The organism is Aeromonas sp. 600527, from assembly GCF_049175415.1.
GTDB lineage: Bacteria > Pseudomonadota > Gammaproteobacteria > Enterobacterales > Aeromonadaceae > Aeromonas > Aeromonas veronii_A.
The window spans coordinates 115,344-155,868 of sequence record NZ_JAAKVA010000010.1 but is presented as its reverse complement, the minus strand read 5'-3'; the positions used below and the strand labels follow the sequence as shown (position 1 = coordinate 155,868).

General features: G+C 58.4%; 50 protein-coding genes (1 of these 50 running past the window's edge). 23 read left to right on the top strand and 27 right to left on the bottom strand.

The window, feature by feature from the left end; genetic code table 11:
* Window positions 1-463: 463 nt before the first annotated feature.
* Window positions 464-829, bottom strand: coding sequence for a YijD family membrane protein (locus G5154_RS13950; protein WP_005341821.1), 366 nt, complete (start codon window positions 827-829; stop codon window positions 464-466).
* A 19-nt stretch (window positions 830-848) separates the two neighbouring features.
* Window positions 849-1,469: an HTH-type transcriptional repressor FabR gene (fabR, locus tag G5154_RS13945; RefSeq protein ID WP_005341820.1), complete on the bottom strand. Its 621-nt coding sequence runs from the start codon at window positions 1,467-1,469 to the stop codon at window positions 849-851.
* Window positions 1,470-1,616: 147 nt separating this feature from the next.
* On the opposite strand from fabR, the gene G5154_RS13940 reads away from it, so the two are divergent.
* Complete coding sequence (locus tag G5154_RS13940) at window positions 1,617-2,747, top strand: fatty acid desaturase (protein ID WP_421212479.1); 1,131 nt, start codon at window positions 1,617-1,619, stop codon at window positions 2,745-2,747.
* 66 nt (window positions 2,748-2,813) lie between these two features.
* On the opposite strand, the gene G5154_RS13935 is transcribed toward G5154_RS13940, so the two are convergent.
* Complete coding sequence (locus G5154_RS13935) at window positions 2,814-2,954, bottom strand: hypothetical protein (RefSeq protein WP_216980339.1); 141 nt, start codon at window positions 2,952-2,954, stop codon at window positions 2,814-2,816.
* Between the two features lie 187 nt (window positions 2,955-3,141).
* On the opposite strand from G5154_RS13935, the gene G5154_RS13930 reads away from it, so the two are divergent.
* Window positions 3,142-3,768, top strand: coding sequence for a lysoplasmalogenase (locus G5154_RS13930; RefSeq protein WP_421251090.1), 627 nt, complete (start codon window positions 3,142-3,144; stop codon window positions 3,766-3,768).
* Window positions 3,769-3,858: 90 nt separating this feature from the next.
* Here G5154_RS13930 and G5154_RS13925 read toward each other — a convergent pair whose 3' ends face one another.
* Window positions 3,859-5,412 (bottom strand): DHA2 family efflux MFS transporter permease subunit, encoded by a 1,554-nt coding sequence (locus tag G5154_RS13925; protein ID WP_421251089.1) that lies wholly within the window; start codon window positions 5,410-5,412, stop codon window positions 3,859-3,861.
* The gene (locus tag G5154_RS13920; protein WP_421251088.1) at window positions 5,412-6,464 is read right to left on the bottom strand and encodes an HlyD family secretion protein; all 1,053 of its coding nucleotides are present in this window, start codon (window positions 6,462-6,464) and stop codon (window positions 5,412-5,414) included. Before G5154_RS13920 ends, G5154_RS13925 begins: the two co-directional genes overlap by 1 nt.
* Window positions 6,465-6,560: 96 nt before the next feature.
* Here G5154_RS13920 and G5154_RS13915 point away from each other — a divergent pair, with 96 nt between their 5' ends.
* A complete protein-coding gene (locus G5154_RS13915; RefSeq protein ID WP_216979952.1) occupies window positions 6,561-7,463 on the top strand; it encodes a LysR family transcriptional regulator in 903 nt (300 codons plus the stop codon).
* 9 nt (window positions 7,464-7,472) lie between these two features.
* On the top strand, window positions 7,473-7,787 hold the full coding sequence (locus G5154_RS13910; protein WP_005341811.1) for a DUF2007 domain-containing protein: 315 nt from the start codon (window positions 7,473-7,475) through the stop codon (window positions 7,785-7,787).
* 7 nt (window positions 7,788-7,794) lie between these two features.
* Here the strand turns inward: G5154_RS13910 and G5154_RS13905 are convergent, their stop codons facing one another.
* Window positions 7,795-9,078, bottom strand: coding sequence for a dicarboxylate/amino acid:cation symporter (locus G5154_RS13905; protein ID WP_005341810.1), 1,284 nt, complete (start codon window positions 9,076-9,078; stop codon window positions 7,795-7,797).
* 210 nt (window positions 9,079-9,288) lie between these two features.
* Between G5154_RS13905 and G5154_RS13900 the strand changes: the two genes are divergently transcribed.
* Both G5154_RS13900 and G5154_RS13895 read left to right on the top strand, forming a co-directional pair.
* The gene (locus G5154_RS13900) at window positions 9,289-9,534 is read left to right on the top strand and encodes a YecH family metal-binding protein (RefSeq protein WP_337073414.1); all 246 of its coding nucleotides are present in this window, start codon (window positions 9,289-9,291) and stop codon (window positions 9,532-9,534) included.
* 99 nt (window positions 9,535-9,633) lie between these two features.
* Window positions 9,634-10,233 carry a YhgN family NAAT transporter gene (locus G5154_RS13895; RefSeq protein ID WP_005341806.1) on the top strand — a complete coding sequence of 200 codons (600 nt, stop codon included), beginning with the start codon at window positions 9,634-9,636 and terminating at the stop codon, window positions 10,231-10,233.
* 68 nt (window positions 10,234-10,301) lie between these two features.
* Here the strand turns inward: G5154_RS13895 and G5154_RS13890 are convergent, their stop codons facing one another.
* Window positions 10,302-11,270: a LysR substrate-binding domain-containing protein gene (locus G5154_RS13890; RefSeq protein ID WP_421251087.1), complete on the bottom strand. Its 969-nt coding sequence runs from the start codon at window positions 11,268-11,270 to the stop codon at window positions 10,302-10,304.
* A gap of 276 nt (window positions 11,271-11,546) precedes the next feature.
* Here G5154_RS13890 and tatA point away from each other — a divergent pair, with 276 nt between their 5' ends.
* The 3 genes from tatA to G5154_RS13875 all read left to right on the top strand — a co-directional run bounded on the left by tatA (window position 11,547) and on the right by G5154_RS13875 (window position 13,678).
* The gene (gene tatA / locus G5154_RS13885) at window positions 11,547-11,708 is read left to right on the top strand and encodes a twin-arginine translocase TatA/TatE family subunit (RefSeq protein WP_005339944.1); all 162 of its coding nucleotides are present in this window, start codon (window positions 11,547-11,549) and stop codon (window positions 11,706-11,708) included.
* A 16-nt stretch (window positions 11,709-11,724) separates the two neighbouring features.
* Window positions 11,725-12,027 (top strand): YfcZ/YiiS family protein, encoded by a 303-nt coding sequence (locus tag G5154_RS13880; protein WP_005339945.1) that lies wholly within the window; start codon window positions 11,725-11,727, stop codon window positions 12,025-12,027.
* A gap of 229 nt (window positions 12,028-12,256) precedes the next feature.
* Window positions 12,257-13,678: a lytic transglycosylase F gene (locus G5154_RS13875; RefSeq protein WP_337073413.1), complete on the top strand. Its 1,422-nt coding sequence runs from the start codon at window positions 12,257-12,259 to the stop codon at window positions 13,676-13,678.
* On the opposite strand, the gene G5154_RS13870 is transcribed toward G5154_RS13875, so the two are convergent.
* Window positions 13,656-13,832 carry a hypothetical protein gene (locus G5154_RS13870; protein WP_337073412.1) on the bottom strand — a complete coding sequence of 59 codons (177 nt, stop codon included), beginning with the start codon at window positions 13,830-13,832 and terminating at the stop codon, window positions 13,656-13,658. The two genes, G5154_RS13875 and G5154_RS13870, sit on opposite strands and share 23 nt — an antisense overlap.
* 72 nt (window positions 13,833-13,904) lie before the next feature.
* Here G5154_RS13870 and G5154_RS13865 point away from each other — a divergent pair, with 72 nt between their 5' ends.
* Window positions 13,905-15,158, top strand: coding sequence for a phospholipase D family protein (locus G5154_RS13865; protein ID WP_421251086.1), 1,254 nt, complete (start codon window positions 13,905-13,907; stop codon window positions 15,156-15,158).
* Between the two features lie 579 nt (window positions 15,159-15,737).
* Here the strand turns inward: G5154_RS13865 and murA are convergent.
* Genes murA through mlaF form a run of 7 tightly spaced genes read right to left on the bottom strand, consistent with a single transcriptional unit; the run spans window position 15,738 to window position 20,258 of the window.
* A complete protein-coding gene (murA, locus tag G5154_RS13860; RefSeq protein ID WP_005341797.1) occupies window positions 15,738-16,994 on the bottom strand; it encodes a UDP-N-acetylglucosamine 1-carboxyvinyltransferase in 1,257 nt (418 codons plus the stop codon).
* 18 nt (window positions 16,995-17,012) lie between these two features.
* The gene (ibaG, locus tag G5154_RS13855) at window positions 17,013-17,270 is read right to left on the bottom strand and encodes a BolA family iron metabolism protein IbaG (RefSeq protein ID WP_005306001.1); all 258 of its coding nucleotides are present in this window, start codon (window positions 17,268-17,270) and stop codon (window positions 17,013-17,015) included.
* Entirely contained in the window at window positions 17,270-17,542 is a 273-nt protein-coding gene (locus G5154_RS13850; protein WP_005336352.1) for an STAS domain-containing protein, read from the bottom strand. Before G5154_RS13850 ends, ibaG begins: the two co-directional genes overlap by 1 nt.
* Window positions 17,539-18,171: an MlaC/ttg2D family ABC transporter substrate-binding protein gene (locus G5154_RS13845; RefSeq protein WP_005336350.1), complete on the bottom strand. Its 633-nt coding sequence runs from the start codon at window positions 18,169-18,171 to the stop codon at window positions 17,539-17,541. The genes G5154_RS13850 and G5154_RS13845 overlap by 4 nt, the downstream gene beginning before the upstream one ends.
* Window positions 18,172-18,173: 2 nt before the next feature.
* The gene (gene mlaD / locus G5154_RS13840) at window positions 18,174-18,671 is read right to left on the bottom strand and encodes an outer membrane lipid asymmetry maintenance protein MlaD (RefSeq protein WP_005336348.1); all 498 of its coding nucleotides are present in this window, start codon (window positions 18,669-18,671) and stop codon (window positions 18,174-18,176) included.
* A gap of 7 nt (window positions 18,672-18,678) precedes the next feature.
* Window positions 18,679-19,458 carry a lipid asymmetry maintenance ABC transporter permease subunit MlaE gene (gene mlaE, locus G5154_RS13835; protein ID WP_005336345.1) on the bottom strand — a complete coding sequence of 260 codons (780 nt, stop codon included), beginning with the start codon at window positions 19,456-19,458 and terminating at the stop codon, window positions 18,679-18,681.
* Complete coding sequence (gene mlaF / locus G5154_RS13830; protein WP_421251085.1) at window positions 19,458-20,258, bottom strand: phospholipid ABC transporter ATP-binding protein MlaF; 801 nt, start codon at window positions 20,256-20,258, stop codon at window positions 19,458-19,460. The genes mlaE and mlaF overlap by 1 nt, the downstream gene beginning before the upstream one ends.
* A gap of 207 nt (window positions 20,259-20,465) precedes the next feature.
* Between mlaF and G5154_RS13825 the strand changes: the two genes are divergently transcribed.
* From G5154_RS13825 to npr, 10 genes are all read left to right on the top strand, one after another.
* Window positions 20,466-21,461 carry a KpsF/GutQ family sugar-phosphate isomerase gene (locus tag G5154_RS13825; protein ID WP_005336342.1) on the top strand — a complete coding sequence of 332 codons (996 nt, stop codon included), beginning with the start codon at window positions 20,466-20,468 and terminating at the stop codon, window positions 21,459-21,461.
* Window positions 21,461-22,015, top strand: coding sequence for a 3-deoxy-manno-octulosonate-8-phosphatase KdsC (kdsC, locus tag G5154_RS13820; RefSeq protein WP_088868289.1), 555 nt, complete (start codon window positions 21,461-21,463; stop codon window positions 22,013-22,015). Before G5154_RS13825 ends, kdsC begins: the two co-directional genes overlap by 1 nt.
* Entirely contained in the window at window positions 22,012-22,572 is a 561-nt protein-coding gene (gene lptC, locus G5154_RS13815) for an LPS export ABC transporter periplasmic protein LptC (RefSeq protein ID WP_421263942.1), read from the top strand. The genes kdsC and lptC overlap by 4 nt, the downstream gene beginning before the upstream one ends.
* Window positions 22,559-23,086, top strand: coding sequence for a lipopolysaccharide transport periplasmic protein LptA (gene lptA, locus G5154_RS13810; RefSeq protein WP_040068817.1), 528 nt, complete (start codon window positions 22,559-22,561; stop codon window positions 23,084-23,086). The genes lptC and lptA overlap by 14 nt, the downstream gene beginning before the upstream one ends.
* A gap of 3 nt (window positions 23,087-23,089) precedes the next feature.
* Window positions 23,090-23,815, top strand: a complete 726-nt coding sequence (lptB, locus tag G5154_RS13805; RefSeq protein WP_005336333.1) for an LPS export ABC transporter ATP-binding protein — start codon at window positions 23,090-23,092, stop codon at window positions 23,813-23,815.
* A gap of 65 nt (window positions 23,816-23,880) precedes the next feature.
* Window positions 23,881-25,320: an RNA polymerase factor sigma-54 gene (locus tag G5154_RS13800; protein ID WP_204482290.1), complete on the top strand. Its 1,440-nt coding sequence runs from the start codon at window positions 23,881-23,883 to the stop codon at window positions 25,318-25,320.
* Between the two features lie 20 nt (window positions 25,321-25,340).
* Window positions 25,341-25,628 carry a ribosome hibernation promoting factor gene (hpf, locus tag G5154_RS13795; RefSeq protein WP_005336323.1) on the top strand — a complete coding sequence of 96 codons (288 nt, stop codon included), beginning with the start codon at window positions 25,341-25,343 and terminating at the stop codon, window positions 25,626-25,628.
* Window positions 25,629-25,630: 2 nt separating this feature from the next.
* Window positions 25,631-26,077, top strand: coding sequence for a PTS IIA-like nitrogen regulatory protein PtsN (ptsN, locus tag G5154_RS13790; protein ID WP_005336322.1), 447 nt, complete (start codon window positions 25,631-25,633; stop codon window positions 26,075-26,077).
* A 45-nt stretch (window positions 26,078-26,122) separates the two neighbouring features.
* Window positions 26,123-26,989 (top strand): RNase adapter RapZ, encoded by an 867-nt coding sequence (rapZ, locus tag G5154_RS13785; RefSeq protein WP_040068818.1) that lies wholly within the window; start codon window positions 26,123-26,125, stop codon window positions 26,987-26,989.
* 20 nt (window positions 26,990-27,009) lie between these two features.
* The gene (npr, locus tag G5154_RS13780) at window positions 27,010-27,282 is read left to right on the top strand and encodes a PTS phosphocarrier protein NPr (RefSeq protein WP_042024530.1); all 273 of its coding nucleotides are present in this window, start codon (window positions 27,010-27,012) and stop codon (window positions 27,280-27,282) included.
* A gap of 17 nt (window positions 27,283-27,299) precedes the next feature.
* Here npr and G5154_RS13775 read toward each other — a convergent pair whose 3' ends face one another.
* From G5154_RS13775 to G5154_RS13720, 12 genes are all read right to left on the bottom strand, one after another.
* Window positions 27,300-29,204, bottom strand: a complete 1,905-nt coding sequence (locus G5154_RS13775) for a BglG family transcription antiterminator (protein WP_216979963.1) — start codon at window positions 29,202-29,204, stop codon at window positions 27,300-27,302.
* A gap of 105 nt (window positions 29,205-29,309) precedes the next feature.
* Window positions 29,310-30,068, bottom strand: coding sequence for a 2-dehydro-3-deoxy-phosphogluconate aldolase (gene dagF, locus G5154_RS13770; protein ID WP_337073407.1), 759 nt, complete (start codon window positions 30,066-30,068; stop codon window positions 29,310-29,312).
* Window positions 30,068-31,183: a DgaE family pyridoxal phosphate-dependent ammonia lyase gene (locus G5154_RS13765; protein WP_421251084.1), complete on the bottom strand. Its 1,116-nt coding sequence runs from the start codon at window positions 31,181-31,183 to the stop codon at window positions 30,068-30,070. The genes dagF and G5154_RS13765 overlap by 1 nt, the downstream gene beginning before the upstream one ends.
* Window positions 31,167-32,306: an amidohydrolase/deacetylase family metallohydrolase gene (locus tag G5154_RS13760; RefSeq protein WP_421251083.1), complete on the bottom strand. Its 1,140-nt coding sequence runs from the start codon at window positions 32,304-32,306 to the stop codon at window positions 31,167-31,169. The genes G5154_RS13765 and G5154_RS13760 overlap by 17 nt, the downstream gene beginning before the upstream one ends.
* 42 nt (window positions 32,307-32,348) lie before the next feature.
* A complete protein-coding gene (locus G5154_RS13755) occupies window positions 32,349-32,999 on the bottom strand; it encodes a DUF4310 family protein (RefSeq protein ID WP_005355144.1) in 651 nt (216 codons plus the stop codon).
* An 11-nt stretch (window positions 33,000-33,010) separates the two neighbouring features.
* On the bottom strand, window positions 33,011-33,787 hold the full coding sequence (locus G5154_RS13750; RefSeq protein ID WP_421237344.1) for a DUF4311 domain-containing protein: 777 nt from the start codon (window positions 33,785-33,787) through the stop codon (window positions 33,011-33,013).
* A gap of 39 nt (window positions 33,788-33,826) precedes the next feature.
* Entirely contained in the window at window positions 33,827-34,123 is a 297-nt protein-coding gene (locus G5154_RS13745; protein WP_033115448.1) for a DUF4312 family protein, read from the bottom strand.
* On the bottom strand, window positions 34,123-34,488 hold the full coding sequence (locus G5154_RS13740; protein ID WP_033115447.1) for an SFCGS family glycine-rich protein: 366 nt from the start codon (window positions 34,486-34,488) through the stop codon (window positions 34,123-34,125). Before G5154_RS13740 ends, G5154_RS13745 begins: the two co-directional genes overlap by 1 nt.
* Window positions 34,489-34,851, bottom strand: a complete 363-nt coding sequence (locus G5154_RS13735; protein WP_216979968.1) for a PRD domain-containing protein — start codon at window positions 34,849-34,851, stop codon at window positions 34,489-34,491.
* A 320-nt stretch (window positions 34,852-35,171) separates the two neighbouring features.
* Complete coding sequence (gene degS, locus G5154_RS13730; RefSeq protein WP_005341742.1) at window positions 35,172-36,293, bottom strand: outer membrane-stress sensor serine endopeptidase DegS; 1,122 nt, start codon at window positions 36,291-36,293, stop codon at window positions 35,172-35,174.
* 107 nt (window positions 36,294-36,400) lie between these two features.
* Window positions 36,401-37,762 carry a Do family serine endopeptidase gene (locus tag G5154_RS13725; RefSeq protein ID WP_005341740.1) on the bottom strand — a complete coding sequence of 454 codons (1,362 nt, stop codon included), beginning with the start codon at window positions 37,760-37,762 and terminating at the stop codon, window positions 36,401-36,403.
* A gap of 81 nt (window positions 37,763-37,843) precedes the next feature.
* Window positions 37,844-38,224, bottom strand: a complete 381-nt coding sequence (locus G5154_RS13720) for a YhcB family protein (RefSeq protein ID WP_216979970.1) — start codon at window positions 38,222-38,224, stop codon at window positions 37,844-37,846.
* Between the two features lie 140 nt (window positions 38,225-38,364).
* Here G5154_RS13720 and zapE point away from each other — a divergent pair, with 140 nt between their 5' ends.
* The 3 genes from zapE to rpsI all read left to right on the top strand — a co-directional run.
* A complete protein-coding gene (gene zapE / locus G5154_RS13715) occupies window positions 38,365-39,459 on the top strand; it encodes a cell division protein ZapE (protein WP_216980255.1) in 1,095 nt (364 codons plus the stop codon).
* Between the two features lie 266 nt (window positions 39,460-39,725).
* A complete protein-coding gene (gene rplM, locus G5154_RS13710) occupies window positions 39,726-40,154 on the top strand; it encodes a 50S ribosomal protein L13 (protein WP_005341737.1) in 429 nt (142 codons plus the stop codon).
* Window positions 40,155-40,169: 15 nt separating this feature from the next.
* Window positions 40,170-40,525, top strand: partial view of a 30S ribosomal protein S9 gene (rpsI, locus tag G5154_RS13705; protein WP_005336286.1) — the 5' portion only. The gene runs 37 nt beyond the window's last position; 356 of the gene's 393 nt are visible here — the first part of the coding sequence; its start codon is at window positions 40,170-40,172; its stop codon lies beyond the right edge, outside the window.

Below are 40,525 nucleotides of genomic sequence, written 5' to 3'. Positions count from 1 at the left end.
CACTAATTTGAAGGCCTTCCCGATTGGGAAGGCCTTTTTGCTATGGGCGGTTTGCTCATAAGAGCCACAGATTTGCATACCAGAGCCAGCACAAGCCCAGTCTGACGACCGGGCTTTGGTGTTTTTAGCGTGTTAGACAGCCAGTGTTAGTGTTTATCTGCAGGAAGAGAACCAGACAGCCTGTTCTTATCACTATTTTCTAGTTATATCAGAGCGTTATCAGCTCAATTTACAGCCATTCGAGTGGTGCTATGGCCAACCAACTCAGGCTTTATCTGCATGCTGGCTACAAGACAGCTCCATATTGCTCCCTCTCCTCTATCTTGGAGGCCAAGCTGCTTGGTGAGGTTGGGAATACCGAGATTGCCGGATTAATCAGGTACCGTTCAAGCAAAGAGGCCTTCCCGTCGGGAAGACCTCTTTGCTTTATCTATCAGCTGATTACCATCACTCGGTCGATTTATCAGGGCTTCTCTTTGTTGCCAATGCTCAGGCCGAGCTTGATGGAGAGGGCTGCCAGTAGCAGCAGCATCATGATCAGGGAGAAGAAGTTGCTGCCAAGCTCCGGGTATTGCACCTTGAGCAGCGCGGAGTGGCCGAAGACACCGATAAAGAAGCAGAGCAGGGTGCAGATGGGGGTGTTGCCCACCATGGGTTCATGGCGATAGTGCTGAAAAAGCTGGTAGGCCGCCAGCCAGAGGGCAATCAGCGGGAAGAAGGAGAAAGGCACGACCGAGTTGGTCAGCACGGTCAGAGATGCATCGCCACAGATGCCTATCAGCATGGCCATGGCGAGCGGTTTTTTGGGGATCATAAGCTGTTCAGACATGTCATTCTCCATCCTGTGGTCATGGGTGGGGTTCACGGCGCTTCTGGTTTTGTACCTCTGCGCCCATGGCTATCATCCGCAGTTGGCGAATAGTTCGGTCGGAGAGCGCCCGGCACTCTTCGCTGGTCATGTCGAGCGCATCGGCACCGGCACTGAAGACGATGGTAACCATGGCTTCTGCCTGGATGTAGGCATCTTCCCGTGGCGCTCTGGTCGTTGCTTCAAGGTAGTCGGTCAACTCGGCGATAAAGTGCTGGATCTCGCGTGCTACCGCCTGGCGAAACGCGGCCGAGGTGCCTGAACGTTCCCGCAACAGCAGGCGGAAGATATTGGGATTGTTCTCGACGAACTCCATAAAGGTCTGCACCGAGGTGCTGATGACACTGCCACCACCGGCAATGCGCTGTCGTGCCTGGCGCATCAGTTGACGCAGGGTCAGTCCCCCCTCATCAACCAAGGTGAGTCCCAGCTCCTCCATGTCGCGGAAGTGGCGATAGAAGGAGGTGGGAGCGATACCCGCTTCACGGGCAACTTCCCGCAGACTGAGGTTGGAGAAACTTCGGTTGGCGCATAGTTGGCTGAATGCAGCATCAATCAATGTACGCCGTGTTTTTTCTTTTTGTTGAGCGCGAATACCCACGAAATCAGTCACCTTCAGCTTAACGAGGCCAAATGATAACCCGAAGGCGCCTTCGGATCAGGTTTGTATCCTACTTTTTTACCATTGACCATGGCGAAGTTGCCATGGAAAATGGCTAACAGCTGTTCGCTGAAAGGATGCAAGAAGATGGCTAAACCCCCGATTATTATCACCAATACCCTGTTGTTTTCCCTCTCCGGACTGGTTGCACTGGTTGCCGTGCCCTGGTATGGCATGAGCCACGGTTACGACATCTGGCAGTGGGTCACGCTCCTGCTGCTGTTCTGTTTGAGTGGCCTATCCATCACCGCTGGCTATCACCGTCTCTGGTCGCACAAGACTTATAAGGCGCATCCTGCGTTGCAGTGGTTGTTTGCGATTGGCGGTGCGCTGGCATTGCAGAACTCGGCGTTACACTGGGCTGCCGACCACCGTCGCCATCACCGCCATGTGGATGACAACGATAAGGATCCCTACAGCGCCGGGCGCGGTTTTTGGTACTCCCATATTGGTTGGATGCTACGAGAGTATCAGGGAGATGTGTATGGCGATTACAGCAATGTACGGGACCTGCAGAATAACTCCGTAGTCGCGTTTCAGCATCGCCACTATCTGGTGCTGGTACTGGCGACCAATCTGGGCCTGCCGCTGTTGCTTGGCCTGTGGCACGGGGATCTGCTCGGCATGCTGCTGCTGGCGGGCGTGCTGCGGATGGTGATGACCCACCACACCACCTTCTTTATCAATTCACTGGCACATATTTGGGGCAGTCAGCCTTATACCGACCGTAACACGGCCCGCGACAACGGTATTTTGGCCTTTTTTACCTTTGGTGAGGGGTATCATAATTTTCACCATCTGTTCGAGCATGATTACCGCAATGGCATTCACTGGTGGCAGTTCGATCCGACCAAGTGGTTGATTCGATTTGCCTCCTGGTGTGGCTTGGCGGCAAACCTTCGTTCTGTGCCGGAAGAGCGGATTGAACAGGCAAGGCTGGAGATGCAGTTGAAACGGGCCCAGGCGCAACTCTGCAAGCAGGATGACCGTGAATTGTGGCAGGCACTGTTACAGGAAGAGTATTCAAAGCTGAGCCAGCAGCTGCAGCACTACTACGCCAGTCGCAAACGACTGCTGGAACAGCGCAAGCGCAAGGCTCTGGCGCGCTATGACCGTCTCAAGCTGCAATTGGAGTACAGAGCCCTGCGGGACAGCTTTATCGCAGGTAAGCGCAGCTGGAGCCGCCTGCTGGCAGGTATCACTACACGGGCTGCCTAGCTGGATGAAAAAGAAGACCGCCGTCAGGTGGTCTTCTTTTGTGTAGCGGAGGCAGCAGGTTGTTTGCTACTCGGGTCGATCCTGTTCTTGTAGCAGGCTCAGGGTTTGCTGCTCCAGTGGGCTCAGTCCCAGCTGTTCACAGGCCTGCTCAAAGCTGATCCCCAGATGGCACATCATGATGTCGATGGCGGGTAGATAGTTTTTCATAGCTTCATCCATGGTGATCCTCCAGACCCGTCACTTATCCCCTGAATCGCTCGGGGCGGCAATTAGACTTTAGGCTTAGTCTGGCTATTTGCTAGGCATCCCTGCCACTGGGAGAGGGAATTTGTTACCCTGCACCATGATAAAAATAGTTGTCGTATGACTGCGAGCAACAGGTGAGGAGCAGGGCATGTTATTGAGTTTCTTGATCATCGCTTCAGGTTGGTGGCACATCCGTGCTGCCTACGGTTCAGACAGCCGCCAGTTCTATATCAGCAAGCCGCTGACCATGCTGTTTATCATCGCCTTGGCATTCGGCTACCAAAGTTATGACCACGACGGTTCTCACGCCTGGATCCTGCTCGGCCTCTGCCTCTCGCTGGCGGGGGATGTGTTGCTGATGCTGCCAAGCGATCGCTTCATTCAGGGATTGGCGGCATTTCTTGTCGCGCATCTCTGCTATATCGTCGGGTTTGCCCAGGGGCCGCTGTTGCTCAATCTGGTGGACGGTTTGCTGCTGTTGCTGATTGCCGGCATGGTATTTGGCCTGCTGTGGGGCAAGCTGGGGGAGATGAAGGTGCCCGTGTTCTGCTACATGCTGGTGATCATCGGCATGGCCTGGGTCGCCGCCGGCGCCTGGCACGCCTCCCTCACCGCCGGCAGTGCCGCCGCCCTGGTGGGGGCGCTGATGTTCCTGTTCTCCGACAGCATGCTGGCGCTGGACCGTTTCCGCCGCCCCTTCCCCCATGCCACCGCCTGGGTGATGACCAGCTACTTCGCCGCCCAGTTTCTGATTGCCGCCTCGCTGGCGGGGTGACTGTGGCTGAGTTGTCCCCTCGCCAAGGGGAGTGTGCAGACAAAAAAACGGGCCCTCAGGCCCGTTTTGCTATTCCATTCTCACCGTTTCTCACGCCTCTAGCGGTTCGGCATTCGCTGCCCGTGGGGCGGGGGATTTGAGTAACAACATCAGGCCGCTGGCGATCAGCAGGAAGATCCCCATGATGTAGAACACCTGGTTGTAGGCCATGATGGCCGCCTCCCGGTTGATGGTATTGGCCAGCATGGCGTGGGCTTGCTGCTGGGCAATCTCGGGGCCTGACACCTGCGCCATCATGCTCTGGGCCAGCTGCAGCAGATAGGTTTGTCCCTCGATGCTGCTGGCGGCCAGAGTGCTGCCAATTTGCAGCACATGGGTGCGGGTATCGTTGTCGAGCAGGGTCGCGATGATGGCGATACCGAACGCGCCACCGAGGTTGCGCAGTACGTTGAGCAGGGTCGAGGAGGAGGGGATCTCGTCGTGGCTCAGGCTGGCGGTGGCGACCAGGGAGAGCGGCACCATGATGAAGGGTTGCCCCAGCGCCCGCACGATGAGCGACTGGATCAGCTGTGGCCCGGCGTAGTCGGCACTCATGTTGACGTTCATAAAGCAGCTGACGGCGAAGATCAGGAAGCCGAAGCTCACCAGATAGCGCGGGTCTATCTTGTGGGTCAGTTTGGGCACCAGCGGCAGCACCAGCAGTTGCGGCAGTCCCATCCACATCAGTACCTCGCCGATTTCCAGCGCGTTGTAGTTGTGGATCTGGGTCATGTAGAGCGGCAACACATAGATAGAGCCCATCAACGCCATCCCGAGGATCAGATAGGCGAAGCAGGCCAGCGCGAAGCGCGGGTTGTGCAGCAGCCGCAGATTGACCAGCGGGTGACGGCGGATCAGCTGGCTGATGACGAAGAACACCAGCGCCACCGCCGAGATGACTGCCAGTCGCACGATGAAGCTTGAGCCGAACCAGTCCTCTCGGTTGCCCTCCTCCAGTACCACCTCCAGTAAGCCGAGCCCGAGCGCCATGGTGACGATGCCGATAAGGTCCACCCGCTTAATCACGGCCCAGTCCACCGGTTTTTTATCCAGCCCGTGGGCCAGCATGGCCATCACCAGCAGTCCTGGCGGTACGTTGAGATAGAAGATGTAGTGCCACGACATCTGCTCGGTGAGCCAGCCGCCGAGGGTCGGGCCGATGGCGGGGGCGAAGGTGGCGCAGAGGCCAAACAGGGCCATGCCGGTGGCCCGCTTCTGCAGCGGCAGCAGGGTGACGATAAGGGAAAAGGCCATCGGGATAAGTGCCCCGCCGGTGAAGCCCTGCAGCGCCCGGAAGACGATCATGCTGGTGAGGTTCCAGCTGAACGAGCAGAGCACGGAGGCAGCGATAAAGGCGCCGGTGGTCCAGAGCAGGTAGCGGCGCACGCTCAGCCCTCGGCTCAGCCAGCCGCTCAGGGGGATGGCGATCATCTCCGCCACCAGATAGGAGGTGGAGATCCAGGAGCTTTCGCTCAGGGTTGCCGACAGCGCCCCCTGAATATCCTTCAGGGAGGCATTAGTGATCTGGATATCGAGGATGGCCATGAAGGCGCCGATAAGCCCCCCCATGACCGCGATCCAGTTGCGACGTGGAATGGGTTCCATCAGTTGGCGGCAACCACGGGATCAGGCGTGCGGGTATCCACGATCACTTCGGTAGAGAGACCCGGCAGCAGCTTGCCTGCCAGCAGGCCCGGCTGGGGGATGCGGATCTTGACCGGTACCCGCTGCACGATTTTGGTGAAGTTGCCGGTGGCATTCTCCGGCGGCAGCAGGGCGAACTTGGCACCGGTGGCCGGGGCTAGGCTGTCGATGATCCCCTCGACCGGTTGATCCGGGTAGGCATCCAGCACCACTTTTACTTTTTGGCCTCGCTGCATATGGGCGAGCTGGGTCTCCTTGAAGTTGGCCTCGACCCACACCTGCTGCAGCGGCACCAGACTGGCGACCTGCATGCCGGACTGGACGTAGAGCCCTTCCCGCAGACTGCGCTTGCCGATGATGCCATCGGCCGGTGCTCGCAGCTCGGTATAACCTAACTCCAGCTTGGCCTGCTCCAGTTGTGCTTCGCTCAATGCCAGCTTGGCCAGGTTCTGTTTGCGCTCGGCATCCAGTACCAGCAGTCGCTCACGGGCCGCCTGCAGGGCGGCTTTGGCCTCTTCGGCCTGCGCCCTCGCCACCTGAAGGGAGGCGTTCACCTCATCAAGGCTATCTTGCGAGCTGTAGTGGCGCTGGTTGAGCTGACTGATCCTGTTGACCTGCTGGCTGGCGCGCAGCTGTTCGGCATTGGCCGAGGCGACCTTGGCCTCGGCCTGCTGGATCAGGCTCCGTTGTTGGGTGCGGGTGGCGGCCAGATTTTCGGCCGTCGCCTGATTGAGGCGCAGGTCGGCTTCTGCTTCCGCAACCCTGGTGTTGTATTCGCGATCATCGAGACGGGCGATCAACTGACCCGCTTTGACCGGCTGGTTGTCGGTGATCAGCACTTCGCGGATATAGCCGGGCAACTTGGAGCTGATCCCGGTCACTTCACTCTGCAGGTAGGCGTTGTCGGTACTTTCAAAATAGCGGCCGTGAAGATACCAGTAACCGGCGAACAGCAGACCGAGCAGCGCCAATATCATGGCTGCCAGCAGGGGAATTTTTTTGTGTTGACTCATTTTTGTGATTCCTGAACTTAAGGGGCGCAGGCTAACACTGGTCAACTGTTTCGATTAGTATGAGATATCGAGATATATAGTTTCACTGGTGCAACAATGGACCTCAATGCCGCGTTAATTCTGGTTCGTATCGTCGATAAGGGCTCATTTACGGGAGCCGCCCGAGAGCTGGGAATGACCAAGGCGATGGTCAGCCGCCGTATCGCCGAGTTGGAACAGCGGCTCGGGGTTCGCCTGCTCTACCGTTCCACACGTCAGCTCACCTTGACCGAGGAGGGGGAGAAGTACTACCTGCACTGCAGCAAGGCCGTCGATGCCCTGACCGAAGCCGAGCTGATGCTGAGCGCCAGCCAGCAGGAGGTGACTGGCACCTTGAAGCTGGCGGTACCCATCGAGACGGGTCAGCTGGTGATCGGGCGGATCGTCGCCAAGTTTTTGCAACGCTATCCCACCCTGCAGGTGGAACTGGAACTGACCAACCGGGTAGTGGATCCCATCAGCGAAGGTCTGGATGCCGTGGTGCGGATAGGTGACATGAGTGACTCCAATCTGGCGGCTCGCCGACTCTGGAGCACTGGGCGGTTACTCTGTGCCAGCTCGGACTATCTGGCGCGCAGCTCGGCCATCACGCGACCGGAAGATCTGGCAAACCATGAGCGGGTGACGGTGAGCAGCGGATTTCTCGCCTCTCACTGGTGCTTCGAGCGAGATGGCAGAGAGGTACTGGTTGACCCCCCATCCCGTTTTCGGGTCAATAATATTACCTGTGCCCGAGAGGCGGCGAAGGCGGGGCTGGGGTTGGCCTCGCTACCCGCTATGCTCTGTCAGGAGGAGTTGGCCAGCGGTGAACTGGTGACCCTGCTGTCCGAGTGGCAGCAACCCAGAGTCCCTATCTATCTTTTGTTTCCGGAGCGGCAACTGATGCCGCGCAAGTTGCGGGCATTCATCGATTTCATGATTGAGAACGGCGCCGAGTTTGGCATCGACAAGCTGTTATAAGGGGGAGCTATGGATAACTGGATCAATCTCTATCGCGCCTCTCATACCCTGGAGGCACACGCCCTGAAAGGGGCGCTGGAGGTCGAAGGGGTGGCGGTGCGTCTCAATGGCGATGGCCTGTCAGGCGCTTTTGGCGATCTGCCCGTTGACCTGCTGCAGGTGACCTTGATGGTCAGGGCCGAAGATCGCAGCAGAGCAGGGCGGGTTATCGAGCGTTACCAGCAGCGGCAAGGTAATGGCTGGCTGTGCGGTCAGTGCGGGGAGGAGAACGGCGCCAACTTCGAAGTGTGTTGGCGCTGTCATCACGATCCCCACGACAGCTAATCTTATGCTAGCGTGGTGGAAACTCGATATCTTCCCCCGCGCTGGCATCGTGATAGGTCGCCAGATCCAGCTCGTTCTCACTGCGGGCGATCAGTACCGACACCAAAATATCCCCCGATACATTGACCGTGGTGCGCGCCATGTCGAGGAGCCGGTCAATACCAGCAATTAGTGCAACCCCTTCCAGTGGCAGTCCGACAGCCGTCAGTGTCAGGGTCAACAGCATTAACCCGGTGCCTGGCGTGCCGGCGGTGCCGATACTGGCCAGGGTGGCGATGCTGATGATGGTCAGGTAATCGACCATATGCAGATCCACCCCGAATGCCTGAGCCACGAACAGTGCAGTGACTCCCTGATAGAGGGCCGTGCCATCCATGTTGATGGTGGCGCCGATGGGCAGCACTTTGGCGGTGATGGCGGGTGAGACCCCCAGCCGCTTCTCGGCGCAGGCCAGACTGATGGGCAGGGTAGAGCTGCTGGAGCTGCTGGTGAAAGCCACCGCCTGGGCATCGACGATACTCTTGAAGTAGTGCAAGGGATTGAGCCGCGCCAGCAGGAGTAGCAGGCTGCTGTAGACTCCGAGCACGTGCAGCAGACAACCCAGGTAGACGGCACCGATCACCTTGAGCAGCGGTAACAGCAGGTCGAGACCGTATTTACAGGTCATCCAGGCCATCAGAGCGCAGACTCCATAGGGGGCTAGCGCCATCACCATCTGGGTCAACTTGAACATCCCTTCGGCCAATGAGGTGAAGAAGAGGATGGCTGGCCGGCCGCGGCGTCCACTGGCGTTAAGGGCCACTGCCAGCGCGACTGCAAAGACGATCACCTGTAGAATCTTGCCATCCACCATTGCCTGTACCGGGTTACTCGGCACCAGTTGATTCAGCACACTCGCCAGGGCTGGTTGGGCTTCTCCTCCCAGTCGCTGATGTGGGCCCATATTGGCGCCCATGCCGGGCTCCAGCAGCCAGCCCATCATCAGGCCGATGCAGATGGCGATGGCGGTCGAGCAGAAGTAGAGGCAGATCGCCTTGCTGCCGATGCGATCCAGTCCCTTGCCCTTGAGTAGAGAAGTGAGACCGGCGATGACCGAGCAGAAGATAAGAGGAACCATCAGCATCTGGATGGTATTGACGAACAAGACCCCAAGGGGTTTGAGTAGCAGAGCCTGCTCTTCAAAGCCGACGCCCAGGCCGACGCCAATCAGCATGCCGATCAGGGTCTTGAGCCAGAGTGGGCGGCGGGTCCAGATCTGCCAGGGCTTGAGAGCCTCTCCATGGAACAGCATGACGCCAATATCCTTATAAATTGTCTGCGATGGCGAAAAAGGGGCGTCAGTGTAGCGATCCCTGACGCGGGTTGCCACATTATCGACAAAGCGGCGGCGCTGACCACTCCTCCGGCCAGGTAATGCACAATTTATTGGTTTATATCAAGATCCCTACGGGCAGGGCGATATTTAATTGGCATTAAATATGTTTATTTATGAGGCTTGAAAATGTCGCAATCGATACATGGTCATGAAGTGATGGAGATGATGCTGGTACAGGGGGGGCAATTTACCCGTGCCAGCCTGAAACAGGCGATGGCCGAAAGGTTCGGTGCCGAAGCTCGCTTCCATACCTGTAGTGCTCGAGAGATGGATGCAGAGGCTCTGATTGATTTTTTGGCGGCCCGCGGCAAATTCATCGATTCGGCAGAGGGCTTCCAGACCCGCGCCGACAAGATCTGCAACCACGGTTAACCCCGCTGCGAGCGCATCATGGCGCTCGCTCAATTCTTCACCCTTTGCTATATTTCGCCCCTTGTCTTTTCTCTGTTCAAGGCGTAGTCCGGGCGTTGTATGGATACTTTCTCTGCCGCAGTCATGCTGTTTCTGATCATGGACCCGCTGGGCAATTTGCCGGTCTTCCTCTCCATCTTGCGTCATATCGATCCCAAGCGACGCCGCAAGGTGATGGTGCGCGAACTGCTCTTCTCGCTGGCTATCATGATGCTCTTTCTGTTTGTCGGTCAGCAGATCCTCGGTTTCCTCAATCTGCGGCAGGAGGCGGTCAGCATCGCAGGCGGCATTATCCTGTTCCTGATCGCCATCAAGATGATCTTCCCGAGTGAGGGGGGGGTGACCGGGCTGGCGGCGGGTGAGGAGCCCTTCCTGGTACCGATGGCGATTCCGATGATCGCCGGCCCTTCGATCCTGGCCTCTTTGATGTTGCTGGCCAATCAGGAGCCAGCCCGAATGGTGGACTGGTCGCTGGCACTCTTTCTGGCCTGGGCTGCCAGCGCGGTGATCCTGATGTTCTACGAGGTATTCAACAAGCTGCTGGGTGAGCGGGGACTTACTGCGGTGGAACGGCTGATGGGCATGCTGCTGGTGATGATCTCGGTGCAGATGTTGCTGGATGGTGTACATCATTATCTGGCGGTGACGGGCCAGAACTGACTGTCCGGCACGATGGAACGGGGCTCTTATCGAGCCCCTTTTGCTATCTGACTTTCAGCAATGATTAGTCAGGAGTTCCCGATGACGGAGGATTCCAGTTTGTTCATGATGAGCGAGAGGAGGGTCTCCCGTAGCCAGCGGTGGCCAGGATCTTCACTGTGGCGCTGATGCCATATCAGCAGGTGGGAAATGCTGTCCAGTTCGATGGGAAGAGGGAGCTGCAACAGCGGGTAGACCTGAGTAGCATGGCGCGCGTAGAGCTTGGAGAGGGTCACAATCATGTCGGAGTGCATCCCCATCCGCAGCGCTGCCTCGAAGGAGGGCACGGTGGCCTCGATGCGTCGGTAGAGATCCTGTTCCGCCAGCTTGTGGTCCAGCATCCAGCGATCCCGTCCCTCGCAGTAGGTCTGAACATGGGGATAGCTGAGGTAGCGATCGAGATCCCACTCCTGCTCCCGCAACGCCGGATGATGCTGTTGCACCAGACAGGTGAGATCGTCGATAGCCAGTAGTCGCTGACAGATGCTACCGGGCAGGGTGTCGAGCCGATAATCGGAGTTGATGCAGTTTTCCCGCACCGCGAAGGCGATATCCACTTGCCCCTGGCTCATCTCGGTCAGACTGTTCTCGGTCCACTCTTCGTAACGCAGCCGGATCCGCGGCGCTTGCCGTTTCAGCTCGCTCAGGTAGAGCGGCGCAAACAGGGTAAATGCGCTGTCCATGCTGGCGATGACGAACTCTCGCTCCGAGCTGGCGGGGTCGAACTCGGGCGGCTGGATCAGGTTGTCCAGCGACAGCAGGATGGGTTGCAACTGCTGTTGCAGCGCAAGGGCACGGCCGGTGGGTTCCAGCCCGTAGGCAGAGCGGATGAAGAGGGGATCGTTGAAGGTATCGCGCAGACGGCCGAGGGCTTTGCTGACTGCTGACTGGCTCAGGTGAAGGCGGCGTGCTGCCTTGCTGCCGTTGCGCTCCTCCAGCAGCACCTGCAGGATAATAAGCAGATTAAGATCAATACGACCTAGTTGTTCCAGCAGCATGATATGAATCCTCTTCAATTCTAAGATGAATTTATACCATTTGTTTTCATATCTTGGCGATCTTATCCTCGAATGGTCTCAGGTTCGCATGAACCACTGGTACAGGATGTAGCGGTTGAGGGGACATGTAGCACAATCAATATGGCGACCTCAGGGTCGCCCTATTTTTTGGCTATGATTTATTTGCTCACTTGCACCTGCCTTGATTTTGCCCAACAATCCCTGCGCTCTATTTTGATACAAGTAACAGATATCTCTTTGTGAGGGAGTATCCCTATGGGACTCGGTGGAATTCATATCTGGCATATGTTGATCCTCTTGCTGGTCGTTGTGCTGGTCTTCGGCAGCAAGCGTCTTGCTAGTGCAGGTGAGGATCTGGGTACCGCCATCAAAGATTTTCGCAAGGCGATGCGTGACGACGCAAATCATCCGAAATAAGCAGTAGGAGTAGAACATGTCTGTAGACGAGAAAGTTGAACTGAACGAAACCTGTGACAGCTGCGGCTGCTTTGCCGAGATCGGCACCATCATCGGCGAAGGCGACGATGTGATGGATCTGGTTATTGAAGCCGCTGCCGAGGCTGATGCCCGCGCCAAGCTGGCTGCCTATGAAGCACTGGCCAAACAGGTCACTGCCGAAGCTCAAGTTAGCAGCGAACTGACCCAGGGCGCCAACGGCGTGATCCTGAAAGCCCGCCTGCAATTCACCTGCACTGCCGAAAAACTGATTTTCGAAATGCGGGCCCGCTCTATCTGAGTGGTCTGATAACGCGGCAGGTTTGCCTGCCGTGTTGACCCTTCTGCTGTGGGTCGGCGTTCTATAGTTACTCTATCCCACAGACGTTTTTGCCCGGCGCGAGTCGGCCAACAGAAGGCGTAAACATCATGACGCAGCGATGGATCTCTGCCCCCAATCCCACTCTCTATCGTGATCCGTGCTGCCAACAGGCAGCAGGCGTGACCTCAGCACAGGGGCAGCCATCGTGATGCGACGCTGGATCTGGGCTCTGCTGGCCCTCTGCTGTTTTCCCCTGCTGGCGGCTGAGCTCAAGCCGGTGCGTTTGCCCCAACCCGGGGACCTCGAAAGCATTCTGCAAAAGCGCGAACTCAGGGCTCTGGTGGTCTATGAGCGTGGTTTCTATTTTCTCGATCGCGGCTCCCAGTACGGCATTCTGGTCAATCAGCTGCAAGGATTCGAGCGCTGGCTGAACAACATCTATCTTGCCAAAGAGAAGGTCAAACTCAAGGTGGTCTACATCCCGGTGCGCCAGGACAAGCTGCTGGACTATCTGGCCGAGGGGCGCGGCGATCTGGTGGCGGCGACCATGACGGTGACCCCGACCCGGCGTGAACAGGTGGCCTTCTCCCGGCCGCTCATCTCCTCCATCGAGGAGTGGGTGGTGAGCCAGAACAGCTTGCCCGCCTTCAACCGCATTACCCAGCTCTCCGGCAGGCGGGTCTGGGTGCGCGCCAGCTCCAGCTACTACGAGAGTTTGCGTCAGCTCAACTGGCTGTTTCGTGAGTTGGGGCTGCCCCCCGTCTATATCGAAACGGTGCCCGAATATCTACAGGATGGCGATCTGCTGGAGATGGTGGCTGCAGGCATTATTCCTCTGACGGTGACCGACAGCTACAAGGGGCGGATCTGGCTGGGTGGCATGATCTCCGGTCTCAAGGCTCACAAGTTGATCCCCCTGCGCAGCAACGGCACCAGTGGCTGGGCGCTGCGCAAGAACAGCCCCGAGCTGCTCAAGGCGGTCAATGGCTATCTGGCGAGCGTCAGCCGCAACAGCCTCTACAGCGACATGACTCTGCGCCGGTTGCTGGTTCACAGCGATCAGATGAGCAATATCCTGGCGCCGGATCCCATGGGGCGACTGGCGACCATTCGCAAGGTGCTGGAGAAGTACGCTAATCAATACGATCTCGACTGGCTGATGCTGGCGGCGCTCGGTTACAAGGAGTCCGGCCTCAATCCCAAGGTGCGTTCGCACAAGGGGGCCGTGGGCATCATGCAACTGCTGCCTAGCACGGGGCGGGAGGTCGGCATCAACGGCGTCAGACTGACCACCCTTGAGGGCAATGTGGAAGCCGCCTGCCGCTACATGCGGTTGATCCTCGATACCTACTTCAATGATCCCGAGCTGGATCGGCTCAACCGTCACCTGTTTGCCCTCGCCGCCTACAACGCCGGGCCGAACCGGGTGCAGGCGCTGCGAGGCAAGGCGGAGAAGCAGGGGCTCGATCCTAACGTCTGGTTCGGCAACGTGGATCAACTGGTGGCCAACGAAGTCGGGCAGGGGCCGATCAACTATGTTGGCACCATCTACAAGTACTACGTGGCCTATCGTTTCAGCCTGCCCCAGATCGAGGGCAAGGCTGCCGCTATCGAAGCGGCTCAGCCCTGAGCCGGTTGACTAGCAGGGTCGCCTGCACGGTCGGCAGTTGCCAGCCACCGTCCCTGTGTTGCAGGAACCAGTGGGCGGGGCCGGTGGCCGGGATGAGATCTGGCTGGCTGAGCTGGCCCAGATAGCGCAACATCGGGGTATCATGCAGTTCCATCAGCAACTCCTTTTGAGTATGTGAGAGGCTCGCCAGCGTTATGACACCCGGCCATGACAGCAGGATGACACCATGATCCCCGGTTCCTTTGCCCTGATCGACGATCCCCAGCTGGCGCTCAAGGTGCGTTGTCACTGGATCCGCCATGCCCGCGAGCGGATCCAGGCGCAGTACTACAGCTGGGAGGAGGACAGCAGCGGCAAGCTGCTGCTGAGCGAGCTGCTTCATGCCGCCCGGCGCGGCGTCAAGGTGCAGCTGCTGGTGGATGATCTTTATGCCGGTGACAACCGCTTTCTGGAGATGGTGGCTCACTATCCGGGGATCGAGGTGCGGCTGTTCAACCCTTTCTGGCTGCGGGGCTGGCGCCCGCTGGCACTGCTGCTGGAGGGGTTGTTCAGCTTTCGCCGTATCAACCACCGGATGCACAACAAGCTGTTGCTGGTGGATGGCAAGCTGGCACTGATTGGCGGGCGTAACATCGGCGATCGCTACTTCGGTCTGGATCCGCAAGCTCCCTTCGTGGATCTCGATCTCGCCTGTCAGGGGAGGCTATGCCAGCAGATGACGCAGGGGTTCGAGCAGTTCTGGCGCAGCCGCTGGAGTCACCCCATCCGCCATCTGCTGCGCCGCAAGCTGCTGCCCGCCGAAATAGAGGTGGTCAACGACTTCCTGTTCACCATGACGGATCCGACGGTGGCGACGGTCTACGATCTGCCCGCGGAACTGTTCGACGAAAGCGATGTGCCGCTGCAATGGCATGAGGGTCGTGCCGAGGTGTGGTTCGATCGTCCCGGCAAGGGGCTTATCTCCCGCCACACCACCGCTCGCCAGCTGTGGCGCCAGCTAGCTGACAATCCCGGCTCGCTGGGGTTGGTGACCCCTTACCTCATCCTGACCCGCGGGTTTCGGCATCGTCTGGCGCGGCTGCGCCAGCAGGGTGTTGCCATCGATATTCTCACCAACTCGCTGGCCAGTACCGATGTGCCGCTGGTCTATGGCGCCTACCAACGCTATCTCGGCTGGTTGCTGCGTCGCGGGATCCGGGTCGCCGAGTTTGATCATGGCCACGGCAGCCTGCACGCCAAGCTGATCCTGCTGGGGGAGGCGCGGGCGCTGTTTGGCAGCCTCAACCTTGATCCCCGCTCGCTGTTTCTCAATACCGAGCTGATGCTGCATCTGCACTGCCCGCCGATCTGCGAGGCGCTGCGAATGTGGCTGGCTCGCTGGCAGGTGCAGGCCGGTGGATTGCCGCGCAAACCCGAGGGGTGGTCAAGGCGGCTGATAGCCCGCCTGAGCGACTGGTTGCCACTGCGCCGTTGGCTGTGAGGCGGCCATTTTTTGTGCGAGATCTCGCAAAGCCTTGTAAGTCATTGCTGATGACCTTTGCGGGTTAATAACTATGATTGAATCTATCTAGCTGTTTTATAACAATTTAGTGGTGATGATAAGGCTGTTTTTTGTACTTCAATGTGAATGGAATGGGCATAAAAACGTTTTTTATTTTGTTTTTATGCGTAATATTTCAGTTGCAAGGACAAACACGGTGGCTTGTCTGCCGTGTGGACGAAGGTTGTAACGGGTAGCTGGCCGGTTGCATCGCTGCAATTGGCGCGCACTTCAGATGGGTCGCGAACTATCGGAAAGTGAAACAGAAGCTCGGCGTGGCCGGACTCCAATATGGAACATGCTATTTGCGAGGGGGTGACATGGACATGTCACCCCACTTTTTTGGTTCTTTGGCGAGTCTCGAGCCAATGAACATTGGCCGCCAGGGGGGCTGGTAAATAGCCTGACACGATATGGGCCACTCTCGACCGCATTAAATCTCGGCAGACCAGGCGAATGTAAAAAGGCCCCCTTGCATTAGCGAGGGGGCCTTTTTATCGGCCAGCGATCAGGGAGCTATCAGCCCTTGATGCGCTCGATGTGGCCACCCAGACCTTGCAGCTTCTGCTCGATGTTCTCGTAGCCACGGTCGATGTGGTAGATGCGATCGACGATGGTGGAACCTTCAGCCACGAAGCCGGCCAGCACCAGACTGGCAGAGGCGCGCAGATCGGTCGCCATCACCTGGGCACCCTTGAGCTGGGCGGTATCGCGGCAGATGGCCACGTTACCCTGCAACTCGATGTCGGCGCCCATCCGTACCAGCTCGGGAACGTGCATGAAGCGGTTCTCGAAGATGGTCTCGGTGATCATGCCGGTACCTTGGGCCACCGCGTTCAGTACGGTGAACTGGGCTTGCATGTCGGTCGGGAAGGCCGGGTAGGGGGCAGTCTTGATGGTGACCGGCTTGAGGGTGCGGCCAGTCATGTCGAGGGTAATCCAGTCTTCACCCTTCTCAATCAGGGCGCCAGCCTCTTCCAGCTTGACCAGTACCGCTTCCAGCAGGGTAGGGTCGGTGTTACGGCAGGTGATCTTGCCGCCGGTAACCGCTGCGCCCACCAGGAAGGTACCGGTTTCGATACGGTCAGGCTGGACGCTGTAGCTGCCGCCGTGCAGACGCTCGACGCCGTCGATGATCAGGGTGTCGGTGCCTGCACCCTGGATCTTGGCGCCCAGCGCGTTGAGGAAGTGGGCCAGATCGACCACTTCCGGCTCGCGCGCGGCGTTTTCGATCACGGTACGGCCTTCAGCCAGGGTGGCGGCCATCATCAGGTTTTCGGTACCGGTGACGGAGACCATGTCCATCAGGATATGGGCACCCTTCAGGCGACCGTCAACGCGGGCCTTGATGTAGCCATCCTCGATGGTGATCTTGGCGCCCATCAGCTCCAGACCGTGGACGTGCAGGTTGACCGGACGGGCACCGATAGCGCAACCGCCTGGCAGGGAGACGTCAGCTGCGCCGAAACGGGCAGCCAGCGGGCCCAGCGCCAGAATGGAGGCGCGCATGGTCTTCACCAGCTCGTAGGGGGCGACATGGTTGTTCACCGCACCGGTCAGCACGGTGACGTTGCCGTTGACCTTGGTGGTCGCGCCCAGCATCTCCAGCAGCTTGATGGTGGTGCCCACATCTTTCAGGCGCGGCACGTTGGAGAGGTGAACCTCTTCATCACAGAGCAGGGTCGCGAACAGGATCGGCAGCGCGGCGTTTTTGGCGCCGGAGATGGTCACTTCGCCGTTGAGAGTACAACGACCATCGATTTTGAATTTGTCCATTTTTACTTCGTTACCAAATCAGGAGGGCAATAGGAATTTACGTTCGCGTTTCCACTCGGCGTCGGTGAACGCCTTGATGGAGAGGGCGTGAATGGCGTTGCTGGCGATCTTGTCCATCAGCGGGGCATAGATGGCCTGCTGCTTCTTGACCCGGCTCATGCCGTCAAACATGTCACCGACGGCGATCACTTGGTAGTGACTACCGTCCCCTTTGACATGGACTTCGGACAATGGCAGAGCCTCAAGGAGTATCGCTTCAATTTCAGAGACTTGCATTATGCGTCCTCAGTTGTGAGCGGGGTTGACTGAAACAGCCCGGCCACCCCGTAGAGGTTGGCCAGGGTATAGAAATCACTGGAGGCGCCCACCAGTTGCGGTGTGGCGCCTCGCGCTAATACGGCTTTGGCCCATTTGACCAGCAGGGCCAGTCCGGCAGAGTCGAGGGTGGTGACGCCGCCGAGCTCAAGCTGGTCGTCCTGCCACCATTCAGCGCGGCGTTGCCACAGGTCATTGACCTGTGGCGCCTGCAGCTCACCGCTGAGGGTCATGGTTTGAGTACCAGCGGCTTGGCGTTGTGCTCGCGCAACTGGGCGATCACCGCATCGATGCCGTTCTGGCGGATCAAACCGCCCAGCTCGCTCTGCTTGGCGGAGAGCAGGCTGATCCCCTCTGCCACCATGTCGAAGGCTTTCCACTCGCCGGTCTTGTTGTTCTTGCGCAGCTTGAACTCGAGGAAGATGTCCGGCTTGCCGGCCTCTTTCACGCTGACGTTGACGGCGGTGATATTGCCGCTGGGGGCTTTGCCCGGCTCGACCTTGACGGTCTGCTTGTCAAAATGGGCCAGCGCATCGGCGTAGGAGCTCACCATGTACTCGGTGAACACCTCGACGAAGGCATTGCGCTGCGCTTCGGTGGTCTCTTTAATCTGGTTGCCAAGCACCTTGTAGGCGGCGAAGCGGTTGTCCACATAGGGCAGCAGCTCTTCGCGGATGATCACCCGCAGGTGATCCGGATTGCTTTTCACCTGGGCCTGATCGGCTTTCAGGCGGGCAAAGGTCTGCTTGGCAGCCTGATCCACCAGCGCGTTGGGGTCGGTGGCATCGACTGCGGCCTGGGCAGACAGGGAGAAGAGCATGCTGGTCATCAGACCCAGCAGCAGGGCGATTTTCTTGAACATGGTTACTCCTTCTTGCTGTCTGATTTGCTGTCGGAGGATTGGCTGTAGAGGAACTTGCCAATCAGATCTTCCAGCACGATGGCGGATTTGGTGTCTTCAATCAGGTCGCCATCCTTGAGCATCTCGGTGCCCATCTCCTCATCGCTGAAGCCGGGGGCCAGACCGATGTACTGCTCGCCGAGCAGACCGGAGGTGAGGATGGAGAGGGAGCTGGTATCGGCAAACTCGCCAGCGCTCTTTTGCATCATCAGGGTGACTTCGGGCACCTGGGTTTTCGGGTCCAGTACGATGTCGCTGACCCGACCGACCACCACGCCGCCGACCTTGACCGGCGAACGGACTTTCAGGCCGCCGATATTATCGAAATGCGCGCGCAGGGTATAGGTTTCTCCTTCCGGTTTGAAGCTCAAACCGGCCACTTGCAGGGCCAGTGCCAGAATGGCACCGATGCCAGCCAGCATGAAGGTGCCGACCAGGAATTCTACTTTGCTGAACTTCATCTTTACCTTATCCAAACATGACTGCAGTGAGTATAAAATCCAGGCCGAGCACGGCGAGGGATGAGTGGACCACAGTTCGGGTCGTGGCCTGACTGATCCCGGCCGAGGTCGGCTTGGCATCATAGCCGTTAAAGAGCGCAATCCAGGTGACCACCAGGGCGAAAATCAGGCTCTTGATGGCGCCCTGCATGATGTCTTCATGCCAGTCGACGGAGGCCTGCATGGCAGACCAGAAGCCCCCTTCGTCCACGCCGAGCCAGTCCACGCCGACCAGCTTGCCGCCGAAGATACCGATCAGGCTGAACATAAAGGCCAGCAGCGGCATGCTGATGACGCCAGCCCAGAAGCGGGGGGCAACCACCCGGCGCAGCGGGTCGACCGCCATCATCTCGAGGCTTGAAAGTTGCTCGGTGGCCTTCATCAGGCCAATTTCAGCGGTCAGGGCCGAACCGGCACGGCCGGCAAACAGCAGTGCCGTGACCACAGGCCCCAGCTCCCGCAGCAGGGAGAGGGAGACCAGCGGTCCCAGGCTCTGCTCGGCGCCGAAATCCTTCAAGACGTTGTAACCCTGCAGCGAGAGCACCATGCCGATGAACAGGCCGGAGACCAGAATGATGGCCACCGACTGCACACCCACCACATAGAGCTGCTGGACAAGCAGCGGGAAGTGCTTGCGCGGCTCGGGTTTGCCCGCCAGCGCATGGAACAACATGATGGTGGCGCGACCGACGGAGCTGATAAACCGCACTCCGACCCGCCCCAGCTTGCTTATTTGACTTATCAACATCAGAGATCCTGTAGCAGATCGTCTGCCGGAAAATGAAACGGAACAGGACCATCGGGCAATCCTTTGAGGAACTGCTCGACTTCGGGATTGTGCTCCTCGCGCAGCTGATCCGGCGTGCCGTGCGCCACCACCTTGCGATTGGCAATGATGTAGGCGTAATCGGCGATGCTCAGCACCTCTTTCACGTCGTGGGTGACGATGACGGAGGTGATGCCGAGGGCATCGTTTAGCTCCTTGATCAGCTTGACCAGCACCGCCATGGTGATGGGATCCTGCCCGACGAACGGCTCGTCATACATGATGAGGTCAGGATCGAGCGCAATTGCCCGAGCCAGCGCCGCCCGGCGCGCCATGCCGCCGGAGAGCTCGGAGGGCATCAGTTTCGCCGCGCCGCGCAAGCCCACCGCCTGCAGCTTCATCATGACGATGGTGTGGATCAGCTCCTCCGGCAGGCCGGAGTGCTCTCGCAGCGGGAAGGCCACGTTGTCGTAGACCGTCATGCCGGTAAACAGGGCGCCGCTCTGGAACAGCATGCTCATCCGCTTGCGCACTTCATAGAGGCGCGAACGGGATAGGGTGGGGATATCTTCCCCGTCAAACAGAATGTGACCGGACTCCGGCTTGAGCTGGCCACCGATCAGCCGCAGCAGGGTGGTTTTACCGATGCCGCTCGGGCCCATGACGGCGGTCACCTTGCCACGAGGAATGGTCAGGTTGATCCCGTCATACAACAGCCGATCTCCGTGACTGAAGGTCAGATCGGAGATGGTGATCAGGTCATTGTTCAAACAATTGTCCATCCGGTGTAAATGAGGTGCGAATTTTATGGGGTAGTCTAGGTCTAAGCAACAGCAAGGAACAACTATTGAACAGGCCGCAAGCCCATTTGAACGACAGTTTTCTGTAACAAAGTGCGTCATTGAGAGCGGGACTTGCCATCCGATTCGCTTATCCGGGCAGACTTTTTTATAATCCCGCAGCTAATTTCGGCCCGGAGCTGTGTCTTTATGTCTGTAAAGCCTGAGAAAGTGTCTGAACTGTTCGATTTTCGTCGCAGTGCCCGCGCGGTGCTGGACACAGAAAAGCAAGCCATTGATGGACTCTATCAGTATCTGAACGACGCCTTCGACAAGGCGTGCGAAATGGTGCTGCGCTGTGGTGGCAAGATAGTGGTCACCGGCATGGGCAAATCGGGCCATATCGGCAGCAAGATCGCCGCCACCCTCGCCAGCACAGGCACACCGGCCTTCTTCCTTCACCCGGGAGAAGCGAGTCACGGCGATCTGGGGATGATCTCCAGTGGCGACCTTATCATCGCTATCTCCAACTCCGGTGAGAGCGATGAAATCCTGGCCCTGCTGCCGGTACTCAAGCGCCGCGGCATTCCGCTCATCTGTATGACCGGTAATCCGGCCTCCACCATGGCCAAAGAGGCCAACGTGCATCTGTGCATCAAGGTGGAGAAAGAGGCCTGCCCGTTGGGTCTGGCACCCACTTCCAGCACCACGGCAACCTTAGTCATGGGCGATGCCCTGGCGGTCGCCCTGCTGGAAGCGCGCGGTTTTACCGCCGATGACTTCGCCCTCTCTCACCCGGGCGGGTCGCTCGGCAAGCGTCTGTTGCTGCGGGTTGGCGACCTGATGCACAGTGGCGATCTGTTGCCCCGGGTGGGGATAGATGCCACCATCAGCCAGGCGCTGCTGGAAGTGAGCCGCAAGGGGCTCGGTATGACGGCTGTGGTCGATGGCAATGGCCTGCTGGCCGGGCTCTTTACCGATGGCGACCTGCGCCGCATTCTTGACCAGCAGATCGATATCCATCACACCCCCATCAGCCGTGTGATGACGGCCAACTGTGTTACCGTAGGCCCAGAGATGATGGCTGCGGAAGCCGTCAAGCTGATGGAAACTAGAAAAATCAACGGATTACTGGTCGTGGATGAAGAGAAACGCCCGCTCGGCGCCTTCAACATGCACGACCTGCTGAAAGCCGGAGTAATTTGATGCAAAACGTACCGACCCTCTATGGTCCGGTGACGCGCAGCCAGTTCGACAAGGCGGCGCAAATCCGCCTGCTGGTGTGCGATGTGGACGGGGTGCTCTCCAACGGCCTCATCTACATGGGAAACAACGGCGAAGAGCTGAAAACCTTCTGTACCCGCGATGGTGCGGGCATGCGAGCGCTGCTCAATGCCGGGATCGAGATCGCCATCATCACCGGGCGCAACTCCCGAATCGTCAGTGATCGGATGAAAAGCCTGGGGGTGGCTCATGTGGTGCAGGGGGCTGATAAAAAGCTGCCTCACTTCGAAGCGCTGCTGGCCAAGCTGGGGCTGACCCCGGAACAGGCTGCCTATATGGGCGATGACACCATCGATCTGCCGGTGATGGCCGCCTGCGGCCTGGGTATCGCGGTGGCCGATGCCCATCCGCTGGTGCTGAGTCGTGCCGATATGGTGACCCGGCTTGGCGGTGGCATGGGCGCGGTGCGCGAGGTGTGTGACCTCATTTTGCAGGCGCAGGGCCACGACGATTATCAGCCCGAGGCCTCGGTATGAGCAGACAGACCCTGTTGTTTGCCCTGCTGTTTCTGGTCGCGCTGGTTGCCTGGCAGTTGGGCAAGGTTGAGCTGGTGCCTGAGAGCGCCGTCAAAATCGAAAACTATCAGCCGGATTTTGTCGCCAAAGATCTGGTGACCACCCGTTTTGATATCAATGGCAAGCGCACCGAGCGGCTGGAGTCGACCTACGCCGAGTATTATCAAATCCTCGAGCAGGCCACCTTCGACAAGCCGGTGGTCTACATGTATGACGAGCAGGGTGCTGCCGAGTGGAAGGTGACCGCCGAAACCGGCGTGCTCAACACCGGCGACAACGTCATCCTGCGGGACAAAGTGCATCTGGATGGTCTGCTACCTACCTCTTTCATCTCCACACTGGATACCCCCTATCTGGAGCTGGATCTGGTGACACAGGATGTGCGCAGCAACCGGGAAGTGAACATTCTGGGTCGGGATTTCCAGACCCAAGGGGTTGGCCTCAAGGGCCATCTGGACCGCAAATATTTAGAGTTACTGGATCAAGGCCATGCCATCTATTTCAATGAAAAACGCTAATCTGGCCCTCGCAGCCCTGTTGTTGTGTGGTGCGGTGACCGCCAAAGAGTCCGACTTTGCCGAGAAGGTCTATGTCGATGCCGTCAAACAGGTGGCCGAGATGCAGGACAACCGCATCACCTTCGAAGAGGATGTGACCATCAATCAGGGCACCATCCGGATCAAAGCTGACAAGGTAGTAGTGACCCGTTCCGGTGAGAAAGGGGCCGAGGTGATGACTGCCTACGGCAAACCCGCCACCTTCTTCCAGATCCTGGATAACGGCAAGCCGGTCAATGCCCACGGCAACACTATCCGCTACGAGCTGAAGAACCGTCTGGTGACCATCACCGGCAACGGTCAGCTCAAGCAGGAAGATAGTCAGGTCAATGGCGATCTGATCCGCTACGACATCGTCAAACAGAAGATGATCGCCGAGAGCAAGAGCCCGAGCCAGCGGGTCAAAACCGTGTTCCTGCCGGATCAGGTAGAGAATTTCGACAAGCCCGCCGACCAGAAGAAGCAGGGAAAATAAGCCATGGCAGTGTTGAAAGCAGTGGGTCTGCAGAAGAGCTACAAGCGCCGCATGGTGGTGAGTGACGTCAGCCTTGAAGTGGGCACTGGACAGATTGTCGGCCTGCTCGGCCCCAACGGGGCGGGCAAGACCACCTCCTTCTACATGATCGTGGGGCTGGTGCAGCGCGATGCAGGTCTCATCACCATCGACGATCAGGACATCAGCCTGCAGCCCATGCATGTGCGGGCGCGTAACGGCATCGGTTACCTGCCACAGGAGGCCTCCATCTTCCGTCGCCTGTCGGTGTTCGACAACCTGATGGGCGTGATGCAGACCCGCAAGGGGTTGAGCCGTGAGGAGCGTGAAGACAAGGTTCAGCAACTGCTGGAAGAGTTCAATATCACCCACATTCGCGACAACCTGGGGCAGAGCCTCTCCGGCGGTGAGCGCCGTCGGGTCGAGATCGCCCGTGCGCTGGCGGCCGAGCCGCGTTTTATTCTGCTGGATGAACCCTTTGCAGGGGTTGACCCGATTTCTGTGATAGACATCAAGAAGATCATTCAGCATCTGAAAGATAGAGGCCTTGGCGTCTTGATTACCGACCACAACGTCAGAGAGACTCTGGACGTATGTGAGAAGGCCTATATCGTCAGCCACGGCAAGATGATTGCCGAAGGTGCACCGGCTGACATCCTTGCCGATGAGCAGGTCAAGCGCGTCTATTTGGGCGATCAATTCAGTCTATAGTAAGGGGGCATGCCTTCATTTCCTTTGACGAGTGCCTCGCTGAACATAAGGATATCCCGACGTAGATGAAGCCGACATTACAGTTGCGTCTCGGTCAGTCCCTGACCATGACGCCGCAATTACAACAAGCGATTCGTCTGCTCCAGCTCTCCACTCTGGAACTTCAGCAGGAAATTCAGCAAGCGCTCGAAAACAACCCTCTGCTGGAGCAGGAAGAGAGCGAGGCGCAAGAGACCAGTCCGGAAGCGCCGGTCGATGCCAGCCAGCTGGATTCCAGCGATGCCATGGCCCAAGAGCAGATGCCGGACGAGTTGCCGGTGGATACCACCTGGGACGAGGTTTACTCTGCCGGCACCGCCCAGAGCGCGGGCCCCATCCATGATGGGGAAGATAGCGTCTATCAGGGTGAAACCACCGAAAACCTGCAGGATTATCTGCTGTGGCAGATGCGGCTCACACCGTTCAGCGATGTGGATGCCGCCATCGCGCTCGCCATCATCGATGCCATCGACGAATCCGGTTATCTGACCGTTGCGCTGGAGGATATCCAGGCTGCAGTCACCAGCGATGACGTAGAGGTGGAACTCGATGAGGTCGAGGCGGTACTCAAGCGGGTGCAGCACTTCGATCCGGTCGGCATTGCTGCCCGTTCTGTGCAGGAGTGTTTGCTGATCCAGCTGGACCAGTATGACCCGCAGACCCCCTGGCTCAACGAGGCCAAAGAGGTGATCCTCGAGCACATGGAGCTGCTCGGCAACCGGGATTACCGCACCCTCGCCCGCAAGACAAAACTCAAAGAGAGCGACCTCAAGGAGGTGCTGGATCTGATCCAGCTGCTGGAGCCGCGTCCCGGCAACGGCATCATCCAGAGCGACTCCCAGTACGTGATCCCCGACGTCACCGTGGTCAAGAAGGGCAGCAAGTGGGTGGTCGAGCTCAATCCAGACTCCGCCCCCCGCATCCGGGTCAACGAGACCTATGCCGCCATGGCTCGCAACGCTCGCAGCAGCACCGACACCCAGTTTATTCGCTCCCATTTGCAGGAAGCCAAGTGGTTCATCAAGAGTCTGGAAAGTCGCAATGACACCCTGCTGAAAGTGGCCAGTTGCATTGTCGAGCAGCAACAGGGCTTTTTCGAGTATGGTGAAGAGGCGATGAAGCCGATGGTGCTCAATGACATCGCCGAAGCGGTGGAGATGCATGAGTCGACCATCTCCCGGGTGACGACCCAGAAGTACATGCATACCCCCCGTGGTATCTTCGAATTGAAGTTTTTTTTCTCCAGCCATGTGAACACCGAAGGAGGAGGAGAGTGCTCATCGACCGCAATTCGCGCGCTCATCAAGAAGCTGGTCACGGCAGAGAATCCTGCCAAGCCGTTAAGTGATAGCAAGATCGCGGATTTGCTGGCCGAACAGGGTATTATGGTGGCGAGACGCACGATCGCTAAGTATCGCGAATCCTTGTTTATCCCACCTTCCAATCAGCGCAAACGCCTGGTTTAGGCAAACAAAAGGATGATGTTATGCAAATTAACCTGACCGGACACCATGTCGAGATCACCGAAGCTCTGCGTGATTATGTGAATAACAAATTTGCCAAACTCGAGCGTCACTTCGACCACATCAACAATGTTCATGTGGTGCTTAGCGTGGAAAAACTGAACCAGATTGCCGAAGCCAAGCTGCATGTCAGCGGTGGCGAGGTGTTTGCCAATTCCGAGCATGCCGACATGTATGCGGCAATAGACACCCTGCTCGACAAGCTCGACAGGCAGATCATCAAGCACAAAGATAAGTTAAATAAAAAATAACCATGCAACTTGAACACATACTGAGTCGGGACTGCACCAAGAGTGCAGTCCCTTGTACCAGCAAGAAACGCGCCCTCGAAATCATCAGCGAGCTGGCCGCCGAACGCCTTGGCACCTCCCGTCAGGCGCTGTTTGAATGCTTGCTGGCCCGCGAAAAGATGGGGAGTACCGGGATCGGTGCCGGTATTGCGATCCCCCACGGTCGCATTGACGATGAGTTCCCGCCAACCGCGATCCTGATGACCTTTGCCGATCCTATTCCTTTCGACTCCATCGACAATCAACCGGTTGACCTGCTGTTTGCCTTGCTGGTGCCGGAAAGCGAGTGCAAGCAGCATCTCAAGACCCTTTCTCTGATGGCTTCCAAGCTGGGCGACAAGGCGGTTTGCCGCCAGTTGCGTCAGGCAACCAGCGACGAAGAGCTCTATCAGATCATGACCTCGGCCTGACAGCAGGCCAAGGATGAGACACCCGTTTTGGCGTGAGGGAACAAGATGCAGTTAATCGTGGTAAGTGGACGTTCGGGCTCCGGTAAAACGGTAGCCCTGCGAGTGCTGGAAGATCTGGGTTACTACTGTGTGGACAACCTGCCGGTCAATCTGCTGCCCCAGCTGATTGTCTCTGTGGAGAGCCAATATGACAAACTGGCGGTCAGCATCGATGTGCGCAACCTGCCGAGCGATCCGGAGAAACTGGAAAATCTGCTGGCTCAGGTGCGCAATGAGGGGCGGGTAGAGTTCTCCAGCTTTTTCTTCGACGCCGACAACGGCACCCTGCTCAAGCGTTATGGCGAGAGCCGCCGTTTGCACCCCCTCTCGCGCAACAAGCTATCGCTGGATGAGGCGATTCGGGAGGAGACCCACCTGCTGGCGCCACTCTCCTCGACTGCTGACCTGCGTATCGACACCACCACCCTCAGCATTCACGACCTGAGCGAGCTCATCAAGACCCGGGTTCTCGGCAAGAAAGAGAACGAGCTGGTGCTGGTCTTCGAGTCATTCGGGTTCAAGTACGGCATTCCCAAGGATGCCGACTTCGTGTTCGATGCCCGTTTCCTGCCCAATCCACACTGGATTCCCGAACTCAAGCCGTTTACCGGCAAGGATGAGCCGGTTGCCAACTACCTCTCGGCGCAGGCTGACGTGATGCTGTTTACCCAGCAGATCGAAAACATGCTGGTGACCTGGTTGCCCCATCTGGAGCGCAATAATCGCAGCTACCTGACGGTCGGTATCGGTTGTACCGGTGGGCAGCACCGCTCGGTCTTTATCGCCGAGCGGTTGGCGAGTGCTTTCCGCTTGCTTGGCAAGAACGTGCAGATCCGCCACCGCACTCTCGACAAGAGTGCCCCCCAATCCTGACGGACCAATAGGACGATCCGATGACTGTTTCCGCCTCGGTTGAAGTGAAAAACAAGCTGGGTATTCATGCCAGACCGGCCATGATGCTGTTCGAACTGGTGCAGGGTTTCGATGCCCATGTGTTGCTGCGCAATGAAGATGGTGTGGAGGCTGATGCCGACAGCATTATTGGCTTGTTGATGCTCGATTCGGCTCAAGGCAGGCAGGTAGAGGTTCAGGTAGAGGGCCCCGAAGAGGAGGAGGCCCTTGCTGCCGTGGTGGAGCTGTTCACCTCCGGCTTCAACGAGGAGTAGTCACTCCTCGCTCGATATTATGAACCGGTACGCGCCAGCGCTTTGAAGCTGGCAAAATCCCTGCAAGCCAGCAGATTCCTGTTGGCTTTTTCGTTCATCAGTGCCAGAAACAGGTCGTAGAGACCCATAGCCTCTTCGTAGTCGGCCTTGCTGATGGCCAGTACGAAGATGAGCGTCGCGACTTCGCCATTGCCCCATTCGATCCCCTGCGGTGCCAGCACGGTGTAAACCAGAGTGCGGCGTGCCAGCAGGCCGAGGGAGTGGGGCAGGGCGATCCCTTCTCCCAACATGGTGGAGACGATGCTTTCCCGTTCCTGCAGCGACGTGCGGAAATCTTGCTCGACTAGTCCCTCGTCTTCCAGCTGATCGCAAACCTGTGTAAAAAGCTGATATTGGCTGAGAGGTTCAGTCACCACCATGAAGTGGTTCGTATCGAAATATTTGTCGAGCATGTAGGGGCGGGTGCGATCGATCAGCACCAGCTTGCCGAGTTGCTCCAGCTGGTACTGGGTCGGGAAGGGGTCGACTTGTACGACAGGTCCCCCCTTCTCGCTCACCTTGACGGTACTAATGACAAAGTCCTGCTCGATGTGTGCCAACCCTTCATAATCACGCACCGATTCCAGCGTGGTCAGCTGTAGCTGGGGATATTCTCGTCTGATGCGCGCCTCCAGCACCCTGAAGGTGGCATTTCCCGCGTCGCATAACAGCAGTGCCAGCGGGCGTCTGGTGTAGCCGATATCATAGTTACGTTCCAGACCTACCCCGATATGGATCACCAGATAGCCGATCTCGTGGTGGGTCAGTCGGTAGGGGGTCTGCTTGATCCACTCCGAAATGGCCGCCAGGGTGATGTCATAGGCAAGGGGATAGTACTGCTTGATGTGATCTGCCAGTGGATTGTGGCTCCCAATCTGGTATTTGACCCGCAGCAACATGGCGCTAATGTGGCTCTGCAGATCGGCTCGCAGTTGCTGGTCACCACGCAAGTCATAGGGGTAGTGCTGATGGATGTAGGTCAGCAAATGTGTCACAAGCTGTTCGCTTTCCACTGCCATGACCGGGCTCAGGCTCGGACTGTCTGCCATCAGACGAGCCTGGATCTGGATAGCGAGACTAGCTATTTCGCCATCTGTGGGTGACGTCAGGGTTGGTAGCTCAGTATAAATATCGCGGGCAGCTTCCAGCAGTGGAGTGGTAAGGTCTTCACTGGTGAACTGGTGCAGTTCGTGACCGGACGCTTGCCTCAGCAGAGCTACGGCACAGTAGATCGTGAGCTGCTGCAGGCTCTCGTCAGCGAGACGCAACTGATGGCGAGCGAGTTGGGCATGAATGTGGTTGCCTACCACCTCCATCGTCTTGCTGGGACAGATATTTGGCAGCAGGCTCTGTAACTGGGTGCTGTGCAATAGCTCCTGATAGAGCAATTGGGTGAGGCAGGCGCGAATAGCAGTTTCGCAGCCTTGGATGCGCATACCCTGTCGGGGTTTGCTCTCGACACTGAGTCTAAAGTGGCCGAGTTGTTCACGTACCTCCGCCATATCCCCCTGTAGTGCCGTCCGGCTCAGGTACCAGGTATCCGCCAAGTCATCGAGCTTGATTCCCTGCTCTGCCGTTAGCAACAAGATCTGCAGATGCAGTACTCGCTCACGGCTAGTGCGTGGCAGCGTACACTCCTGCTCCTGTGCGGCCAATAATCCATCAAACAATCCCTGGTTGTAGATCTTCAGTTGGTAGCCGCTGCCACGCTGATGGATAAGGTGAGCTCCGTGGTTAGCAATCAGCTCGTTGAGAGTTGCCACATCGGTGCGTACCGTACGGGTGGAGACGTTAAGGCGACGAGCAAGCTCCTCCTGAGGTAGCGGCGCCGCATGGAGTTGCGTGAGCAGCTGATGGAGTCTGGGGTGGGGCAGCTTGATCATGAGGGGGGGCGAGACTCCTGTCGAGAGATAAAGGATCAATGTTAACTACGGGGCAACCAACAAACCAGCCACTGCCAACTCTATCAGCCAGTGGCTGGCGGCATATCAGCCTTTACCTACATGTTCAGGTAATAACTGTTTCACCATTTCAAGCAAGGCGCGCACATCCTCGGGGCGAGTGTGACCGCTCGCGCTGTCAATGATGGAACTGTAGACGTGGGGGATCACCTTCTCGACCCCGGCATCCAGCGCAATCCGCACAATCTCCTCGAAGTTGTCCAGATCGATGCCGCCGGTGGGCTCCAGCCAGAAGCCGTGGCGAGCACAAGCCTCGGCCACCGCCTGATACTCGTCGCGGCAGGCCAGCCCGCCCATGGGGAAGAATTTGACCGAGCTGCCACCCATGTCCTTGAGCAGGGCGATGGCGGTATCGATGGGGACAATCCCGTCCGGCTGCCCAGCGCTGAGCGGGCCGGTGGAGATCTTCACCATACCCGGCGTACCGGTGGGGGAGATCAGGCCGTTAACCAGCGTTTCTGACTGGCCGAGCAGCGCCCGGCTGGCGCCAACGCCAGTGAACACCTGGTTGACGTGCTGGGGCTGCAGCTGGCAGGCCAGCTCGGCCACCATGGCGGATTGGCGCGGATCACCGGCCCCCAGACCGATGGATAGAGCGTTATCGATAAGCTTGGCGTACTCCTTCATATCAGCAACTGCAGAGGGGATATCCGGGTAGTTTTTGGAGAGCACACCGACCAGCACGTGGCCTTCGGCGGCGTCGTATACCTCGACGGCATTCTCTTTGGAACCTGCCAGCACGTTGAGACAGACCCGATCACGGTAGTAGTTGGGGGTAAGGGACATCAGCGATTCTCCTGAACGAGGTTGGCAATGGCGGAGTGGATTTGGTCTAGCTGGGGCAGGGTGACGCTGCGTACATCGATCTCGATATGCCCCTCGTTGGCCTTGTAGCCACGGCAGTAGATGGCAGGCGTGCCCTGTTGCAAACGGCTGACGACCTGCACTGTGGTCATGCCGATCTGCTGGTGGTCGAAGGCGATATCGGTGCGGGCGATGTCGCGCCCGGCGCTGTCCCACACCACTTTGGCGGTGACGCCGGACAGCTGGTTCAGACGCTCGATAAATGGGGTCATCTTGACGACCATAGCGGCGCCGCTCTCTTTCTCTTTGGCCAGGTAGCGCTCGATGGCATGGGTGAGGCCGAGGATCCCCTCCTTGCCCACCTTCATGGCACGGCCGATGCCGTTGGCCTGCTGCTTGACCCACTCCACGTACTGGCGCTTGCCGAGTACCAGCCCGCTGGTGGGCCCTTCGATGGCCTTGGCGCCGCTGTAGACGACCAGATCCGCCCCCAGGTTGTAGTAGAGACGCAGATCTTCCTCGGCCGCCGCATCAACGATGAGCGGGAGCCCGTGGGCCCTGGCGACCTCGGCTGCCTCGTCCACCGACAGAATGCTCTTCTGCACGCAGTGGTGGGACTTGATGTAGAGGATGGCTGCAGTGTTGGCATTGATGGCGGCGGCCAGTTGGGCAGCAGAGCACTCATTGGCGTAGCCGGCCTCCACCACCTTGCCGCCCCCCAGGTTGACCATGGTACCGACCGGGGCGCCGAAGTTGACGTTGTGCCCCTTGGGCAGCACGATTTCGCTCGGCACATTGTGGGCATGGGCGTGCAACTGCTCGAGGCGGTAGGGGTCGCCGCGCACTATCACGGCGGCCACCGACTGGGCGATGCCGGCGCTGGCGCAGGAGACTACCACCGCATCTTCCACGTCCAGCAAGCCCGCCAGATAGGCGCCGGTCTTGTTGACCAGATCCTTCACCTCGAAGTAGTGGCCGAGGCCGAAGTTGACCGCGTCGACCACCTCCTGTTCGGGGGTGGAGACGCCGAGAATGGTCATGCGCCCGGAGGCGTTGATCACCGGTTTGAGCTGATATTTCTCATACACAGAAGGCATGGTGTGATTTCCCATAGTGAGTCAGAACCAGTTCGCCACCGACCAGGGCGGCGAGGGGCAGCAACTGCCGATCGCCATTGCGGGCGCCGGCTTCGGTATCGGTAAAGAGGGTGGGGCCGCTGCTCACCTCGAACAGGGTCAGATCGGCATCGGCGCCCACCTCGAGTCGCCCTTTGCCGGAAAGGCGCAGGGCATCGGCGGCCTGATGGGTGACGCAGGCGAGCACCTGCTCCAGCGTCATGCCGATGGCGAGAAACTTCGACATCACGTGGGCCAGACTGTAGACCGGCCCTTTGATGCGGTTTTTGCAGTAGATGTCGGAGCTGATGGTGCGGGGCAGGATCCCCTGACGGATCGCCAGCTCCGCCACCTCGAAGCTGAAGCTGGCACCGCCGTGGCCGATGTCGAGCAAGAGGCCCCGCTGCATCGCCTCGCGCACCGCCTGACGCAGCTCGCCAGCCGGGGTCAGGATGCGGTTGGGCTTGCCGTTGAAGCAGTGGGTCAGCAGATCGCCATCCCCCAGCAAGGCAACTATCTCGTCCAGATCAGGCGGTGTGTTACCCACGTGCACCATCAGCGGCAGCTGGCCGTGAGCCTGTTGCAGGGCCTTGGCCATGCGCAGCGGTTGCAGACCGTTTTCTCCGATCACGCTGCCGCTCATCCGCGCCTTGATGCCGACAATAAAGTCGGGGTGGCGGCGAATGGCCGCCGAGGCGAGATCCATATCGAGGTCCCGGCTGTCGGCCAGCTCGTTCTGGCGCAACAGGCCGATACGGGAGATGTTGAGCAGGGCATGCACCCGGGTCTTGCAATCCGCAGCGATCAGCTGGAAGTCATCCACATCGTCGGCCCCGGTGCTGCCGGCGTCGATCACGGTGGTGACGCCGGACTCTACGCCCACCTTGTCCGGCTCATCGTGATAGATGGGGGAGGCTGGGTAGCAGTGGGTGTGGCCGTCGATCCAGCCGGCGCTCACATGCACCCGGCCGCCGAGCTCCAGTGTCTGCCGCGCCGTTGCCGTCCCCGGCAGGGAGCCGATGGCGGCGATTTTGCCCTCCCTGATGGCGATATCGACGAGCTGGCCATCTCCCTGGCGTCCCGCTTTGATGATGATGTCGTACATGCAGATGACCTCTGGCGAGCCGCCCCGCAGGGCGGCTGGTACTTACACAAGGGCGACCGGGAAGAAGGTGCCCAGCAGCATGGCTCCCAGGATGGCACCGCCGGTGATGGGCTTGCCCCAGACGTAGAACAGCAGGGCACCCAGCAGGGAACCGATACCGATGGGGATGGAGGCTCCCATGGCGGAGAGGATGATGAGGGGGCCGAGGAAGCGGCCAGAGCTGTTGCCAGCTCCCATCATGACGTCTGCGCCGTAAGTGGAGTTGCTCTGGTTGATGGTGAACTTGCGCGCCAGAATGATGACGTAGCCGATGGCCAGACCAATCCCCATGCCGGTTGCCAGCGAGGCTCCGAAGTTTTCCACCGGATAGACGATGCCGGCTCCCAGCAGCAGGGCTGGCACTCCGAGGCCGACTCCGGTCTGGATGGCGCCGCCGATATCCAGGATCCCCACCAGGGAGCCTTCGATGATGCGGGCGAACAGGAAGCTGGCACCGAACGCGGCTACCGCGCCGTAGGCGCCCGTGTCCATTCCGGCTTTCAGCATGGCGACGAAGGCTACCTCGTTGAAGGCACCGACCCCGTACAGATAGAACATGTGGGTACCGGCAAAGACCCCGGCCGAGAGCAGGCCGACGAAGATGGGGAATGACCAGTCGGCATACCAGAAGTTGTTTTTCAGTTTCTCATCCATGGTGTGACCCCTTATTTGCCGCTCAGCAGGTTATGGACACTTTCCAGCCACAGGGGGACACCCATATGGAAGGATTCAATCAGTTTCATATCGAAGCCACGGAAGAAGGCGCTTAGCACAAACAGCAGGACGATGGCTGCCATCATCACCTTGGTGACATGGTTCCAGCCGCTCTCTTCCACGCCCTTGCCGATCAGGATGCCGAGTACCAGACCCGGTACCGCGTTACCCATGATGAGCTGGGCCAGACCGCCGAAGATGGTGGCCCAGAAACCGGACTTCTTGCCCGCCTCAATGGCTGCCAGCCAGAAGATCACCGGCATGACGGTATTGACCAGCAGGTTGGCGGCCGGTACCAGCACCTTGACCGCAGTGACCTGCAGGGCGGCCGGGACGGCAGCAGCCGTGCTGTTGAGGAAGGCGACCACGATGGCGCCTATGATGCCGCCGGCGATGGCCATCTTTTTCGGGTCGTGCAGGGTGGTAGCGAGATCCCGGTTCTTGAACAGCAGTGCCGCCGTGGCCCAGTGTGGAATGATGCGGTGATCCACATCCTGGGTGAAGGCGCCTGCCGCCACGGTTGAGGCCCAGGCGTTGAAGAAGAAGCCGAGACCAAACGAGAAGTGGGAAGCGGGATCCCCTTCGCAGGAGTTGAGTTCGCCCAGGGTGCGGAAGGCACCCATGCCCTGTACGGTCGGGGCGTGGAACATCCGCGCCGCGCCGGCCCCCACCCCGACGCCAACCAGGCCGCCAATGATGAGAGACTTGATAAATATGATTAGAAACATCCAACGTATCCTTCTTGTGGGGTGGTGCCGGTCAGGAGATCACACCTGGGTGAACGTCACCCTGGCGACGTCGAGACTGGTGACCTGAACCGTGATCTCCAGCTGGACGCGGTATTCGCGGCGCTGGCGCGGCAGGAAGAAGAACAGGAACTTCTCCACCCGGACTGACTCCTCGGCTTTGAGCACCTGTACATCGACCGGCTCAATGCGCAGCAGTACCTGCTGGTTGTCCTTGAGCAGTGTGGGTTGCACCTGGCTGAGGGCGGAGGCAAACGCCTGCTGACGGGTGGTTCCCTTGCCGCTGACGGTGACCTTGGTGGTGAAGTTCTCTTTCATCAGGCGTGTCCGTGTTTCTTGGCGAAGGCTTCGACCAGTTTCTGGCCCAGCTCTTCCTTGTCCATGAAGCCAAAGCCCAGCACGACGCAGCCTTCGTTGATGGCGGTGACGCCCTCTTCGATGGAGCGCATGCCGTAACGGCACTTGTAGCCGTACTTGGTCTGGGCGGTGATGGCACCGGCGCCGCCGCTGCCGCAGAAGGAGATCCCCAGATCTGCCTGCTCCTTGTTCATCACGTCGCCGAGCTTCATGTCGGCGGCCATGCCGGGGATGATGGTCACGCTGGCACCGGCTGCTTCCGCGCCTGCCCCCACTTTCTGACCCTTGCCGAGACGATCTCCAATCACGAGTTTGATGGCAGTCATTTAGTTATCTCCTGTTACTGAGCTGAGTTCGTTTTCTTTGGCTACTTCAAAATGGACGGACAAGAGGTGTGCCTCTTCGTAGGCGAGTCGCTCTAGCCAGCTGACAACCTGCTCGGCGAGACGCAGAGAGAGGGGCGAGATCTCCTCAAACAGGCTGAGGTCAACTTCCGGCAGCGGTTCGCCGCTGTGGGAGCGCCACACCATGGCTTTGATATGGGAGGCCAGCATCTGCTGCTGTACCTCGTTGGGGTGGATGCCCTGATCGCCCAGCAGAATATGAATGCGTGCCAGGACCTGATCGGTCTGGCGCAGCAGTGCCGGACTGTCCGGGGTCAGGGTCTGGTCGTAGGTATCTGTTTGCAATGTCTGCTCTCCAAGGCTGGCAGAAGGGATGGCTCTACCCTAAGCCGACATGGATGGAGAGTGGAGGCAGCTTTTTTCCGATTCGAAGCGGAAATCCCGATCATTCGGGGTCAAAGAGGGCCTTTTGTTGGCAAAAGAGAGTGAAAAAGGTCTGAACGAGGCTGGGTTAGTGTGAGCGAAGGCGCACTTTTCCGTTTTCAGCTGGCAGCTGAGCCTTGGCGAAAAGTGTGAGTCGCCTCACGCAGGCGGGGCGTATTTATGAAACAGCATGCAAGAAAAAGGGCGGTTGACCGCCCTTGAACGATGAGATGGGGTTGAGGTTAGCTGGCGCCTGCCGCGCTGGCGGCAGCACGGTTCTGGTAGCGCAGATCCTCTTCGATGGTCACTACCACCTCGAGTGGCTTGCCAGAGCGCAACACCGAGATGGTCAGCTGGGTGCCGGGGCGGCTCTCTACAATCTTGTCCATGGCGGCACGTACCCCGGTGATCGCTTCACCGTTGATCTTGAGCAGCACGTCACCCCGTTGCAGGCCACCTTTGGCCGCCGGACCGACAGGATCCAGACTCTCGACGATGAGACCGCGCAGTTCGCCCAGGTTCATCATGCGGGCGACGATGGGGTTGATCTCGACGCTGGAGATGCCGAGATAACCGCGAATGACGCGGCCGTTGGCGATCAACTCGTCCATGATCCGCTTGGCCAGCCGGTAGGGGATGGCAAAGCTGATGCCGTAGCTCTCCTGATTGCCGTTGAGGTGATAGGTGGCTGTGTTGATGCCAACCAGATCGCCCCTACCGTTGACCAGAGCCCCCCCCGAGTTGCCAGCATTGATAGCCGCGTCGGTTTGCAGCAGATCCTGCCGGCCATTACTGTCCGGCCCCATGCTGGAGAGGCCGGTACGGCCGGTCGCACTGATGATGCCCTGGGTGATGGTCTGGCCGACGTTATAGGGGTTGCCGATGGCGAGTACCACGTCGCCCACTTCTGGCAAGCGTTCCGGATCTTGCGGGATCACAGGCAAGTTATCTGACTCGATATAAAGTACGGCAAGATCGGTGAGCGGGTCTGTGCCGATCAGTTCGGCGCTGAAGACGCGGCCATCCTGCAGGGCGACGATGATCTGATCGGCATCGGCGATGACGTGGTAGTTGGTCAGCACGTAGCCGCGCTGGGTCATGATGACGCCGGAGCCCAACCCCTGTGGCTGCAGTTGTCCGCGATTGCCCTGATTGGAGGCAAAGCTGCGGGTATAGATGTTGACGACTGCCGGGCCGGCGCGGTGGGCGGCGTAGGAGAAGCTCAGTTCGCGGGCATTGGTGATCAGGCCGGGCAGTTGAGCCCCGCCACGGAAATTGGGAAACAGCAGCAACAGTAGTGCGGCGACGGTCAAACCGAAACCGATGGACTTGCCCAAGTAACTGACTAAAGAGGGGATTTTCATGTCATTCTCATCCGTGCTGGCTGCGGGCAGAGAATAACACTATCAATGGATAAAAATCACCCGCGGCGAGGCCGCGGGTGATAGAGCGGTTGGCGAATAACCGCGTGTTAGCGGATCACCAGATAGAGCGAGGAGTCACCACGCTGGATATTGAGCGCTAGTACGTCAGGCTTGTTCTTGAGCGCCTTGCTCAGCTCGCCCAACGTGTTGATGCGCAGACGGTTGACCCCGATGATGATGTCCCCCTTCTGCAGGCCGGAAGCGGCTGCCGGAGAACGTGGATCAATGTCAGCCACTGCGACGCCGGATACTGGATCGGTAGTGGTGCTCAGCTTGGCCCCTTCCAGTGCCGGGTGCAGTGCGCTGGCGCGGACTTCGCTGTCATCGGCTTGCTTCAGGGTTACCTTGGCTGTTTGTGACTTGCCATCGCGGATCAGTCCCAACTCGACCTGCTTGCCAGCGCCCATGGTGGCGATCTTGGCTCGCAGCTCGCCGAAGGAGCGAACCGGCTTGCCATCGATGCTGACGATGATATCGCCCGCCTTGATGCCCGCCTTGTCTGCGGCGGAGTCAGGCATGACCTGGTTGACGAAGGCGCCATCCTTCTTGTTGTAGCCGAAGGTCTTGGCGATGTCTGAGGTGAGCTCGGTGCCGGTAATACCCAACTGACCACGACGTACTTCACCATATTTGACGATTTGCTCGGTCAGATCCCGCACCATGTTAGAGGGAATGGCAAAGCCGATGCCAATGTTGCCGCCGTTCGGGCCCAGAATCGCGGTATTGATACCGATCAGCTCGCCACGCAGGTTGAGCAGGGCACCACCGGAGTTACCTGAGTTGATGGCCGCATCAGTCTGGATGAAGTTCTCCAGATTCTCGATGTTGAGGCCGCTTCGACCGAGCGCACTGACTATACCTGACGTGACGGTCTGACCCAGCCCAAACGGGTTGCCGATAGCCAGCGCGTAGTCACCCACCCGCAGTTCGTCGGAGTCGGCGAACTTGATCTGTACCAGTTCCTCGGCCTTGATTTGCAGCAGGGCGATGTCGGACTGCTTGTCTTCACCGATCTTCTTGGCCGCATACTCACGGCCATCCTTCAGAGTGACCTTGATCTCGTCCGCTTCGTGCACTACGTGAGCGTTGGTGATCACATAACCCTTCTTGGCATCGATGATGACGCCAGAGCCGAGAGCCTGGAACGGCTGTTCGCTCACTTGCTCGTCGGGCATGTTGGGACCAAAGAAAAAGCGGAACTGTTCCGGTAGGCGCTGACGGGTCACTTTCTTACCGGAGACAGAGATATTGACTACGGCAGGAGTGACCTGTTCGAGCACTGGCGCCAGACTTGGCATCTCCTGATTCGAGCCTAACAGGGAAGGCAGTGCAGCCTGAGCGGGGGCCGCAGACATGGCGATACCGACACTGAGGGCTAGCACACTGAGCATGGAAAGAGGTTTACGCATATGAAAAACAGCTCCCAGAAAAAGTTGCATTGCAATCGTCAAGGTCAGACCACAGGGCAGGCCAATTAGTTCCGCGAGGAACTAGTTTGGTTGTTTGAGCAGTCCGGAAGAGGCACCGGCATAGTCGCGAGGCGGTACGCCCGGCTCCTCTGGTTCTTTGGTTGGTGCTTCTTCTACCAATGATTCACGGAACAGGGGTTCCTGGGCCTTGGCCAGGAATTTGCTCTGCTCCGCCATATGGCGATAGAGGGTCTGATACTGTTCGGCCAGTTGCTCCATCAGCGCGGCGCTGTCGGCGAAGTGGGTGTTGATCTGGCCCTGATAGCTTTCGAGCTCCTTGTGGGCCTTTTTCAGTTCCTGTTCCAGACGGCCGGCATCGCGACTACGCACCGAAAAACGGCCGAGAACGATACCGATAATCAAGGCCGCGACAGCCAGCAGGATCCCGTTTAACAGACTCATAGATGCTCCTTGTTACAGCTAAATGAATGTGGGTTGATGCGGCCAAAGCGGCCGCTACGCCTTGATGGCACTATACCGTGCACCCCGAGAGCGTGATACCATTTTGTCCTTCATTCAGGGACTTGAAGGCAATCGACAGGATGACCCCGCAGCAAAAATATCAGCAGGATTTGCAGCGCCCCGGCTTCGTGGCCGACCCCGCCCAGGCGATGGCGGTGGCCCGTCTGGAGCGACTCTATCAGGATTTGTGCCAAACCCCGACTCCGACCAGAGCCCGCGGCCTGCTGGGCTGGCTGCAAAAGCCCAAGCCGCCGGAGCCCGTCCTCGGGATATATATGTGGGGTGGAGTGGGCCGAGGCAAGACCTGGCTGATGGATACTTTTTTCGACAGCCTGCCGGGGACGCGCAAGATGCGCAGCCATTTCCACCGTTTCATGCATCGTATTCACGATGAACTGCAAGGGCTGAGCGGGCAATCCGATCCCCTCAAGCTGGTAGCCAGTAAGCTTGCTAGCGAAACAGACATCATCTGTTTCGACGAATTTTTTGTCTCCGACATCACCGATGCCATGCTGCTGGGCACGCTGTTTCAGGAGCTGTTTGGTCACGGCGTCGTGCTGGTCGCCACTTCAAATATTCCGCCACAGGATCTTTATCGCAACGGGCTGCAGCGAGCCCGTTTTCTGCCAGCTATCGAGCTTATCGAGCGTCATTGTGAAGTGCTTAACGTGGATGGCGGTATCGACTATCGCCTGCGCACGCTGGAACAAGCCGAGATTTATCACTGCCCGCTGGATTTGCAGGCAAAAGCTAATCTTGACCACTATTTTCAGCAATTAACCGGTGGGCACACTGCTTGCGAGGGGGCGTTCGAGGTCAATCATCGTCAGCTGACGTCGCTGGGTATGGGAGAAGGGGTGCTCTATATGGATTTCGAGCAACTTTGTTGTACTCCCCGCTCCCAAAACGACTATATCGAGTTGGCCCGGCTGTTCCACACCGTGTTGCTGGCCAATGTTCAACCAATGGGCACAGGCACGGATGACGCGGCCCGCCGCTTCATTGCCATGGTCGATGAGTTTTATGAACGGCACGTCAAGCTCATCATGTCGGCGGCTGTTCCCATGGCAGAACTCTACGGCGAAGGGCTGCTGAATTTCGAATTCAAACGCTGTCTTTCACGGCTTCAGGAAATGCAATCGCACGAATACCTTGCCAGAGTGCACCTTCCTTAGTCACAATACCGCGCCTGCCAGTCGGATGGGCATCTGCGGCAGGTAGGGCCGGGCGACATTTGCTAGCTTCATGGCAGTGAAATTAGCAGGTGATATTTAAGGCAACTTCACTTATAATCGCCCGGCCCACGTTACAGCTGTCGATAAGACAGCAACACTTTAAGCTTTACTTGTATTCGAAGGGGTACAGGTAGGCCATCGTTTGTTGTTTGTGGGAGAGCCCCCATAAACAATTGGGTCTGTAACAGGTAATTGGGTTTAACTTAATGAAAACTTTCGTTGCCAAGCCAGAAACCGTAAAACGTGACTGGTACATTGTGGACGCAGAAGGTAAAACTCTGGGTCGTATCGCAACCGAGATCGCTGCTCGTCTGCGTGGTAAGCACAAAGCTGAATACACTCCGCACGTTGACACCGGTGATTACATCATCGTTGTAAACGCTGAGAAGGTACGTGTTACCGGTAAGAAAACTACCGACAAAATGTACCACGCTCACTCCGGTTTCCCGGGTGGTATCAAGTCCATCAGCTTCGACAAGCTGATTCAGCGTAAACCGGAAATGGTAATCGAAGCTGCTGTTAAAGGCATGCTGCCGAAAGGTCCTCTGGGCCGTGCCATGTTCCGTAAACTGAAAGTTTACGCAGGCGCCGAGCACGCTCACGCTGCTCAGCAACCTCAAGTACTGGATATCTAATCGGGAACTGGCAACATGGCAGAAAATCAATACTACGGTACCGGCCGTCGCAAAAGCTCCACTGCTCGCGTATTCATCAAAGCGGGTAGCGGTAAGATCGTAATCAACCAGCGCTCCCTGGAGCAGTACTTCGGTCGTCCGACTGCCCGCATGGTAGTTCGTCAGCCGCTGGAACTGGTTGAGATGACCGAGAAACTGGATCTGTACATCACCGTTAACGGTGGTGGCATCTCCGGTCAAGCTGGTGCGATCCGCCACGGTATCACTCGTGCTCTGATGCAGTACGATGAAACCCTGCGTTCCGAACTGCGTAAAGCAGGCTTTGTTACTCGCGATGCCCGTAAGGTTGAGCGTAAGAAAGTCGGTCTGCA

Coding starts and splice junctions, on each gene's coding strand:
- G5154_RS13755 (WP_005355144.1), bottom strand. CDS start 32,999: ATGGATGAGAAACTGAAAAACAACTTCTGGTATGCCGACTGGTCATTC.
- lptB (WP_005336333.1), top strand. CDS start 23,090: ATGGCAGTGTTGAAAGCAGTGGGTCTGCAGAAGAGCTACAAGCGCCGC.
- rplM (WP_005341737.1), top strand. CDS start 39,726: ATGAAAACTTTCGTTGCCAAGCCAGAAACCGTAAAACGTGACTGGTAC.
- G5154_RS13940 (WP_421212479.1), top strand. CDS start 1,617: ATGGCTAAACCCCCGATTATTATCACCAATACCCTGTTGTTTTCCCTC.
- G5154_RS13935 (WP_216980339.1), bottom strand. CDS start 2,954: ATGAAAAACTATCTACCCGCCATCGACATCATGATGTGCCATCTGGGG.
- G5154_RS13870 (WP_337073412.1), bottom strand. CDS start 13,832: ATGGAACTGCATGATACCCCGATGTTGCGCTATCTGGGCCAGCTCAGC.
- G5154_RS13910 (WP_005341811.1), top strand. CDS start 7,473: ATGGATAACTGGATCAATCTCTATCGCGCCTCTCATACCCTGGAGGCA.
- lptA (WP_040068817.1), top strand. CDS start 22,559: ATGAAAAACGCTAATCTGGCCCTCGCAGCCCTGTTGTTGTGTGGTGCG.
- murA (WP_005341797.1), bottom strand. CDS start 16,994: ATGGACAAATTCAAAATCGATGGTCGTTGTACTCTCAACGGCGAAGTG.
- kdsC (WP_088868289.1), top strand. CDS start 21,461: ATGCAAAACGTACCGACCCTCTATGGTCCGGTGACGCGCAGCCAGTTC.
- G5154_RS13845 (WP_005336350.1), bottom strand. CDS start 18,171: ATGTTCAAGAAAATCGCCCTGCTGCTGGGTCTGATGACCAGCATGCTC.
- mlaF (WP_421251085.1), bottom strand. CDS start 20,258: ATGGACAATTGTTTGAACAATGACCTGATCACCATCTCCGATCTGACC.
- rapZ (WP_040068818.1), top strand. CDS start 26,123: ATGCAGTTAATCGTGGTAAGTGGACGTTCGGGCTCCGGTAAAACGGTA.
- G5154_RS13905 (WP_005341810.1), bottom strand. CDS start 9,078: ATGCTGTTCCATGGAGAGGCTCTCAAGCCCTGGCAGATCTGGACCCGC.
- G5154_RS13775 (WP_216979963.1), bottom strand. CDS start 29,204: ATGATCAAGCTGCCCCACCCCAGACTCCATCAGCTGCTCACGCAACTC.
- G5154_RS13930 (WP_421251090.1), top strand. CDS start 3,142: ATGTTATTGAGTTTCTTGATCATCGCTTCAGGTTGGTGGCACATCCGT.
- G5154_RS13740 (WP_033115447.1), bottom strand. CDS start 34,488: ATGACTGCCATCAAACTCGTGATTGGAGATCGTCTCGGCAAGGGTCAG.
- G5154_RS13880 (WP_005339945.1), top strand. CDS start 11,725: ATGTCTGTAGACGAGAAAGTTGAACTGAACGAAACCTGTGACAGCTGC.
- G5154_RS13920 (WP_421251088.1), bottom strand. CDS start 6,464: ATGAGTCAACACAAAAAAATTCCCCTGCTGGCAGCCATGATATTGGCG.
- npr (WP_042024530.1), top strand. CDS start 27,010: ATGACTGTTTCCGCCTCGGTTGAAGTGAAAAACAAGCTGGGTATTCAT.
- G5154_RS13725 (WP_005341740.1), bottom strand. CDS start 37,762: ATGCGTAAACCTCTTTCCATGCTCAGTGTGCTAGCCCTCAGTGTCGGT.
- G5154_RS13865 (WP_421251086.1), top strand. CDS start 13,905: ATGATCCCCGGTTCCTTTGCCCTGATCGACGATCCCCAGCTGGCGCTC.
- degS (WP_005341742.1), bottom strand. CDS start 36,293: ATGAAAATCCCCTCTTTAGTCAGTTACTTGGGCAAGTCCATCGGTTTC.
- G5154_RS13890 (WP_421251087.1), bottom strand. CDS start 11,270: ATGCTGCTGGAACAACTAGGTCGTATTGATCTTAATCTGCTTATTATC.
- lptC (WP_421263942.1), top strand. CDS start 22,012: ATGAGCAGACAGACCCTGTTGTTTGCCCTGCTGTTTCTGGTCGCGCTG.
- G5154_RS13950 (WP_005341821.1), bottom strand. CDS start 829: ATGTCTGAACAGCTTATGATCCCCAAAAAACCGCTCGCCATGGCCATG.
- G5154_RS13750 (WP_421237344.1), bottom strand. CDS start 33,787: ATGTTTCTAATCATATTTATCAAGTCTCTCATCATTGGCGGCCTGGTT.
- G5154_RS13800 (WP_204482290.1), top strand. CDS start 23,881: ATGAAGCCGACATTACAGTTGCGTCTCGGTCAGTCCCTGACCATGACG.
- hpf (WP_005336323.1), top strand. CDS start 25,341: ATGCAAATTAACCTGACCGGACACCATGTCGAGATCACCGAAGCTCTG.
- tatA (WP_005339944.1), top strand. CDS start 11,547: ATGGGACTCGGTGGAATTCATATCTGGCATATGTTGATCCTCTTGCTG.
- G5154_RS13915 (WP_216979952.1), top strand. CDS start 6,561: ATGGACCTCAATGCCGCGTTAATTCTGGTTCGTATCGTCGATAAGGGC.
- G5154_RS13875 (WP_337073413.1), top strand. CDS start 12,257: ATGCGACGCTGGATCTGGGCTCTGCTGGCCCTCTGCTGTTTTCCCCTG.
- G5154_RS13825 (WP_005336342.1), top strand. CDS start 20,466: ATGTCTGTAAAGCCTGAGAAAGTGTCTGAACTGTTCGATTTTCGTCGC.
- mlaE (WP_005336345.1), bottom strand. CDS start 19,458: ATGTTGATAAGTCAAATAAGCAAGCTGGGGCGGGTCGGAGTGCGGTTT.
- G5154_RS13900 (WP_337073414.1), top strand. CDS start 9,289: ATGTCGCAATCGATACATGGTCATGAAGTGATGGAGATGATGCTGGTA.
- mlaD (WP_005336348.1), bottom strand. CDS start 18,671: ATGAAGTTCAGCAAAGTAGAATTCCTGGTCGGCACCTTCATGCTGGCT.
- dagF (WP_337073407.1), bottom strand. CDS start 30,068: ATGTCCCTTACCCCCAACTACTACCGTGATCGGGTCTGTCTCAACGTG.
- zapE (WP_216980255.1), top strand. CDS start 38,365: ATGACCCCGCAGCAAAAATATCAGCAGGATTTGCAGCGCCCCGGCTTC.
- G5154_RS13720 (WP_216979970.1), bottom strand. CDS start 38,224: ATGAGTCTGTTAAACGGGATCCTGCTGGCTGTCGCGGCCTTGATTATC.
- ptsN (WP_005336322.1), top strand. CDS start 25,631: ATGCAACTTGAACACATACTGAGTCGGGACTGCACCAAGAGTGCAGTC.
- G5154_RS13925 (WP_421251089.1), bottom strand. CDS start 5,412: ATGGAACCCATTCCACGTCGCAACTGGATCGCGGTCATGGGGGGGCTT.
- G5154_RS13850 (WP_005336352.1), bottom strand. CDS start 17,542: ATGACCCTCAGCGGTGAGCTGCAGGCGCCACAGGTCAATGACCTGTGG.
- G5154_RS13895 (WP_005341806.1), top strand. CDS start 9,634: ATGGATACTTTCTCTGCCGCAGTCATGCTGTTTCTGATCATGGACCCG.
- G5154_RS13745 (WP_033115448.1), bottom strand. CDS start 34,123: ATGAAAGAGAACTTCACCACCAAGGTCACCGTCAGCGGCAAGGGAACC.
- G5154_RS13760 (WP_421251083.1), bottom strand. CDS start 32,306: ATGTACGACATCATCATCAAAGCGGGACGCCAGGGAGATGGCCAGCTC.
- G5154_RS13765 (WP_421251084.1), bottom strand. CDS start 31,183: ATGCCTTCTGTGTATGAGAAATATCAGCTCAAACCGGTGATCAACGCC.
- ibaG (WP_005306001.1), bottom strand. CDS start 17,270: ATGCAAGTCTCTGAAATTGAAGCGATACTCCTTGAGGCTCTGCCATTG.